We start from the raw sequence: 56,644 nt of genomic DNA, 5'->3' as shown, positions 1-56,644 counted from the left end.
GTCGGCATGGTTTCGGCGCAACTGGCCGAGAGCCGATCGGGTTGCCTCGATCCAGCTTGCCGGATCCTGCTCCGACCATCCCGGATGCGGCCGTTCCACCGTCAGTGCGCCGCTGGCCGTGCCGATCACCCGCTGCCGGTCGTCGATGAGCATCGCCTTGACCGAGGAGGTTCCGAGATCCAGTCCGAGATACATGTGGGGCTTCCTTGTGATGCAGTGAGGTCGGGTGTCGGGCCGGCGCGACATGCCCGTCAGGGAAGATTGTCGCGCAGGAATATGTCGATGCGGATGCGCTCCTGGGCAGCGACCGGGTCGAGCCCGTCGGCGCGCGCCTTCAGCACCCGGATCGCGCTGCGCACCTCGTGGCCGCAATCCTGGTTGATGACCGCGTCGATCAGGCCGTCGGCCAGTGCCCGGCGCGAGTGCTCGGTGACCTCATGCGCGACCACGGCGGGTCTCGCGCCGCGATGGCCGCTCAGCGCCTCCACCAGGCCGCGATTTCCGGCGCCCAGATTGTAGATGGCCGTGATCTCCGGATGGGCGTCGAGCGCCACGCTGACGACCTTGCGCACCATGTTGGAATCGTCGCGGCCCTCCACAGGTCCCATGATCGAAAGCTGCGGAAACTCGCGTGCCATCACCTCGGCAAAGCCGCTGGCCCGACCCGTGTGGTCCGACAGCCGCATCGAGCCCGCGACCACCAGCACCTTTCCGGAGGGCCGGGAGGCAAAGCGGCCGATCAGGCCGGCGGCGGTGCGCCCGGCCGCCACATTGTCGATGCCGCAGAAATGCGAGCGGCGCGAGCCGGGCAGATCGGAGACCAGCGTGACCACCGGCACGCCGTCGGAGACCAGCCGGTCGACGGATGCCACGACGCTGGTGGTGTCGGTCGCCACCAGCGCCACCCCGGCCACCTCGTCGGCGGAAAGCCTGTCCAATGCCGCCGCCATCGCCTTGGCGTCGAAGGCCGGCACGGTGACCAGGCGGATGGAGGTCCGCTCATCCGACGACCGCTCGCTGGCTGCGTGAACCTCGCGCTCCAGATTGCGCATGAAGCTGTTGGGACCTTCGGGAAGGATGAAGACCAGCGGATAGACGCGTCTCCGGGCCAGGTTGGCGGCCGTCACGTCGCGGACATAACCCAGTGACTGCACCGCCGTCTCGACCTTGGCGATGGTCTGCCGGCGCACCCCGGGGCGGCCGTTGAGCACACGGTCGACGGTGGCCAGGCTGACGCCCGCGATGGTGGCGATGTCGTGCACAGTGGGTCGCATGCAGTCCTCCCCGGACACGCCGCCTCCTTGAGGCCCCGCAGCCTCATCCGGTCGGCTGTTTAGCCGAGTTCCTGAGGTACGTAAATCATTTTGTTCGCGCGCCTCATCGGCGACCGGAATTCCGCCATCAGCGACCGGGCCGTCAACCCGCAACGGCGGCGATACTTGACGGCGCCGATGCAATATGGCCTAACGCGGCCCATGCCGGGGCGGCCTCCGGGTGTTGACGGGGCCGTGTGACCGGCGCGGCGAAACGCCCGCGCATGCATCTGCTGCGACCGGACTGACAATCGAGCGACGATCATCATGGCAAACACTGCGACGCGGGTGCGGATTGCACCGTCTCCGACCGGCGAACCGCATGTGGGCACGGCCTACATCGCCCTTTTCAATTATCTCTTCGCCAAGAAGATGGGCGGCGAGTTCATTCTCCGCATCGAGGACACGGACGCACAGCGTTCGACCCCCGAATTCGAACAGAAGGTGCTCGACGCGCTGAAGTGGTGCGGCCTGACCTGGTCGGAAGGCCCTGATGTCGGCGGCCCCTATGGCCCCTATCGCCAGAGCGAGCGCAAGGATATCTACCGTCCATATGTCGACAGGATCGTCGCCGGCGGCCACGGCTTCCACTGCTTCTGCACGCCCGAGCGGCTGACGGCCATGCGCGAGGCGCAGCGCGCCAGCGGAAAGCCACCGAAATACGATGGTCACTGCCTTGGTCTGTCGGCCGAGGAGGTCGGCACCCGGCTTGCCGCCGGCGAGCCGAATGTGGTGCGCATGAAGATCCCGACCGAGGGCGTGTGCAAGTTCACCGACGGCGTCTACGGCGAAGTCGAGATTCCGTGGGACGCCGTCGACATGCAGGTGCTGCTCAAGGCGGACGGCATGCCGACCTACCACATGGCCAATGTGGTCGACGATCACATGATGAAGATTACCCACGTGGCGCGCGGCGAGGAATGGCTGTCCTCTGTGCCCAAGCACATCCTGCTCTACCAGTATCTCGACCTCGAGCCGCCGGTTTTCATGCACCTGTCGCTGATGCGCAATGCCGACAAGTCGAAGCTCTCCAAGCGCAAGAACCCGACATCGATCTCGTATTATTCGGCGCTCGGCTACATGCCGGAAGCGCTGATGAACTTCCTCGGCCTGTTCTTCGTGCAGATCGGCGAGGGCGAGGAGCTGATGTCGATGGACGAGCTCACCGGCAAGTTCGACCCCGACAACCTGTCCAAGGCCGGCGCCATCTTCGATGTGCAGAAGCTTGACTGGCTCAACGGCCGCTGGCTGCGCGAGAAACTGACGCCGGAGGAGTTCATCGCCCGCGTGCTCGACTGGGCGTCGGAGAACGGCCGCCTGACCGAGGGCCTCAAGCTGGCGCAGAGCCGCATCTCGAAGCTGGGCGAATTGCCGCAACTGGCGGGCTTCATGCTGGCCAGCGACGTCGGACTGACTCCGGACTCCTTTGCCAGGCTGAAGACCTCGCCGGCGGAAACGCTGGAGATCCTCACCACCGTCCAGACCGATCTGGAAAAGATCCTGGAATGGAACGTCGCCACCATCGAGGAGGAACTGCGCGCGATGTCCGAACGGATGGGCAAGAAGCTGCGGGTCGTCACGCCGCCGCTGTTCGTCGCCGTTTCCGGCAGTTCCCGCTCGCTGCCGGTGTTTGATTCCATGGCACTGCTCGGCCGTTCGGTCGTCCGCCAGCGCCTCAAGGTGGCGGCCGCAGTGGTCGCTTCGATGGTCGAGCCCGCCTGACTGAAGAGAGACACGAGATGACCGACACGACCACCGCCGCCCTGTCTTCCGATGTCACCGAGGTGCGCGCCCAGAAGCTGGCGCTTCTGCGCGAGAAGCTCGACACCGTCTACCCGGCGCATTTTCACCGCTCGATGACCAATGTCGAGCTGGCGGACAAATATGCCGACCTCGAGCTGGACACGGAATCCGGAGACATCGTCACCGTGGCGGGCCGCGTGCATTCGTCGCGCAACTCCGGCATGTTCATGGACATCCACGACGCCTCGGGCAAGATCCAGATCTTCTCGCACAAGGACACGACGCCTGAAGAGGCGCGCTCGCTGCTGCCGCTCATCGATCTCGGCGACATCATCGGCGTGACCGGCATGGTCCGGCGCACCAAGCGCGGCGAACTGACCATCAATGCCCATGATATCACCATGCTGACCAAGGCGTTGCTGCCGATGCCCGAAAAGTGGCACGGGCTGACCGACATCGAGATGCGCTACCGCAAGCGCCATCTGGACATCATGACCAATGAGGATTCCAAGCTGCGCTTCCAGCAGCGCTCGAGGATCGTTTCCGGTATCCGCCGCTTCATGGAGGACGACGGCTTCATGGAAGTCGAGACCCCGATGCTGCATTCGGTGTATGGCGGCGCCACCGCCGAGCCGTTCAAGACCCACCACAACACCCTCAAGCTGGACATGTATCTGCGCATCGCGCCGGAACTGTTCCTGAAGCGCACGCTGGTTTCCGGCCTGAGCGACAAGGTCTTCGAGATCAACCGCAATTTCCGCAACGAAGGCGTTTCCACCCGGCACAATCCGGAATTCACCATGATGGAGTGCTACTGGGCCTATGCCGACTACGAGGACATCATGGACCTCGTCGAACGGCTGTTCGAGCGGCTGGCCATCGCCATTCACGGCAAGACGGAGTTCCCCTTCGGCGAGACCGAGATGTCCTTCAAGGGCCCGTTCCGGCGGGTGCCGATGCCCGACGCCGTCAAGGAGGTCACCGGAATCGACTTCCTCGCCATGAAGACCGACGAGGAGGCCCGCGCGGCGGCAAAGGCTGCCGGTTTCGAGGTCGAGAAGGACTGGACCTGGGGCGAGTGCCTGGCCTTCATCTTCGAGGAGAAGGTCGAGGCGACACTGATCCAGCCTGCCCATGTCACGCATTTTCCGAAGGACATCTCGCCGTTTGCCAAGGAGGTTCCCGGCGAACCGCGGCTGGTCGAGCGGTTCGAGACCTACTGCAACGCCTGGGAACTGGGCAACGCCTTCTCGGAGCTCAACGATCCGGAGGAGCAGCGCAAGCGCATGGTCGAGCAGCTCGAGCAGTCCCATGCCCGCGGCGAGAAGGACAAGCAGCTTGACGAGGAATTCCTCTCCGCCATCGATCAGGGCATGCCGCCCGCCGGCGGGCTCGGCATCGGCGTCGACCGGCTGATCATGCTGCTGACCAATTCGCCGTCGATCCGGGACGTCATCCTGTTTCCGGCCCAGAAGAACCGCGCCGAGTAACGACTTTCGCGCCCGGCATCGCCGGCCCGAGCGGCTGGCTCAGGCTCCGGCGGCATCGACCGGACGGCGGACCGTCGCCCAGATCAGTGTGCGGCAGGTTTGGCGTGCGCGTCCGGGGCGGCTGCGTGCTCGGCGGGCTTGTCGTGGCCGGCCGCCGGTTTTCCATGACCACCGGCCTTGGCCGCCGTTGCGGCTTCCGCCTCGGCCTTGGCGAGATCGCCATCGCAGCCCTCGATCTTGTCGATCGAGGCCATCGACTTCTCGATGTCGGTCACGCTCATGTCGATCCTGTCGCCGAAATACAGGCCGGCGGACGTCGGCTGGGTGTCGATGTAGCGCACCTCCCAGGACCGGGTGGTGGCGCGGGTGCGGTTGAGATCCGGGGCATGGACGACTTCGACGCCGACGGCCGGACCGCGCAGGTCCGTTCGCTGCTGCGGGCCGTGGACATCGGTGACCAGCACCGTGACCAGATCCGCATGGCGGGACTCCGTCAGCACCCGGGCAAGCCGCAGGCCGGTCCGGACGCGCATCGCCGGATCCTGGTCATCGGTGCGGATGACCGAAAACAGCCGCACCTCGCCGGCGCGCTTGAAGGCTGCGTGATAGATGGTGTCGCAGTGGCCGCCGGCGGGCTCGCCGAGACCCGGGATCAGGCCGCCCGGCGCGGCGAACATCACCGCAGCCGTCCCCGAAGCGCCCAGGATGACCAGGAAGCCTCCGGCCAGGACGGCCAGCTTGCGCGACAGATGAAACGCGCTGAACAGTCGGCGCTTGGCAGCGGCCATGACCCAAAAAACCCTTACGCACTACGAGCGTCAAAGTCTAAGGGCTCAGCCTTTCACAAGTGTTAAGCGGCCGCGCCGGCATCAGCGAGCTCTCATATGCGCGGCGCGCAGACCAGCCCGCACGCCTCCGGACACGTCGGCCGAACCGCTTCAAACGCCCCAGCGCAATGCCGCTGTCCGCACCGGCGCATCCCAGAGCGCGAGCAGATCGTCGTCGAGCAGCGCCAGGGTGATCGAGCAGCCGGCCATGTCGAGCGCCGTGACATAGGACCCGGTGAGCGAGCGGGCGATCTGCACCCCGTGCCCCTCGAACAGCCGGCGGGCGCTGTGATGCATCAGATAGAGCTCCATCAGCGGCGTGCCGCCGAAGCCGTTGACGAACAGCAGCGCATTGCGGCCCGCCACCTGGCCGAGGTCCTTGACGATGCCCTCGCACATCTCCGCGGCAATCGCGTCGGCTGTTGCCAGTGGCGCCCGCCGCCGTCCGGGCTCGCCATGAATGCCGACCCCGAACTCCATCTCCCCCTCGCCGATGTCGAAGGTCGGCTTGCCGGCCGCGGGAACGGTGCAACTGGACAGGGCCACGCCGAAGGACCGGCAGGCGCGGTTGACGCGTTCGCCCAGCGCCTTGAGCCCGGCCAGATCCATGCCCTGCTCGGCGGCGGCGCCGACGATCTTCTCGACCACCAGCGTCCCGGCCACTCCGCGCCGACCGGTGGTGAACAGGGAATCCTCCACCGCGATGTCGTCGTTGGTGATCAGTTGCTGCACCTGGGCGCCGGTCATGTCCGCCATCATCTCGGCGGCCATGTCGAAATTCATCACGTCGCCCTCGTAGTTCTTGACGATGAAGAGCACGCCCGCGCCGGTATCGACGGCCTGCGCCGCCTCCACCATCTGGTCGGGCGTCGGCGACGTGAAGACCTGCCCGGGACAGGCGGCGTCGAGCATGCCGATGCCGACGAAGCCCGCATGCAGCGGCTCGTGACCCGAACCGCCGCCGGAGACCAGCGCCACCTTGCCGGGCCTGAGCTCGCGCCGGCGGACGAACTTGCCCGAGCCGTCGAGTGTGACGATATCCGCATGGGCCTGCGTGAACCCCGCAAGGCTTTCAGACAGGATCGTGTCGGCGCCATTCATCAGTTTCTTCATCTCGTCCCCCCTCGCCCCTGCGGACGCTTCAATTCTCGGTTTCGCCGGTGATCAGGCTGATCTTGTGCGCGAACTCGACGATGGCCTGGTCGAACATCCGGTTCTTCTCCTCGTCGCCCATGTCCGGCACCATGATCGACAGATGCCGCAGGCGCTTGCCCGTGACCGGCTTCGCCAGCCGCCCGGGATGGGCGAGGCGATAGGCGGCGAGGAATTCCTGCTGCTCGGCCGGGCTGAAATGGCAGACCGAGAACACGATCGGCAGATGCGGCGCCGGCAGCGGCGTGGCATAGGCGGCCGACGTGATCTGGGTGACGAAGCTGCGGTGCTTGCCCAGTGCGTCGGCCAGCCGCTGCCGCGTGCCCGAGGGCCGCTTGTCCACCACCCGCGCCAGGATGAGCTTGTAGGCGCGGATCGTCTCTTCGCCGGTCGGGCTGGCCATGACTAGCTTTCCCCCTCGGTGACCACCGCGCTCGTCCTCGACCAGGCGCGGACCGCGGCCTTCACCGCCGCCAGCTGGGCCGGGGCGACCGACAGCCGCCGCAGCCCGGCGGCGAGCAGCAGCGGAACCAGCTTCGGATCGCTTGCCGCGTCGCCGCAAAGGCTGACCTCGATTCCGGCCGCCGCACCATGGGCCGCGACAGTGCCGATCAGTCTGAGAACCGCCGGATCGGCCGCGCTGGACAGCGCGCCCAGGGCCGCATTGTCGCGCGAGGCAGCCAGCACATACTGGGTCAGGTCATTCGAGCCAATGGAGAGGAACGCCGCCCGGAAAAAGCGCTCGGGTGTCACCGCGACCGACGGCACTTCGACCATGATGCCGATCTCCGGCATGGCATGGGCGATGCCGCGTCCCGCCAGTCCCTCGGCCTCCTCGGCAAACAGCGCCAGGGCGCTGTCGATCTCGCCGGGCACCGAAACCATCGGCAGCATGACCTTGAGCGCGCCCCGCGGCGCGGCGCGCAGCAGCGCCCTGATCTGCACCCGGAAGATCTCCGGCTTGGCCAGCGACAGCCGGATGCCCCGCATGCCCAGGAACGGATTGTCCTCGGCGATGGTCAGGCCCTCCACCGGCTTGTCGCCGCCGGCGTCGATGCTGCGGATGGTGACCGGCTTGCCGGCCGCCCATACCAGCACCTTGAGATAGGCATCGAGTTGCGTGGCCTCGTCGGGCAGTCCGTGGGTGCCGCCGAACAGGAATTCGGTCCGCATCAGCCCGACCCCGTCGCAGTGGCCGATCGGAATGCGGCCGACATCGCCGGGCTGGGCGATGTTGACCATCACCGCCACGGCCTCGCCGTCGGCGGTGGACGCCGGGCGGTCCACATCTCTGCCGGCGGCGGTCGCGGCCGCGCGGCTTGCACCCCGGGTCTCGTCAAACTGCGTCCGGCTGATCTCGTCGGGATGGATCAGCAGCACGCCGCTTTCCGCATCCAGCAGCGCCGCCGCCAGGTCGGGCACGGCTCCGAATCCGATGCCGACCAGTGCCGGTATGCCGCGCGACCGCGCCAGCATCGACACATGGCTGCTGACGCTGCCCGCCCTCAGCGCCAGCCCTCCGCCCTTGTCCCAGTCCTGCGCCAGGAAATGGCTGGGCGACATGTCGGTCGCCACCTGGATGGCGCCGGGCGGCACCGGCTGCTGCACCGCGCCGGTGAGGATATCGAGCACCCGGTCGCGGATGTCGGCGAGATCGGCCGACCTGGCCTGGAAATACGGGTCATCCGACGCGCGGTAGTCCTCGACCTCGAGATCAAGCACTTTGGCCCAGGCATTGAATGCCGTCACGCCGCTCTGGATCCGCGCCAGGCTGGCGTCGACGAATGTGTCGTCCTCGAGCATCGCCAGCTGGAACTCGATGATGGAGGCGGCCTCCTCGTCGAGCCCCCTCATGCTGTCCGCGGTCGCTTCGGCGGCAGCCGCGACCGCCTGGCGCAGGGCCGCCTCTTCTGCCTCGGCCGAACCCAGCGGCCGATAGGACGTGCGCGCTTCACCGACGATGTGGATCGGCCCCGCCGCAAATCCGGGACTGGCGGTCCTGCCGCTAAGCCTGATCAGGTCCGGCATCGCCCTGGCCTTCATCGAAATGCCGCTCGACCAGCGCGCGCAGCGCGGCAACCGCCTCGCCGGACTGGTCGCCCGAAGCCCGCAGCAGGATGCGCGTGCCCTTCGGCGCCTTGGCGCCCATGACCTTGACGATGCTCTTGGCATTGAGCCACGGCCCCTCCGAGCTCAGGGCGATCTCGACCGAGCAGGGATAGAGCTTGGCAAGCTTGGTGAACTTGACCGACGGCCGTGCATGCAACCCGACATCGTTGCTGATGATGACTTCCGCGGTCGCAAAGCCGGTCATGAATATGGTCCTTTCGTCCTGCTCATAGCGGAGACAGTTCCTCCGCCGTGGCTACCACGCTGCTGAGCGCAGCGCCACCGGAGGCCTCGGTCGCCGCCATGATGGCGCCTTCCACGATCGGTGCGTTGCAGATGACGATCCGCGATGCCCGCGGCTCGCCGATGAACTCGATCGCCATTTCCGAATTGGTTTCCGCACCGCCGAGATCAACCAGCACGGCGACGCCGGCCTCCGACCAGACGGACTCGATGGCATTGGTGATCGCCTCGACGCTGGTGCCGAGCCCGCCCGAGGGGTCGCCGCCGCACCAGGCGAGCGGCACCTCGTCTCCGACCATCTGGCGCACCATCTGCGCAGCACCCTCGGCCACCAGCGGCGAATGCGAAACAATGACAATGCCGACATTCATGCGCAACTCTCCTTCATGGCTGTTGTTCCAGCATGCTCGCTGCCACCGAGGCCAGCAGCGCCACCGAGGCCGCCCCGGGATCCATATGGCCGATAGACCGCTCGCCCAGGAAGGAGGCCCGGCCGCGCGTGGCCAGAATCGGTATCGTCGCCTCCGCAGCCTGCCCCGCAATGGTTGCGATCTCGCCGACGGACTTGCCGTCCTCGAGCGCCGCCTGCATCGGGAAGAGCACGTCGAGCAGCGTCTTCTGGCCCTGATGCGACTTTCCGCGCGCGGCTACCGCCGCCACCGCCTTCGAAAAGGCTTCAGTGAAGCCCGCCCGGTCGAACTCCTCGGGCAGTTCCTTGCCGAGCGTCATGAAGAAGGTGCCGACAAGCGGCCCGGACGCCCCGCCCACGGTCATCACCAGCTTCATGCCGGCCGCCTTGAGGGCTTCGGGCAATGGCTTGGCTGCCAGTGTGTCGAGATCTGCCGCCACCGCGTCGAAGCCGCGCTGCATGTTGGCACCGTGATCGCCGTCGCCGATGGCCCGGTCCAGCTCTGTCAGCCGTTCGGCATTGTCCGCAACCGCGCTCGCCATGGCGGTGACGAGAGCCCGGAAATCATCGCTCGACAGCCGTGTCATCGCGTCCTCCCGACCAGCTCAGCCATGGGAAATCCTCCTGTCGTCGGCGCCGAAGAACAGCGGCTCCCTGAGCCGGATCGCCACCGCGTCCCCAGCTTTGAAGCCCGAATAGGGGTCGGCGAGCAACGTGATTCTCCGACCGTCCACCGCAATGTGCAGGTGGTTCTGGTCGCCCAGATGCTCGATCCAGTCGATCCTCGCATTGGCGGCGGCCCCGGCAGCGGCCTTCTCGACTTCCACATGCTCCGTTCGGGCGCCGATCGTCCGTGTGCCCCGCGGCACCGATTGGCACGGGATCAGGCCCGGCTCGACCAGATTGATCTGCGGATTGCCGAGCCTCGCCGCCACATGCAGGTTGGCGGGACTGGTGTAGATGTCGCGCGGGGTGCCGAGCTGGACCAGTTCGCCGCCGGAGAGAATGCCGATGCGGTCGGCCATGGTCATCGCCTCGATCTGGTCGTGGGTGACATAGAGCAGTGTCGAGCCGACATCGCTCTGGATGCGCTTGAGCTCGAGCCGGAGATCGGCGCGTAACTTGGCGTCCAGCGAGGACAGCGGCTCGTCCATCAGAAAGATCGATGGCTTGCGCACCAACGCCCGGCCGATCGCCACCCGCTGCATTTCGCCGCCCGACAATCTGGTCGAGCGGCTGTCGAGCTTGTGGTCGATGCGCACCAGCCCTGCGATCTCCCGCACCCGGGCGTCGACCTCCGCGGCCGGCAGACGCCGGGCGGGGGAGCGCAGCGGGAAGGCCAGGTTGTCGTAGACCGAGAGATGCGGATAGAGCGAATACTGCTGGAACACGAAGGCGACGTCGCGCTCCGCCGGAGAGCGCGCGGTGACCTCCTCGCCCCCGATGGTCACCGACCCCGCATCCGGGCGCTCCAGGCCGGCGATCAGCCTCAGCGTGGTCGTCTTGCCGGCGCCGGTCGGACCCAGCAGCACCACGAACTCGCCGTCGGCAATGGTGAGGTCCAGCCCGCTCACCGCCGCCGCGGCGCCGAAGCTCTTGCTCAGTCGCGAAAGCCTGACTTCAGCCATGGTGGACCTCCGGAGCGGGCGCCGTGCGGATAGCCTTGCCGCCCTGCCGGCGAAACAGCGTCAGCTTGGGTGTATCGAGATCCAGTCCGACGGTTTCGCCGCGGGTCACACGCAGCCCGGCGGACACCCGCGCCTTGCAGAATCCGTCGGCCGTCTCGACCACGACGATCTGCGTGGTGCCGAGATATTCGACGCCGTAGACCGAACCGCGCAGCGTCGCGCTGTCATTGAAACGGATGTGCTCCGGCCGGACGCCGAGCGCCACCGCTCCGCCGTCGAGGTCCTCGACCACCTCGGGGACCGCCACCTCCGCCGCACCGATGGCGACGCTGCGGCTGCCCTTTGTGAGAGCGCTGGTAACGGCAAGGAAATTCATCGGTGGCGAACCGATGAAATCGGCGACATACATCGAGGCGGGTCGGTCGTAGATCTCCTGCGGCGTGCCGAACTGCTCGATGACGCCATGATTCATCACCGCGATCTTGTCTGCCATCGCCATGGCTTCCAGTTGGTCGTGGGTGACATAGACCGTCGTCGCATGGATCCGCGTATGCAGCTCCCGCAATTCGCGCACCATGACATTGCGGAACTCCGCATCGAGCGTGCCCAGCGGCTCGTCCATCAGGAAGCATTTCGGCCGTCGCACGATGGCGCGCCCGAGCGCCACCCGCTGCCGGTCGCCACCGGCCAGGCCAGAGACCGGTTTCTCGAGGATATGGTCGATCTGCAGAAGCCGGGCCGTGGCCTCGACCTGCCGCTTGATCTCGGATCGCGACACGCCCTGGGCCAGCAGCGGAAAGCCGATGTTCCGGCGCACGTTCATGTGCGGATAGAGCGCGAACAACTGGAAGACGAAGGCGATGTCGCGGTCGCGAGCCCGGTTGAAGGTGACGTCCTCGCCGTCGAGCAGGATGCGACCGGCGGTCGGCAGTTCCAGCCCGGCGATCATCCTCAGCGTCGTCGTCTTGCCGCAACCCGAGGGGCCCAGCAGCGCCAGAAACTCTCCGTCCTCGACAGTGAAGCTCGAGTCCTTGAGCGCGACGAAGTCGCCGAATTTCTTGTTGAGGTTCTCGATGCGGATCTCGGCCATCCATCTACTCCGGGAACTTGGAGACGACGATGAACATCACCGTTCCGACCAGCATGGTGATGAAGGAAAAGGTGTAGAGCACCAGCGCGAAGGGCTGGAACAGCATCAGGAAACCGAGGCCGATGAGACCGATGGCAATGTTCTCCAGGATGCCGCGCCGGAGATAGACCGGCCATCGGCCTTGCCTCTTGGCGATTGTCTTGCCGCTCATTTGCGCACCGCCCCGAAGGTGATCCCGCGCAGGAGCTGCTTGCGCAGAAGGATGGTGAAGACCAGGATCGGCACCAGGAAGATGGTGGTGCCGGCGGCTACCGCCGGCCAGTCCTGGCCGCCCTCGCCGATGATCGTCGGGATGAAGGGCGGCGCCGTCTGCGCCGTGCCCGAGGTCAGCAGCGCCGCAAACGCATATTCGTTCCAGGCGAAGATCAGGCAGAAGATGGCGGTGGCGGCGATCCCGGTGGTGGCCTGCGGCAGCACCACCTTGAAGAAGGCGCCCATGCGGGTGTAGCCGTCGATCATCGCCGCCTCCTCGTATTCGCGCGGGATCTCGTCGATGAACCCCTTGAGCAACCAGACGGCGAGCGAGACATTGACCGCGGTGTAGAGAAGGATCATGCCGAGCGCCGTGTCGGAGAGGCCGAGCTCGCGGTACATCAGGTAGATCGGGATCGCCACCGCGATCGGCGGCATCATCCGCGTCGACAGGATGAAGAACAGCAGGTCGTCGGCAAGCGGCACCTTGAATCGCGAGAACCCGTAGGCGGCCAGCGTGCCCAGGAACACCGCGCAGAACGTGGATCCGAAGGCGATGATCAGCGAATTGACGAAGCGCGGCAGGAAGTTCGACTGCCCGGCGATCACCATGTTGCGCTTGCGCGTGGTCTCGTCGCAGAAGCTCGTCGCCGGGGGCAGCGAGGCGATGTACTCGGCCGTCTGCCGGGTGCGCGTCGTGAACAGGTTGCAGTAGCCCTCGATGCTGGGCTCGAACAGGATCTTCGGCGGATAGGCGATCGAATCGGGCGGCGTCTTGAAACTGGTGGCAAAGATCCAGAACAACGGCACCATGGTGATGACCGCGTAGAGGATGACGATGGCGCCGGCGACCCGCTTCGAGGTCAGGCCCGGTTCGACGACGGAGTGGGCGGCGGCGCTCATCGGTTCTTCACCCGGTTCAAGACTTTGACATAGATGTTGGCGAGGCCGAAGACGGCGACGAACAGGATGATGGCGAAGGCGGAGGAATAGCCGGTGCGCCATTTCTCGAATGCCTCGCGCTTGAGCGTGATCGAGGCCACCTCCGTCGTCGAGCCGGGTCCGCCGCCGGTGAGCAGATTGACCATGTCGAACATTTTGAAGTTCTCGATGCCGCGGAACAGCACCGCCAGCATGATGAAGGGCAGCGCCATCGGCAGCGTGATCGACCAGAGCTGCCGCCAGTGCGAGGCGCGGTCGACCTCCGCCGCCTCGTAGATGTAGTCCGGGATCGAGCGCAGGCCGGCCAGGCAGATCAGCATCACATAGGGCGTCCACATCCAGGTATCGACGATGATGATCGCCCACGGCGCCAGATGCACGTTGGACAGCATCTCGATCTCTGTCGGCGAAATGCCGGTGAAGAATGACACCGCATAGGCGAACAGGCCGATCTGCGGCTGGTAGAGAAAGCGCCAGAAATTGCCCACCACCGCCGGCGACAGCATCATCGGCACCAGGATGACCGTGGTCCAGAAGGCATGCCCGCGGAACTTGCGGTCGATGAGGTAGGCGAGCGTGAAGCCGATCAGGGTTTGCAGCGCGATGGTCCAGAAGACGAAATGCGCGGTGGCCTGCATGGCGATCCAGATGTCCTGGTCACCGAGGATGCGCTGGTAATTGGACAGCCCGACATTCTTGACGATCTCGTTGGGCCGGTTGGCGCGGTAGTTGGTGAAGGAGAGATAGATCGCCCAGATCAGAGGAAAGATGTTGATGGCCAGCAGCAGCAGCATGGTCGGCGTGATGAAGAGCCAGGCAAGGCCCTTGTCGCTCAAGCCCCGCACCTTGCGCGCCAGGGGCACCGGAGTGGCGGCGGCAAGCCGTTCGGCAGTGCGGTCGAGTACGCTGGATTGGCTGTCGGTCACCGGCGCGCTCCGCCCGGATTGGCCGAGCCGCGGCGGGAGCCTATCCCGGTCCGCGCCGGGCCTGCGATCCGCGCCCCGCCGCAACGGGGCCTGCCTGAAGCGGCGGCAGCGGCCAGATGTAACCTTGAGATCAATGTCACGGGGTCAGTCCAAAGCAGCATGGAAGAAAATCCGTCCCGCGCCGGACCAGGCGGCGCGGGACGGGCCCGGGGAGGATGCTCAGAGCTTGCCGTCGTCCTCGAAGACCTCGGTCCAGTCCTTGACCAGATTGTCGAGGGCTTCCTTGGCGGTGCCATTGCCGGCGACCACATAGTCATGGAAGCGCTTCTGCGATGCCTGCAGCAGCGAGGCGTAGCTGGGCTCGGCCCAGAAGTCCTTCACGATCGCCATCGAATCGAGGAAGGTCTGCGCATAGGGCTGGCTGGCTGGGAATCCCGGGTCCTCGACCACCGCCTTCAGGCAGGAATATCCGCCGAGCGACCACCACTTGGCCTGCACGTCCTTGTCGGCGAACCACTTGATGTATTTGAGCGCCGCCTCCTGGTGCTGCGAGTAGGACACCACCGAGATGCCCTGGCCGCCGAGTTGGGCATACTGGTCGCCGCCGGGACCCTTCGGATTGACGAAGAAGCCGACCTTGTCGCCGCCCACTGCTTCGTCCTTGTAGAGGCCGGGCCAGGTGAAGGCGAAGTTCATGTGCATGGCCACCTGGCCGGATTTGAAGGCGTCGATGCCCTCGCCCATGTAGCTGTTGGATGATCCGGGCGGCGTGCAGCAATCATACAGCGCCTTGTAGAATTCGAGCCCCTTGACCGAATCCTCCGAGTTGACGAAGCCTTCCATGTCGTAGGGCTGATCGGGGTTCTCGTATTTGAAGCCGAAGGAATAGAGCACGTCCATCGCGCCCATGGTGATGCCCTCCGAGCCGCGCTCGGTGTAGATCGAGGCGCCATAGACCGTCTTGCCGTCGATCTCGCGCTTCTGGAAGAACTCGCCGATCTGCCGGAGCTCTTCAAAGGTTGTCGGCGGCGCCAGGTCCCGGCCGAACTTTTCCTTGAACTCCGCCTGCAGTTCGGGCTTCTCGAACCAGTCCCTGCGGTAGGTCCAGCCGACCACGTCACCCATGGCCGGCAGCGCCCAGTAGTTCGGGCTGTTCTTCGGCCACTCGGAGTAGCCGACCACTGTGGCCGGCACGAAGTCGTCCATGCTGATGCCTTCCTTGTCGAAGAAGTCGTTCAGCTTGACATAGTGGCCGTTCTCGGCCGAGCCGCCGATCCACTGGCTGTCGCCGATGATCAGGTCGCAGAGCTGGCCCTTGGAGTTGAGTTCGTTCAGGAACCGGTCGGCATAGTTGGTCCAGGGCACGAATTCGAACTTCATGCCGATGCCGGATTCGGCGGTGAAATCCTTGCTGAGCTCGACCAGCGCATTGGCCGGATCCCAGGCCGCCCAGCAGAGGGTGAGTTCTTCGGCTTGCGCGCCGGTGGCGGCCATCCCGGTCAACAGGGCGGCCGAGCTGACGCCAAGCGCCATCGTCTTGATACGGTGCATGCTATCCTCCCAAATCCGGGACGACCCGTCGCCGCCCCTTCCGCAGACATTCCTCAATCCTGCACAGCTGAAAGACAGTATCCCCACCGCCGATGTTCAGCTTGATGTTTAGTAAGACAGAAATCACTAAACATTGCAAGAGCGTCCGTTGATGCCGGCCTGATCGGGAGGATCAGCGATTTTGCATTGCAACAATTGATTTTTTTGTGAAATCTTACAAGGAACAAGCAGGGCGAACTAATCCGGCGCGTTGAGTATTCATCCCGCATTGCGCCAAAATTACTAAACAAGCGTCGCGCCTGGCCGCCACGTCCTGCCGGGCCGACCGGTTCGCATTCCGGCTCCGGTGCGGTTCCGCCTCAGGCGGGTTCGGCGTAAAGCGTCGAGGCCAGCCTGGGCAGAAGGCTCTCGCGCCAGCCTTTGCTCATCGCGTCGAAGGCCAGCTGGTGGCGCGGATTGTCGAGATTGAAACCGGAATGCTCGAGCGTCAGCCGGGTCGCGCCGTCCTCCTCCGCCAGGATCCAGCTGAGCTTCCAGTCGGCAAACGCGTAGACCAGGCGCTCGAGCGGGGTGGCCTCGATGACCACGCATTCCACAAGTCCCCAGTTGCCCATGTCGAGCGTGAAGCGATGTCCCACCACCGGGGCGATGTTGCCGGCCACCCACCATCCGGCGATGCCTCCGGGCGTGGTGATGGCATCCCACACCTCGTTCCGGGGACGATTGATCGGAAGATCGATGGTGATCGACTGAGTGCTCATGGCAGGTCTCCAGATGCGGCCCTGCGCCCGGGCGGGCGGTCTCGACGGACGCATCTGCCGAAACGACAACACCCGCCGGTTGGTTCCGGCGGGTGTCCCGTCAACTCTCATTGCCCGGCGAGGGGCCTTGCAACGCGTCAGCCGTTTGGCTTCAGATCGCGGCGATGACGATGATCTCGACCTTGTAGTCGGGTGTCGCCAGCCTGGCTTCGCCGGTTGCGCGCGCCGGCGCGTTGCCCTGCGAGACCCAACCGTCCCAGACGGCGTTCATCTCGGCGAAATCGTCCATCGAGGCCATCCAGATTGTGGTCTGCAGGATCTTGCTCTTGTCGGAGCCGACGGAGGCCAGCAGACGGTCGATATTGGCGAGAATGTCCTGGGTCTGCACCGTGACGCTGGCGCCGGCCGTGCCCACCTGGCCAGCCAGATAGGCGACATTGCCGTGGACGACAGCCTGGCTCATGCGCGGACCGGTTTCGATGCGTTTGATATCACTCATGGCTAGTTTCCTTGTTGAATTTTCAGTGAGTCCCGTCCGGGGCTAAGCGCCTCTACCACAGCCGGGGCCAGCGCCGATACCCGTCCGAGGCAGAGATCGGCCGCCAGCGCGGACAGCGCCGGCGCCGTCTGCATGCCGTAGCCGCCCTGGCCGGCGAGCCAGAAGAACCCCTCCGCCTCCGGCGCGAAGCCCACCACCGGCGTGCGGTCCGGCGCAAATGTCCGCATCCCGGCCCAGGAATGCTCGACCCGGGTCACCGGAATCGTCACCGCCTGCTCGAAGCGATAGAGGCCCTCGGCGATCACCATGTCGTCGGCCCAGACGTCGTGCGGCTCGACCGGATCCTCCTCGGCGGGGGAAATCATCAGCTTGCCGGCTTCCGGCTTGGCGTACCACTGGTCGCCGGCGTTGCCGAACAACGGCCATTTGCCGATGTCAAACCCGTCGGGCGCCGGGATCAGCGCCGCCGAGCGCCTGAGCGCCTTCAGTCCGACCGTCCGCACTCCGGCCATCTGCGCCACCAGGTCGGCCCAGCCGCCCGCAGCATTGATGACGATCGGCGCGCTGAACTCGCCGGCGGGCGTCGAGACCGTCCAGAGACCGTCGCGGCGCACGATGGACCCGACCGGCGCGCCGGTGACGATGCTGCCGCCATGCGCCCTGAGCCGGCGGGCGAAGCCCTGCAGCATGCGGTCGACATCGATGTCCTGCGCGTCCCATTCGATGGCCGCGGCGGCAATGGCCTCCACGCGCAGGATCGGCACCAGTTCCAGCGCCTGCGCCGGCGACAGCCGCTCCAGGCCGTCGCTGCCGTCGAGATAGGCTTCGAGCTTCGGCAGGTCCTCCTCCGTCGCCACCAGCATCTCGCCGCGCGGCGACAACAGGCTCGACTCCGCGATGCCCTGCGGATCGGCCAGGAACGGCGCCGAGGCGGCATTGAGGGCGCGCAGCGTCGCATTGCCGTAATTGCGGATGAAGATGGCCGCCGACCGCCCGGTGGAATGGTGGCCGATCATCGCTTCGGTCTCCAGCACCGTCACCCTGGCATCGGCTGCCAGCCGTGCCGCCGCGCTGATGCCGGCGATGCCGCCGCCGATGACCAGAATGTCCGATGTCATGCTCATTGGGTCTCATGTCCCTTCGGGGAACCGTGTCCGGTTGCAGTCAGATTGTCCGCAAATGCGCGAACCGCGATTTTGGCGTGATGCAAGCCGGGTACGGCTTTGCTGCGGGGATTTCGGGCTGGCCGGCGCAATTCCCGCTCCCATGGCAGCAGGCGGGCATGCACCGACGCGCCCTGGACTCCCCGCCGTGTGATCATGGATCTGTCCCATCCTGGACCGCTGCGTCCGCCTGCATGGCCGAGGCCACCAGACCAGCGCAATACACCGCAAATCCCCGGGTTGAGCCCAGGTCGTCGGCGACAGCCATGCCGCCTGCAGCCGTCAATGGCAGGCGCGCAGTCGGAGTGGCCGCAAGCAGGCTCGCCGCCGCAACGGTTGCGTCATGGTCCCGGAGGTTCTTCGTGCCGAGCCGAAGCTTGTCCATGCGATCGAGCGCCACACCGATCTCCGGAAAAACCTCCCGTCCGCCGATCCAGCGGTACGAGCGCTGCTCGCTGACCGACAGGTCCTCGAGCCTGTAGGTGACCGCCCCGGATCGATCGGCGTAGACCGGCCTGTTGATCCCGACTTCATACAGTCGGGCCCATGTCTCAGGCGCAATCTGGCTCGACCTCAACCAGTCTGCGGCCGCCTCGGCGGCAACAAGGAAACGCTTGTCACCGGTTACTAGATGCAGGTCGATCAGGGCGTTGATCGCATAGCCGGTTTCAAGCGACGAAAACGCAGGCGGTTCGAACTTGCGCGCGGGTTCGATCTCCAGCGACTCTGCATATTGCTGCGCGAAACCGGTTTGCCCGGCTTTGTGTTGCGCCCGCAACAGGAAGTCTCCACCCCGGCGCGCCGCGGCAAGATAGGCGGGATCATGGTAACGCTGGTAGCCGACCAGCAGGACGCGGATCATTCCGGTCATCGTGTCGTCATTGAGGGTGGCGAGCTTGTGATAGCGGTTTCCGCCGATGGTCTGGGGCCAGCTGCCATCCGCCAGCTGGGATTGGACCGAGAACGAAAGCGCCCGCTCGATCATGCCGGTCAGCCATGCCGGCTTGTCGAGCGACAGCTCGCCGAATCTGTCCGCCAGGTCGAAGCTGAAATAGAGAATGGATGGCATTGTCCCGTCATCCAGGGTCTCGACCTCGTCCGCGCTCGCGTGGCCGACATTGCCGGTGCAACCAGCCATCGTGGACGCATGCTCCGCCCACCCGCCATTCCTGGTCTGGACGCAGGCGAGCGCGTTTCCGACGCCGGCCGCCTCCAGAAACAGCCGCCTGCTCTGCGCAATCCGGGATGCGGCGACGAGGCAGGCACCCAGTTCCTGTGCCGAGCCCGGCGGTCTGGCGACAACCGACCTGTCCGGGAGAACATTCATGGATTGCGGCCGCGCCAACCGTTCCCCGGCATTTGGCCCGGCCACTCCACCCATGCTGCCGGCCACGACGGCAGGCAGTTGCGCTAGCAACCGGGTTTCGAGATCGGAAGCCGGCCCTGCAGGGGCAAAGAAGTGGATATCCGGACCCCCATAGCGTTGGGTGGATACGGCAACGGCTGGAACGTGATCGGCCACGCGATTGAGAAAGCCCTGCGTGAAGCTGTGCCGCCGCAGCAGGACCGGACTGCCGGGATGTGCCTTGATGTCTTCAAGGACTTCAGCCTCCGGCATTTGGCCGATCGCCACCCGCTTGGCGGACCATACCGCCAGATTGGCTGGTACGCCCCGGTGAAGGTAATAGGCGTCAATCGGGTGATCGACGATCAGGGACCCTGCGCCGCGGTCGTACAAGGCCAATCGGGTCTGCGCCGCCGCTTCGGCTATAGAAGGGCCGGAACTGAAGAGCTCGCGAACATGGCGGACTTCCCTGACCGCATGGGCTGCGATCACTCCAATGAGGACCATCACCCCCGCCAGAGCGGACATCCGCATCCGGGGACCGGACTTCTCCAACAGCATCTCGGCAAAACCAAGCCGCTCACCGGGAACAAAGAGGCTCTTGAAGCCGGCGGCGCCAAGCCAGCAAAGCGGCGGCACCAGGATCAACGCCTGATGGTTCCAGAGAGGCCGGTGGAAGCCAAGGACAGCCACGCCGGAAACCAGCCACAGCATCGGGATCAACAGCGGTGAACGGGGTCGTACCCAGAATGCCGCCAGGCCAAAGAGAACCACAAACCAGTGCGGGATCAATGCACCGTGCCGCAACAGGCTGAAAAGGTCCCTGAACCCGCCGATGCCCGCGAACTCGTCGGACTGCCTCGCCGCCAGATGAGTGCCGACCAGTTGCTCCGCCGACAATCCCAGCATGGCAAGCACGACAGCCATCACCGACGCTGCGAAAATCAGGAAGAGGACAAGCGAAAGAGCCGTGGCGCGCATGCTGTTGCTGACCTGACGCGGCACGCCAAACCAGAGGGCGACCAGAACGGCCGGCACCATGATGAACACGAACATCTTGGTGAGCAATGCGAGGGCGAACACACCGCCGGCGGCGGCGGCATGAAAGGCGCGGCTGCGCGGTGTGCCGCTGGTGGCGACATCGATTGCAACCAGCGCCAGGGTCACGGCGGGCAACCCGATCATCACGGAAACGCCGAGTTCGAGAAACAGGCTGCTCGAAGCCAACAGGATCACACTGACCGCTGCAGCGAAGAGGCCTTCGAACCTGGCCACCACCCTGAACAGGCTGACCGCAAGCACCGCTGCAAACAGCAGCACTGTCGCGCGTGCCGCCACGACTGAAAATGGAAAGAGGTCGTGGACCACAGCCAGCCAGTAGGTCAGCAGCGGTGGTTGATCGCTCCAGATCTCGGAGTAGAGCGCATGCCCCTGTGAAACCAGCACCGCCTTCTGCAGGTTGAAGCCCTCGTCGGGGTTGAACTCATACACGGCCCACCACGGCCCGAGCGCGCAGACGAGCCCTATGACGGCGACGGCCACAAACAGCTCAAAGGCGAACTTCCCGGCGGGGCGCTGGCTTGCTGCTTGCATTGTCATTTCCTGAAGAGGGGCACGCGGATGCGTGGCGCTGGCGAATTTTCCTTTCCTTATACATGGCCTGCGCGGCCCGTCATGCGTTCTCATACCCGTTGAGGAAGCTGGTCAGATTGTCGCCGAGATCGGCGGACAGGTAACCGCCTTCCTGGACGATGACGGATGGCAATCCAAGTCCGGCGATCGCCGCCGCGATGCGGCCGAAGCCCGGGGTCGTCACCTTGAAGCCGTGGAAGGGATCATTCTCGTGGGCATCGAGACCAAGGGCCACCACCAGCGCATCGGCGCCGAATGCGCGGATTCGCGCCAGTGCGATCTCCAGCGCGGCCAGGAATTCGCCGTCGTCGCTGCCGCGCGGCAGCGGCAGGTTGAGATTGTAGCCCAGCCCCTCGCCCTCGCCGCGCTCCTCGGCATGGCCCCAGAAGAAGGGATAGAAGCGCGCCGGATCGGCATGGATCGAGACGGTCAGCACATCGCGGCTGCCGTAGAAAATGCCCTGCGTGCCGTTGCCATGATGCACGTCGACATCGAGGATGGCGGGCCGGCGGCCGGCGCGCCTGAGCGCCTGCGCCGCGATCGCCGAATTGTTGAGAAAGCAGAACCCGCCGGCGAGATCGGAGAAGGCATGATGGCCAGGAGGTCTGCAGAGGGCATAGGCGGCGGGTTCGCCCGCCAGCACCGTGTCCACCGCGCTCAGCGCCGATTGCGCCGACCAATAGGCCGACTGCCAGGTGCCGGCGGCAATCGGACAGGATGTGTCAGCCTGGTGAAAGCCGGCCTGTCCGGAGGCGGAACGTGGATAGCTTGCCGTGCGCCGGTCGGGATGGATGTTGGGGATTACCTCTTCCGAGGCGCCCTCGGTGCGGATCCAGCGGCCGTGAATCGTCTCGAGAAAGACCAGATATTCCGGCGAGTGGATCTCGGCGATCGGCCCCGCGCCGTGATCGCTGGGCTTGATGAACCTGCAGCCCGCCGCGTCCGCCCCGCGCGTGAGCTCGGCGATGCGCTGCGGCTGTTCCGGGTTGGGCGAGAGCCGGCCGTTGGCCATGAAGTGCTTGGGGTCATGCGCCGATTGGCGCGCGTCGAAAATCGCCTTCATTGGGCATCTCCCAGTCTGTCATAGGCGGCGCCCCTGAGGGTCACGAACTGTGTTTCGGTGTTGTGGACGAAGCCGATGCGCTCGTAGAAGGCCAGCGCCCGCGGATTGGTGTGGTAGACATTGAGCCGGATGAACTCCGCCTCCCAGGCCCGCCGTCCGGCCGCGCGCACGGCCGACAGCAGCCTGACACCGAATTGCCGGCCGCGTCCCGACTCGGCCACCCAGAGATCCGAGACGTAAAGCCCGACGGCGCCAAGCGTGGTCGAGAAGAAGGGCGAGTAGGCGGCGACGCCGGCGACTTGTCCGTCGTCCGTCTCGGCCAGCAGCGCATGCATGACCGGTGACGGACCGAAGCAGAATCTGACGATGTCGGCGTCGCTGGCGCGGTGCACATCATCCATGTCCAGCGACAACTGGCGCAGCGCTGCGTTCAATCTCGCCGCATCCTCGATGACGGCCGGTCGGATGCTGATTTCGGTCATGCTCAAAACGCCACCCCTGCCTTGCCCTTCAGTCCGAGCATTGTCCGCGCCTCGTCGGGCGTTGCCACCGCACGTCCGAGATTTTCGACGATTTCACGCACCAGCGCCACCTGCTCGGCATTGGATTTCGCCAGCTGGCCGCGGGCGATGTAGAGATTGTCCTCGAGGCCGACCCGAACATGGCCGCCCATCGCGGCGCCGAGCCTGGCCAGCGCCATCTGCTGGCGGCCGGCGGCCAGCACCGAGAACATATAATCTTCGCCGAACAGGCTGTCCGCCGTCTGCCTGAGATGGGCCAGATGCTCCGGCTCGGCGGCGATGCCGCCCAGCACGCCCATGACGAACTGGATGAACATCGGCGTGCGGATGAGCCCGCGGTCGGCGAAATGCCTGAGCATGTAGAGATGGCTCACATCGTAGCATTCGAATTCGAAGCGGGCTCCGCGCTGCTCGCCCATCAGCCTGAGCACGCCCTCGATGTCGCGCGGCGTGTTCTTGAACACCAGATCGTCGGACTCGCGCAGGAACGGCTCCTCCCAGTCGTGAAGCCATTCAGTGCGCTTGCCGAGCATTGGATAGAGGGCGAAATTCATCGTCCCCATGTTGAGCGAGCACATCTCCGGCTTCATGGCCAGCGGCGCGGCAAGGCGCTGGTCGAGCGTCATCACCGCGCTGCCGCCGGTGGTCAGGTTGATCACGGCATCGGTGGCTGCGGCGATGACTGGGAGGAACGCCCTGTAGTGCTCGGGCGACGCCGACGGCCGTCCCGTGCCGGGATCGCGCGCATGCAGGTGCAGGATTGCGGCGCCCGCTTCGGCGGCGGCGATCGCCTGTCCGGCAATCGCCTCGGGGGTCACGGGCAGGTAGGGCGACATCGACGGCGTGTGGATAGAGCCGGTGACGGCGCAGGATATGATGATCTTGGACATGCTGCTTCCTGTCAGGCCGTCGCCATGGCAAGCCCGGCCCGGGCGGCGAACTTGTCGAGTGCGGTCGTCAGCATGTCGATGATCTCGTCGACCTGGCCCTCGGTGATGATCATCGGCGGACAGACCAGGAAATGATCGCCCTCGATGCCGCCGCGCGTCCGGCGCGAATAGATGATCAGGCCCTCCTCATAGGCAAGTTCCACCAGTTCCAGATAGGCGTTGAGCGCTTTCGGCAACGGCTGCATCGTCTGGCGATCGGACACGAGTTCGAACGCCAGCAGCAGCCCCTCGCCGCGCACATCGCCGATGAAGGAGAAGCGCTGCATCAGTGCCTCGAGCCGCGCCTTCAAGAGGCCGCCGACATGGGCGGCGTTCTGCATCAGCCCGCCGGTCTCGATCTCCTCGAGGACCGCCAGGCCCGCCGCACAGGCCAGCGGATTGCCGGCATAGGTGTGGCCGTGCTGGAAGCCGCCGGCGTCGAGCACCGGATCGATCAGCCGGTCATGGGCAATCATCGCGCCCAGCGGCGCGTAGCCGGCGCCGAACCCCTTGGATATGGCGATGATGTCGGGCTCGACGCCCCAGTGCTCGGCGCCCATGAACTTGCCGGTGCGTCCGCCGCCCGACATGACCTCGTCATGGATCAGGAGCACGCCGTGCCTGTCGCAGATCTCGCGCACCGCCTGCATGTAGCCCGCCGGCGGCACCAGGGCGCCGGTGGAGGCTCCCCCGATCGGTTCCTGGATGAAGGCCAGCACCGTGTCGGGGCCTTCCTCGATGATCTTTGCCTCCAGCATCGCCGCGTAATGGGCGCCAGTGGCGGGATCGTCCATCGCCAGGCCGTCGAGATAGGCGCGCGGGGCGGGAACCTTCGGCATGGCCTGCATCATCGGCAGGAATGGATCGGCGAGCGGCGCATAGCCGGTGAGCGCCAGCGCGCCCAGCGTGGAGCCGTGATAGCTCGGAGTGCGCGAAATCACCTTCCAGCGCGATCCCTGCCCCACGGTCACGGCATATTGCCGTGCCAGCTTGATGGCGCTCTCCACCGCCTCCGAGCCGCCGGAAACGAAGAACACCTTCTCCATGCCTTCGGGCGAGAGCGAGGCCACGCGAGCTGCGAGCAGTTCGGCGGGCTCCGTCTCGAAATGCAGCCGGTAGCCGAAGGTCGATTTCTCCATCTGCCGCCGCATGGCGTCGAGCACGCGCGGATTGGAGTGGCCGATATTGCTGACCATCGCCCCCGACGATCCGTCGAGGTAGCGCTTGCCGTCGACATCCCACATGTAGACGCCGCGCGCCTCCGCCAGCATCGGCCTGCGGGAGCGGGTCTGATAGAACAGGTGGCTCTTGGGTTTCACGAATGTTTCTCCAGCGGCAGCGCCGCGCAATCCTTCGCCCGGAACCGCAAGACCACCTGGGCACCGGTGGTGAAGGGATGGTCTTCAATCATGTTGATCGCCTGCAGATGCTGGTCGCCCACCCGCAGGAAGTAGCGGGCAGACTGGCCCTGGTAGTCGACGTTCTCGACCGTGGCGGCGACGGACAGGATCCCGTCCGCAGATGTCCCGGCCGGCATCAGATGCAACTTTTCCGCCCGGATGACCAGCCGCACGGGGCCGGACTGCGAAATATCCGGCCCGCGCTCCCGCGGGATCGCGAAGCGGGGGAAGTCCGGCAGTTCCAGCGCGAGTTCGTTCCCGGAGACAGTGGTGCACTGGGCGGGCAGAATGTTGGAGGCGCCCAGAAACTGGGCGACGAATTCGGTCGCCGGCGTGTTGTAGACCGCTTCCGGCGCGCCGACCTGCTCCACCCGGCCCTCGGACATGACGATGATCTGGTCGGACATTGCAAGCGCTTCGGTCTGATCATGGGTGACGAAGATGGTGGTCACGCCGATGCGCTGCTGGATGCGTTTGAGCTCGACGCGCATGTCCTCGCGCAGATTGGCGTCGAGCGCCGACAGCGGCTCGTCGAGCAGCAGCACGTCGGGTTCGATGACGATGGCGCGCGCCAGCGCGATGCGCTGCTGCTGGCCGCCGGACAATTGCTTCGGGTAGCGGCCGCCGACATCGGGCAGCTGCACCAGGTCAAGCGCGGCCGCGACCTTCCGCCTGGCCTCCTCCTTGCCGACATTGCGGTAGTTGAGACCGAAGGCGACATTCTCGGCAACCGTCTTGTGCGGAAACAGGGCGTAGTTCTGGAACACCAGCCCGAGATTGCGCTTGTGGATCGGCACGTCGTTGACACGCCTGCCATTGATGGCGATCTCGCCCTCGCTCGGATCGAGCAGGCCGGCGATCATCCGCAGCGTCGTGGTCTTGCCGCAACCGGACGGTCCCAGCAAGGTGATGAAACTGCCTTGGGCGATGTCGAGCGACATCGGATGCACGGCGGTGTACTCGCCAAATCGCTTGACGATTTTGGTCAGGGAAACGGCGCTCACGGCATCAGGCCTCCGGATTGGGGAAGGATCCGGCCCCACCGTGGCGGCGGGGCCGGGCATCGATCAGTAGCCGCGCTGGACGCGGGCGAACTCTTTCGACCAGTCTGCCTCGTTGCCGTTCCAGTAGTTCGGATTGGCAAATGTCAGGCCGGACAGCGTGCCGGTCGGATCGAAGGCCGGCAGCTTCGGGATCTTCTCGCCGAGATCGACCTTGGTCGGGTCGAGCGCGGGCGGATAGCTCTGGCCCTCCGCCACCGCGATCGAGGTCTCCTTGTCGAGCATGAAGTTGATCAGCTCTTCGCAGGCCGCCATCGGGCTGCCCTTGATCACGAACAGGCACTCCTGCCATCCGAAGCTCTGCGGCGGATCGAAATAGCCGATGTCGTGGCCTTGCTCCTGCAGGGCGTAGATGCGGCCCGACCAGCCTTCGGTGACGTAGATTTCCTCTTCCGCCAGCAGGCTCATCAGTTCGGCGCCCGAGGCCCAGTATTTCAGCGCCAGATCGCGATGCTTGCGCACGGCATCCCAGGCCGCATCCATGTCCTGGATGTCATTGGGGCTCTGACCCGTCTGCAACGCCGCGTACCAGAGGCGCGTGCGCCAGTCGCTCCAGCCGCCGATCTTGCCCTTGTACTTCTCGTCGATGAGGATCTTGGCGCCCTTCTCCTTCATTTCCTCGTCGCTGATATGCTTGCGGTTGTAGGCGAGGCCTGTCGTGCCGTAGTTGTAGGGCGCCGCGCTGAGGCTGTCGGGCGTGATCGACTTGAATGCATTCATCAGCGCCGGCATGACATTGGTCATGTTCGGGATGTTGTCGAGGTTGAGCTCGCTGTTCAGTTCGAAGCTGTGATAGCGGGCGTAATCGAACACGCCCGACAGATGGGCGATGTTGTACTCGCCGGGCTGACTGGCTCGCACCTGCGCGAGGTATTCATCGCCGCCGGGGAACGTTCCGTCCACGACCTTGATGCCGGTCTTGGCAGTGTAGGGATCGAAGGCATATTTGCGGAAGGCCTCCGAGACGACCCCGCCCCAGCCGTCAAAACGGACCTGGCTGACGTCTCCGGCGGCGAATGCCTGCCGGGCGAAGGGCATCTGCAGGCCATAGGCGGCGCCCGCGGCGCCGAGAAGGCCGAAGAAATTGCGGCGGCTGATGTCGCCGTTCTGGAACCGCTCGCGCAGTCGTTCGTAGCGTCTTGTATCGTCCATCTGGTTCTCCATCCGTGGTTCAAGGTCGATCGGGCGGTTCATCCGCCGCTTCTGGTTGAGAGTTTCCGGGCAATGGCCGCGCCCATCAGCGGCAGCCCGACGGTCAGCACGATGATGACCGTGCCAAGGGCGTTGATCTCCGGAGAGATCGAATTGCGCAGCATCGAGAAGATCTGCGTCGGCACGGTCTCGATACCGCCCGGCTTCCAGAACAGGGTTCCGGTGATGTCATCAAAGCTGATGGTGAAGGCGAACAGGCCGCCGGCCGCCACCGCCGGCATCAGCAGCGGAAGGGTGATGGCGAAGAATGTCTGCATCGGCGAAGCGCCGAGACTGAGCGCCGCCTCCTCGACATCGCGGCGGATGCTCACCAGCCTTGCCTGCACCACCAGAATGACGAAGGGCAGAGTGAAGATGACGTGGCCCATCAGAAGCAGCGTGAAGCTCTTGCCGATATTGAGGAAGTTCAGGAACAGCAGCAACGCCACCGCAAGCACCACTTCCGGCACCAGGATCGGCGCGATCAGCAGCGTTGTGATCAGGTTGCGCCCCGGGATGGCGTACCGCACCAGCGCCAGGCTGGCCAGCACGCCAAGAACGGTGGAGATCACCGCCGTCATCAACCCCAGCACGATCGAGGTTCGGAAGGCCCGCATGATCGCATCGTTGTTCCAGAGCACCTCGAACCAGCGGGTGGAAAGCCCCGTCATCGGGAAGCTGCCGAACTGGTTGGCATTGAACGACAGCAGCACCACCACCGCGATCGGCAGGAACATGAACAGATAGACCAGGACCGTGTAGGTGCGGATCAGACGCCAGCCCATCAGCCAAGCCCCTTCGCCAGTTGCGCCATGCCGAGATAGCGGTTGTAGATGAGCACCAGCGCGCCCAGCACGATGAGCAGCAGCAGCGACAGCGCCGAGCCAAGCGGCCAGTTGAGCTGCCGGATGATCGCCTCGTAGACCAGGTTTGCGAACATCGCGTCCCGCGGTCCGCCGAGGATGACCGGGGTGATGTAGGTGCCGGCGGCGAGCACGAAGCAAAGCAGCCCGCCCGCGGCCAGTCCGGGCAGCGACAGCGGCAGCGTCACCTGCAGGAATCCCTGCCAGCGCGTCGCGCCCAGCGAAGCCGCTGCGTCTTCCAGATTGGTGTCGATGCCGTCGAGGCTGACGAAAATGTTGAGCACCATGAACGGCAGCAGAAAATGCACGAGACCCAGGATCACCGTGGTTTCATTGTAGAGCATCTGGATCGGCTCGCCGATGATGCCGAGCCAGATGAGCGCCGAATTGAGCGCGCCGGACACTCCGAGAATGTTGATCCAGCTCATGGTCCGGATGATGTAGCTGATCCAGAACGGCAGCATCAGCAGCACCAGCAGGATCAGCTTGTTGCCTTTGGAGCGCGCTATGAAATAGGCGGCGGGATAGCCGAGCAAGGCGCAGGCGATCGTGGTGATGGCCGAGATCTTCAGCGTGTTGAAGAGGATGTCGCGATAGAAACCGTCTGTCAGCACCTCCTGCCAGTTGTCGAGGAAGAAGCCCGGCGTGTCGGCGCCCTGCGCGCTCTTGAGCCAGAAGGAGTAGACCACGATGAACATCAGCGGCACGATCAGCAGCAGGCAGATCGCCGTCAGTGCCGGCGCCAGCAGAATCCACGGCTGCCGCGCCTCTCGTGCCTCAATGCTCATGATCCAGAGCGCTCCCCGGCGCTTTTGTCGTTGACCCATGATGGGAGCCCTCGACATATTGATCAAATAGATAATTGATATTGTCATCATTGATGATATTGATAATGAGATGAGCAGTCTCACCCCGCCCGAACGTCTGGCCCGAGATCTGGACTGGAACCTGCTGCGCACTTTTCTGGTGCTCGCCGGATCGCGCTCGGTGACCGACGCCGCCGAACGGCTCAGCCTGAAGCAGCCCACGGTTTCCAGCGCCCTCAAGCGTCTTGAGGATCGCCTCGGCAAGCGTCTCATCAACCGCAAGCCCGGCAGGTTCGAGCTCACCGCCGCCGGCAGGCTGCTCTATGACGAGGCCATCGACATCCACAGCGCCATCCTCAGGCTCGGTACCGTCATTCGCGATGTCGAGGACGAGGTCAGCGGCCATGTCCGCATCGTCATGGCCAGCCATGTGGTCAGCCCGCTGGTCGACGCGATGCTGAACCGCTTCCACATTGACCACCCCCGCGCCACGCTTTCCATCGAGATCATGGCCAGCCGCAGCGCGCTCTCCGCCATCGCCGCCCGCCGCGCCTCGCTGGCGATCTGCCTGGTGATGGATCGCAGCCCGCAGCTCGAATACCGGCGCCTGTTCCGGGAGTATTTCGGGCTCTTCTGCGGTCCCACCCATCCGCTCTTCGGCCGCGAGGGAGTCGCGGTCGCGGATCTGGAGGGCCATTCCTCGGTCAGCTTCGTCACCGACCAGATGGGTGACGCCCTCCGTCCGGTTGCCGAAATGCGCGCAGAGGCGAAGCTGGATGCGCGCATCGTCGGCACCTCGCCGAACCTCGAGGAGGTCCGCCGCATGATCATTGCCGGCCTCGGTATCGGCCCGCTTCCGCTCCATGTGGTGCGCGAGGACGTCGAGCGCGGCCGGTTGTGGCGGCTGCCGCCATACGACAATCCTCCGGCAATCGATGTGCATGTGGTCTGGAACCCGCATTCCAAGCCCAACCGCGCGGAAACGGCCATGCTCAGGGCCATCACCGATCTGATCGACCGCACGCCGATGGACGATCGGATCTACCGCTAGAACGCCGTCAACGCCTGCGAAAGCCCGGGCGCGGCAGACCGAGCCATCCCGAGAACGCAGACTTTTCTTAACCAGTTCTTTCGATGAGTTCAGTTTTTGATACCGGAATCTCACGTGCACGCGTTTAGTAGTTGATTATGAGTTCTGAGTATAACTCGCGGCTGAGCACCCCAAACTGAAACCAATCGGGGATGGAAATTGGCGACAAGCAGATCCGCATTTGGCCCGGTAGCTGGCGCAACCAGCGATGATATTGTTGAGGCGCTCAGATCCGCTGCGGTCGAACTGAGACACCCCGGCCGCGTTGCCGGAACAGCGAAGCATCCGCTGTTCTCCGAGCTGACCTCGCTCAGGGCCATGATCGACCACGTGCCGGACTATCTCTTCGTCAAGGACATGCAGCACCGTTACCTGATCGCCAATCGGACGATCGCGGTTGATCTCGGCTTTGCCGACCCTTCGGACCTGTGCGGCAAGACGGATGCCGATCTTCAGCCCGTTGAACGGGCCAGGAAGCTTCACGACGATGAGCTTCGAATTCTCCAGACCGGCAAGCCGATGCTCGACAGCGAGGAGCATGTGCAGCTCTCTTCGGGAACGCGGCGATGGCTGTCGACCTCGAAATTGCCCTTGCACAACGCGGCAGGAGAGATCATCGGCATTGTCGGCGTCTCCCGCGACATCACCAAGCGCAAGCGCTCGGACATTCTGCTTGAGGGACAGACGCGAGTGCTGGAGATGATCGCCAGGAACGATTCGGTCTTCGACGTGCTCAATTCCCTGGTTCAGGTGATCGAGCACCAGATGGAGGGTGTATTCTGCTCCGTGCTGCTCTACGACGCGAGGACCAGGCAACTCCACCATGGCGCGGCACCAAGCCTGCCGCCCGCCTATGTCGATGCCATCGACGGCGTGACGATCGGCGCAAGCGTCGGCTCCTGCGGAACCGCGGCCTATCACGGCATGCCGGTGGTTGTATCCGACATCGCCAACGACCCGCGGTGGGAAGGATTTCAGGAGCTTGCCGAGCTCCATGGCCTGCGCTCCTGCTGGTCCAATCCGATCCTCTCGCATCAAGGCACGGTGCTCGGGACCTTCGCCATGTACACCGGCAGGGTGGCAAGCCCGGGGGCGGCCGAACTCGAACTCACCCATGATGCCGTGCGGCTGGCGGCCATCGCGATCGAGCGCAAGCATGCCGAGGACCAGATCAACCATCTGGCCCATCACGATGCCCTCACAGGTCTGCTCAACCGGACCCTTCTGGAGGAGCGCATCGACCGGGCCATTGGCGAGGCGAGACCGGAAAGAACGTGCCTCTCGCTTGTCTTTCTTGACCTCGACAACTTCAAGCTGGTCAATGACAGCCTCGGCCACACCGCAGGCGACACCGTGTTGAGCACCGTGGCGCGGCGGATGCAGAGCTGTGTCGGCCCCGGCAACACGATTGTCCGGATCGGCGGCGACGAATTCGTTATCCTGCTCGCCGGCCAGGCCGACGATCCCGCCGCGAACCTGGAAGTCCTGGAACGCATCCGCGCCGAGATCAGCAAGCCATTCATGGTCGATGGCCATGCGTTTCACATCACCTGCTCCATGGGCGTGGCGACCTATCCGGCCGATGGCAGATCGACGGAGACCTTGCTGATCAACGCGGACGCCGCGATGTACAAGGCGAAGGAGGCTGGCCGCGACAATTTCCAGTTCTACACCACCGAGATGAATTCCAGGGTCCATGGCCGGCTCAACCAGATCGAAGAACTGAGAACGGCAATTTCCGGTGGCGAATTCCATCTTCGCTATCAGCCCCAGATCGACCTTGCCTCCGGCAGGATGGTCAGCATCGAGGCGCTCGTGCGCTGGGACCACCCGGTCAAGGGGCTGATCTCGCCGGCGGACTTCATTCCCCTGGCCGAATCCTCCGGCCTGATCGTGCCACTGGGCGACTGGGTACTGCAGGAGGCCTGCCGCCAGAACAAGTCCTGGCAGGACGCCGGGCTCGCGCCGCTCACCGTCTGCGTGAACGTGTCCGCGCGCCAGTTCTCCGACAGGACCTGGGTCTGCCGGGTCAAGCATGCCCTTGATCTCAGTGGCCTTGATGCCGGCTGCCTGGAGCTTGAACTGACCGAGAGCCTGCTGATGCAGAACATGGACCAGGCCATTGCCACCATGAACGACCTGCGCGAGCTGGGTGTCCGCTTCGCCATCGATGATTTCGGAACCGGCTACTCCAACCTTAGCGCGCTCAAGTCCTTTCCCGTTGCCCGGCTGAAAATCGACAAGTGCTTCATCAGCAACCTCGCCAGCGACGACAGCGACCTCGGCATCGTTGCCGCCATTATCTCGCTTGGCCAGAATCTGCGCATGAAGGTCATCGCCGAAGGCGTCGAGACGGGCGAGCAGCTCGAGATCCTGCGGCGCAATGGCTGCGACGAGGTTCAGGGCTTCCATTTCAGCCGGCCTGTCGCCCCCGATGTCATAGGCTCGATGCTGGCGGGACATCACCCGGTCATCAGGCCCCTGCCGAGGGCTGGATGACATCGGCAATTCCCGGCCTGCACCGCCCTGCGGAATCACCTGCGCTCGCGGCACCCGTCGTGCAGCACGCCGAGAATGTCGTAGACAGGCTCTAGTCTCGCAGCCGCAGATCCTAAATTCTGCCTTCACGCACAATCAGGGTCGAACGCAATGGCAGAGTTTCCGCAGAAGGCGAAGGTCGTAATCATCGGACTGGGTGGAATCGTGGGCGCCTCCATCGCTCACCATCTCATCGAGCGGGGATGGGATGACATTGTCGGCATCGACAAGTCCGGCATTCCGACCGACATCGGTTCCACCGCTCATGCTTCTGACTTCTGCTACACAACGTCCCACGACTATCTCTCGGTCTGGACCACGCAGTACTCGATCGATTTCTACGAGAAGATGGGGCACTACGCCCGCATCGGCGGGCTGGAAGTGGCCCGGGCCGGCGACGACGCCTGGATGCTCGAGATCAAGCGCAAGCTGTCATCGGCCAAGGCGTTCGGCACGCGCGCGCATTTTGTCGGTCCCGCCGAAATCAAACAGAAGTTTCCGCTGATCGAGGAGGACATGGTTCAGGGCGGCCTGTTCGACCCCGATGCCGGACTTGTCATACCGCGGTCGCAGACGGTTGCCGGCAAGCTGGTGGACGCAGCGGAAAAGAGCGGCAAGCTCGCCATCTTCGGCAACACCGCCGCCCAGTCGCTGATCGTCGAGAATGGCCACATCAAGGGTGTCGTCACCCATCGCGGCACCATCATGGCCGATCGTGTCATCGTCTGCGCCGGCATCTGGGGCCGGCTGATTGCCGACATGGTGGGCGAGGACCTGCCGGTCATGCCGGTCGACCATCCACTCACTTTCTTCGGCCCGTACAACGAGTTCGAGGGAACCGGCAAGGACATCGGCTTTCCGCTGCTGCGCGACCAGGGCAACTCCGCCTATATGCGCGACACCGGTGATCCGAAGACCGCCGAGGGCGGCCAGATCGAGTGGGGCTACTACGAGACCGACAATCCGCGCCTGTGCCATCCGCGCGAGATCCTGGAAAAGCACGAGGCGCGGCTTTCGCCCTCGCAGCGCGACCTCGACATGGAGCAGATCATCGGCCCGCTGGAGCGCGCCATGGAACTGACCCCGATCCTGGGCGAACTCGGCTACAACGAAAGCCATTCCTTCAACGGCCTGCTGCAGGTCTCTGCAGCAGGCGGCGCCTCCTGCGGCGAGAGCCAGAAGGTCCGCGGCCTCTGGTATTGCGTCGCCATCTGGGTCAAGGACGCCCCCGGCTACGGCAAGCTGATCGCCGACTGGATGACCGATGGCCGCACAGAAATCGACCACAACTCCATCGATTACGCCCGTTTCTACCCGCACCAGATGACCGAGGAGTTCATCGAGGGCCGCAGCCGCGAGGCCGCCCAGAAGATCTATTTCCCCGCCATCCATCCGCGCGAGCCCTATGCCTCGGGCCGCAACGTCAAGCGCTCGCCCTTCTATGAGCGCGAGGTCGAACTCGGCGGCCACTTCATGGAACTCGGCGGCTGGGAGCGTGCCCACGGCTACAGCGCCAACGAGCACCTCTTGGAGAAATATGGCGAAAGGGTCCCGGTCCGCGCGGCGGAATGGGACAACCGCCATTTCTGGCGCGTCTCCAATGCCGAGCACCTGGCGATGAGCGAGGATTGCGGCATCGTCAATCTCAGCCATTTCCACATGGTCGACATCGAGGGGCCGGACCATGTCGATCTGCTCGAATGGCTGTGCGCCGCCAAGATCGGCGGAGACGCCAACATCGGCAAGGGCATCTACACCCACTTCCTCGACGACGAGGGCATGGTGCGCGCCGATTTCACGGTCATCCGCATGGCCGACCGCTGCCGCCTGATCAACGGCGCCGATGCCGGCCCGCGCGACCTGCACTACGTGCGCCGCGTCGCCGAGGACAAGGGGTTCGACGTCACCATCACCGACGTCACCGAGAAGTTCATCACCATCGGCATCTGGGGCCCGAACGCCCGCGATACGCTGAAGAAGGTGGTCGCCGATCCGGCCGGTCTGGATGTGGAGAACTTCGCCTTTGCCGCCATCAAGCCCATCGACATCGCTGGCAGGACGGTGTCGGCCTTCCGCCTCTCCTATGTCGGTGAGCAGGGTTGGGAACTGCACATGAAGTACGAGGATGGCCTCGCCGTCTGGGACGCACTGCGCGCCACCGGCGTGATGGCCTTCGGCGTCGAGACCTATGCCAATTCGCGGCGAATGGAAAAGAGCCTGCGGCTGCAGAACGGCGACCTGCTCACCCAGTACAATCTGATCGAAGCCGACCTGGCGCGGCCCAAGGTCAAGGAAGCCGACTTCCGCGGCAAGGCGAAACATCTCGAATACAAGGCGCGCGACCACCAGCCGGCCATGCTCTGCACCCTGGTGATGACCGGGAACACGGATTCGGCGGGCGTCAAGCGCTATCCGGTCGGCGCCATGCCGGTGATGGACCCCGAGACCGGCAGGACGCTCGTCGATGAGCTCGGGCGGATTTCCTACACCACGTCGGTCGCTTTTGGTCCGACCATCGGCAGCAACATCGCGCTCGCCTATCTGCCCTGGGATTACTGCCAGGTCGGACGCAAGCTGCAGGTCGAGTATTTCAGCGAGGCCTACCCGGTCGAGGTGGCGGCGGTCGGTTACAAGCCGCTCTACGATCCGGAGAACCTCAAGCCGCGCAGCTGATCGACCAATCCGCCGACGGCATAGCCAAGCCCGCGCCGATCATGACCGATCGGCGCGGGTTTTTCATGACGGCACAAGCGCGGCAGCCCACCCGGCCGCTTGTCAGGTGACCCCGCCATCGGCGATGATGGTGCGGCCGGTGACCCATCCCGCCTCCGTCGAGGCCAGGAAACCGACGATGCCGGCGATGTCGCCGGGCTGGCCGATGCGGGCGAGCGGCGTCATCGCGATGATCTGCTCGCCGCGCTCCTCGATGATCTTCGTCGTCATGTCGGTCTCGATCACGCCCGGCGCTACCGCGTTGACGGTGATGCCGCGGGGACCCAGTTCCTTGGCGAAGGCGTGCGTCAGGGTGACCACCGCCGCCTTGGAGGCGGAATAGACGGAGCTCGTGGGAATGGGGCGGTAGGCGAGCGCCGAGGCGAAATTGATGATGCGTCCGCCGGGCGATGGCAGATGCGGCAGCGCCGCCTCGGTCATCAGCACGGTTCCCATGACGTTGGTGTCGAGGATCGACCGGATGAAGGCCGCGTCCATCTTGCCGAGCGCGCGGTAATGCCCGAGGGCGGCGCAATTGACCAGGATGTCGAGCCCGCCAAACACCTCGACGGCGCGCGCCATCAGCGCGGTGACCGCCTCCGGGTCGGCCACGTCGGCCTGCACCGCGGTGCAGGCGCCGCTGTCACCCGCAAGCTCGACGGCGAGCCTGTCCGCCGCCTCGTGGTCGGAACGGTACGCGATGACGACCCGGCACCCGAGGGAGACGAGGTGGCGTGAGACAGCCGCACCGATCCCGCGCGATCCACCGGTGACCAGAGCCACCTTGCCTTGCAGGCCTGTGAGCGTCGTCATGCCGCCGCACCGGGCATCGGGTAGTCGTCGGCATTGAGCACCCATCCGGGCTTCTCGGAAAAGTCCACGCGCGGCGGCGAGAAGATGTCGATGAGCTGATTGCCGCTGTCCTCCATGGCCCGCGAGGTGTGGATCGCAGGAGGCGGGATGACCGCGATCGACGGCGAACCGCACAGTTCGTGGTCGTCGGCGCGCCAGGCGTTGAGATTAGGCGTCCACGGCCAGCGGATGTGATGGGTGAACGAGCCCGTGAGCGCCAGCGAGCACTGTTCGAAATCGTCATGATAGTGAGGCGACAGCTTGGTGATGTCGCGCGGTTTAGGCTCCGCGGGAAGGCAGTTGACCATGAAGGTGGTGCAACGGAAAATCCGGCCGAAGCGGCCCGGCTCGGCCGGCACGTCGAGCGAATAGCTGCGCACCCTGTGTCCGTCGCGCGGCTCCGGCCAGGCGACGAAAGGCGGGATGTTCGGATGCGGCTCGGAGTAGGCATCGGCATTGGCGCAGGCTGCCGAGAGATCGTCGGAGCGGGTGGTGAACATGCGCACCAGCCTGCCGCCGGCGGGCATCGTCACGGTGCTGTCGCCCGGCGGCACAAAGGCGATCGAGTACCCCGGAACGGTTTGAGTGCTGCCCTGCCAGCTGATCGTTGCCGACGCCTCCGGATCCTGCAGCAGCACGACATATTCATCGATCTGCGCGGTCCGCGAGAAGGTCGCGCCCGGCCTGGCCTCGCTGTAGGCGATGACGAAATTTTGTCCCCGCCCCAGCCAGGTCCTGCCGCTGGCGTCATCCAGTTGCGGCGCGCTCTCGTAGAATTTCAGGTATTCCGCAGCCGCGAATTCGCTGGCCGCAGGCCCCGCCTTGGCGGTCGCAAGTGACGCGCGCGGATCAGTGCTGTTGTACATTCCCACCTCCATGACAGGTTGGAACACATCCGACCTGTTCTTGTCTGCATAACATCGTTCCGTTTTTGACGATAGCCACGACAATGCCGTTGTCAAGATGGACGGCCCGCCGGACGGCATGTTTTGGGATCAGAGGGCGCCGTGGCCAAGTGCCCGGGAAACCCGCTGGGCGGCGGCCATGGTGCGCGCGCGCTGGTCTTCGGAGGGTGTTCCGGCGATGAACTGCACCATGTCGACGATGCCGACCGTGCCGCAGACGGCGCCGGTCGAATCGAAGATCGGCGCGGCCAGTGTGTTGAGCCCGATTCCGGTCTCGTTTGGCGCCGTGGCCCAGCCCTGGGCACGCACCTTGTCGAGTTCCGCGGCAAGCGCCTCCGGGCTGACGATGGTGTGTTGCGTGAAGACCTGGAGCTTGGACCGGAGCACGCGGGCGCGGAATTCCGCCGAGGAGAAGGCAAGCGCCGCCTTGCCCTGCGCGGAGCTGTGGAAGCTCAGCATGGAGCCGGAGCGGACGCCGATTTCGATGGCCGATCGGCCTGGAACCGTAGCCAGCACCCGCATGCCGTCCGGCGTGATCTGCGAAACGACCGCCGAGTGGCCCAGCGCATCGCGCAGTTCCAGCAGCGGGTCGGCTGCCACGTGGGCGAGATCGAGACTGTCGCTGACCGCACGCCCGAGCGCCACCAGCCGCGGGCCACAGGCGTATCGGTCGGAATCGACGGGCTGGACGATGTAGCCCTCCTGGACCAGCGTCTGCAGGTGGCGGTGGATGCGGCTCTTGGTGGTACCCAGCGCCTGTGCCAGGGTAGTCACGCCGACGGCGCGCTGCTCGCGGGCAAGATGTTCTATGATGCTCAGGGCCAGGTTGACGGCCTGCACGCCGTCTCCGCTCTTGCCTTCAATCCGCGGCATTGTCTTTCCCTTCGCCGATTGCCTCTTGGCGCGTCACGCCGCAGGAGGCGGGCAGCAGGACCGTAGCCTGCCCCGCCGCCTGTCGCCGGCAGCGTCGCAACGATCCTTCAACCAGGAAAAACATCGGAAACGCCAGAATTGCAAAATGCTGTTTCGTACAGCGATACATTAGAAAGATTTGAGTTGCATGTCAACGCAGCTCCGCTGCCACCAGGCCGCGCCTTCAGCCGGATCGGGTCCATGCCGCCTCCGGACCCAGGTCAAGCGGATGGATGTCGCTGCGCACCGGCGCCACGGGCAGCGCGGCCACCTCCATGAGCCGGGCCGCGAAGTCGGCCAGGTACTCGCTGCGGACCTCCGGCTCGACCCGCGGGGCCGCGTAGGCGACAAAGGCCTCGGAAACCTCATAGCCCATATATTCGAGGCCGAGCCGCCGCACCGGCATCAGCACGTCCTCGATCGGCCCATAGACGCCGTCGACGGAGAATCGCGCCGGCGTGCCGCCGGTGGTGACGGCAAAGACCGCCCGCCGGCCGCGGAACAGTCCGCTCTCGAAGCGGTATCCGTCGACATAGGCAAAGCCGTAGGCCAGCACCCGCTCGAACCATCCCTTGAGCATCGCCGGCGGCCCGCCCCACCAGAGCGGGAAGACAGGAACGAGAATGTCTGCGGCGGCGACCTTCTGCTGCTCGGCCGCGATGTCGGCGGAGAAGGCACCGAGGCGCGCAGCCCTCGCCTGCTCGGACTGGTAGTGAAAGCGGCCAGGATCGGCCGCGCCGACAAAATCATGGCGCCCGGCCACGGGGTTGAACCCGAGGGTATACAGGTCGCTCACCTGGACATCGTGCCCGGCGGTCTCGAGCGCCACGCGTCCGGCATCCACCAGCGCGTGGCAGAACGAGCCGGGCTCGGGATTGGCGAGGACGAAGAGGACTGTGCGGCGGCTCATCAGAAGCCGACCTGGTCGCCGCCCTTGAGGCCGAGGATGGCGCGCGCCTCGGCGGGCGTGGCGACCTCGAGGCCGGCTTCGTGCACCATGCGGACCGCCTTTTCCACCTGCTCGGCATTGCTGGTGGCAAGCTTGCCCGGGCCAGCCCAGATCGAGTCCTCGAGCCCGACGCGCATGTGTCCGCCCATCAGCATCGACTGCAGGCCGACGCTCATCTGGTTGCGTCCGGCCCCCAGCACCGACCACTGGTAAGTGTCCCCGAACAGCCGATCGGCGGTGCGCCGCATGTGCATGACATCCTCCGGATGCGCACCGATGCCGCCGAGAATGCCGAACACAGACTGGATAAAGATCGGCGCCTTGATCAGCCCGCGCTCGACGAAATGGGCGCAGGTGTAGAGATGGCCGATGTCATAGCATTCGATCTCGAAGCGGGTGCCGTTCTCAGCGCAGGTGGTGAGGATCTTCTCGATGTCGGCAAAGGTGTTGCGGAAGACGCGCGAGCGCGACCCCTCGAGATAGCTGTGCTCCCATTCGTGCTTCAGGTCGGGGAAACGGCCGAGCATCGGGAACAGACCGAAATTCATGCTGCCCATGTTGAGGGAGGCGACCTCGGGCTTGAACGCAGCCACCGGCGAGAGACGCTCCTCGATGGTCATCGTCGCCGCGCCGCCGGTGGTGATGTTGATCACGCAGTCGGAGCGCTGCTTGATGACGCGCAGGAACGGTTCGAAGGCTTCCGGCGACTGCACCGGCTCGCCATTGTCCGGATTGCGCGCGTGCAGGTGAACGATGGCGGCTCCGGCCTCAGCCGCGCCGACCGCGGCATCGGCAATCTCCTGCGCGGTGACGGGCAGATGCGGCGACATCGACGGCGTGTGGATCGAGCCCGTCACGGCACAGGTGATGATGACTTTGCGCGCTTGCCTGGTCATGGAAGTCTCCTCGAATGAAATTGGATCAGTGGCCCGCAAGCAATGCGGTGGGAATGAAGAGCGAGAATGCCGGCACCAGGGCGACGAGCGCCAGCACCACGAGGCAGATCCCGATCAGCGGAACCGCTTCCCGGATCACCGCCGACAGCGGCTGGCCCGACGTCGCCGACACGATGAACAGGAGGATCCCCACCGGTGGCGTGGCCAGCCCGATGACAACGTTGAGCACCGCCATGGTGCCGAACTGCACCGGGTCCATTCCGATAATGGCGGCGAGCTTGATCAGGATCGGCATCGTCAGGATGAGGATCGAGATCGGCTCGAGGAACATGCCAAGCAGCAGCAGGAAGACATTGAGCATCAGCAGGATGAGATACTTGTTCTCGGTGATCTCGAGCACCAGATTGGCGATCATCGTCGGCGCGCGCTCGAGCGTCAGCACGAAGGAGACGATGGAAGCCATCGAGGTAATGAACAGGATCGACGCGGTCACCAGGGCCGTGGCGATGAGCGATTCCCAGATCCGGGCGGGCGTCAGGTCCCGATAGATGAGGCCGATGACCAGGGCGTAGGCCACCGCCACCGCTGCGGCCTCCGTCGGGGTGAAAATGCCGCCCTTGATGCCGACCAGGATGATCAGCGGCAGGATCAGCGCCGGCAGGGTGCGTCGGGTGGCGGACATCCGCTCGCCCCAGGCGAGTTTCGGCGTGGTGGGAAAGCCGTCGCGGCGGGCACGCCAGGTGGCATAGATCAGCAGCCCGGCGCCGATGCCGATGCCGGGCGCCACGCCGGCCAGAAACAGCTGGCCGATGGAGGCGCCGGACAGCACGCCGTAGATGATCATGGTGATCGACGGCGGGATGATCGGCCCCATCACCGAACTCACCCCGACAAGCGCCGCGGCATAGGCCGGCGGCATGCCCTGCTTGCTCATGGTGGGAATGAGGATCGAGCCCAGCGCCGAGGCCTCGGCGGTGGCGCTGCCGGAGATGCCGGCGAAGAAGCCGGACGACAGCACCGTGACCGCCGACATTCCGCCCTGCCGGTGACCGACCATGGCGCGGGCGAAATGGACGATGCGGTCGGTGACTCCGCCGACATTCATCAGGTTGCCGGCCAGCAGAAACAGGGGAATGGTGAGCAGCACGAACTGGTCGACACCGGCCATCATGCGCTGCGGCAGGGCCAGCACCAGAGCCCCGTTGCCGGAGATGTAGAGATAGACGGTGCCGGCCACCCCGAGCACGAGCGCGATGGGAACGCCCGTGGCAACGAGCACGGCGAAGACTGCAAGAAAGCCGGCCATCAGGCGATTTCTCCGGAATCGGGGGGAGTTTTCGTGCTGTCGGGTTCACCCCGCCAGAGCCTTCCGGCCCGCAGCAGCAGGTCCACGAAGATATGAAGGAAGAGCAGCGCCGAGCCGACCGAGACCGACACATAGACCCAGCGGATCGAGATGTTCAGCGTTCCGCCGGCGATGCTCTCCCAGATGAAGTCCAGCGCCGGAATCGTCTGGTTGTCGAAGCGGGCGGCGTAGGTCCAGCCGGCCCAGGTCATCAGCGCAAGAAAGAAGAGGGTCGGCACCGACATGACGATGCGGGTGACACGGCGTGCCGTCAGGGACAAGGTCTCTGGCAGCATCTCGAGCGAAATGAACTCGCCCTTCTGATAGGACATGCCAAGCAGCAGGAAGGTCATCCAGATCAGAATGTAGCGGCACAGTTCCTCCGCCCAGATGAGCGACGAGTTGAACACGTAGCGCGCGGTCACCTGGGTGATCATGATGATGACGATCGTCGCCATCATGCTGCCTGCGGCAAACCGCATCGCCCGCTCATAGGCGCTGACGATTGCATATCCCAGGCCTGGCCTTGCCTCGCTCGCTTGCATGCTGTCTCTCCCTCGTCCACACGGGCCGTTCATGCGACACTGTCCCGCCGGGCCGGAGGGGCCCGACGGGACAGTGTCCGCCGTTCTCGATCTCAGGCGCGGGCGGCAGCCACGAACTCGGCGATCAGCGGCGATTTCTCGCTCCACTGGCCGACGATAGGGGATACCTTTTCCCTGACCTTGTCGAGGCCTTCGAGCGTGACGATCTCGACGCCCTTCTTCTTCAGTTCGTCGCGGCCGGTGAGATCCTGCTCCTTGGCATAGGCCAGCGTGGCGACGACCGACTCCCGGCCCGCCTCGCGCATGGCGCCCTGCATGTCGGCGTCGAGCGAATCGAAGACGCTCTTGGCAATGGCCGTCGTCGAATGCCATGGATAGTGGCCGGTCAGCGTGAAGTGCTTGCCAACTTCCCAGAGGTTCTCGCCGAGCATCGAGGAGACGTTGATCTCGACGGCGTCGATGACCTTGGTTTCAAGCGCGCCGTAGACTTCGCCGTAGGGAAGACCCACGGGCGAGACACCGACGGCTTCCCAGATCGCCTTGTGCAGCGGCACGGGAACGATGCGGGTCTTGAGCCCCACGAACTGGTCGATGCTGGTCACCGGGCTGGCGACCGACAGGAAGTGGCGCTGGCCGATGTCGGCGGTGGCAAGGCCGATGAGGCCGGCGGGCTCCAGATCGTCATGGATCTTCTGGGCGATCTCGGTCTTGGAGATCTCGGCAAAATGGTCGTAGTCGCGGATCAGGAACGGCAGCTGGTAGGCGTCGAGCGCCGGCCGGCCGGTGACCAGCGGAAACTGCACGCCGCTGGCGTTGCAGATGTCGAGCGTTCCGGCCATCACCGATTCGAGGTTCTGCTTGTCGTCGCCGAGCTGACGGTTCGGAAAGATCTGGATGTCGAAGGCGCCCGGAACGAGCTTCTCGAGCGCCTCGGCGAAGCTGGTGGCGATCTTGTGACCCGGATGGATCTCGTTGGCCGCGTGCGCGAAGCGAAGCGTCCGGGTGGCGGCACGCGCCACCCACGGCATTGAAAGCGCCACGCCTGCGGCGAGACCGGTCTTGAGCATATTACGACGTGTGAACATTGGTTTTCCTCCCTTTTCAGTGCAACATGGATTGGTCTTTCCGCACCGGCTAGCTGATGTCGAGCAGCCAGGCGGCATTGTCTCCGATCATCTTCCGGATATCGGCCTTGGAGATCTGCAGGTCGAGCAGCAGCGCGACGATCTGGCGGAAGCCCTCGATCGGACGCGGCGAGCCCTGCAGGCCGAGATCGGAGGAGAGCACAGTGCGGTCCGCGCCGGCGATCTCGATGTAGTGGGCGAGATCCTGCGGCGTGAATTCGAGGGCCTTGCCCTCGATGAACATGCAGATGGAATGTTCCAGATAGGCGCCCAGCCGGACCAGTTCGCGCATGTCGTCATCGGTGCATCCGACCACATAGGTGGGATGGTTGACCAGCATGCGCTTGACGCCGCGCCTGCCTGCCTCCTCGAACACCTGGATGAGCTCGGATGCGGGCAGATGGCCACCGGCAAGAATCATGTCGGCTTCAGCGACAAGATCGAGCACCATCTTGGTGTCGTCGGTGATATTCCCGTTGGCGTCCAGCGCACTGAGCGGAATCGGCGGCAGCATACGCCTGGCGGTTTTCGGGAAATTCTTGGCGGCACCCTCCGTCTGGGCGATGTGATTGGCCGCCGAAAGCGTCGGCAGCCAGACGATCTTGGCGCCGATGTTGGCGGCGTGATTGACCGCATGCGGATTGATGCCGCCCGAGGCGTTGTTAAGCGCGACGCCCGAATACAGCCGCACGCCGGTCTCCGGAAACAGCTTCTCCAGCATCACCGCATGGGCGACGCCAAGATAGAAGTGATCCTTGTAGAGCACCGCACGGAAACCGGCGCCGGCCGCATCCATCAGCGCCTCGTGGTGATCGAGAATCCGCGGCATCGCCGCCGGTCCGCTGTGGCAATGCAGGTCGATGGCGCCGACCAGCAGCTCGGCCACTTCCGTTTTGCGCGTCTCAGATAGCGTGTTCATTGAGCAATCCTTCCTGCCGCCGCTCCGCAGCGCATCGGCGTGTGATCAGCGCCGCGGTCCTGCCGCGGCATTCGGATGATGCGACATTGGCGCATGGAGTCGGCGCGGCCGTGCTGCCGCGTCGGGCCCCGCAGCGCCCGTCAGGCATCGGCCTTCTCCAGCGACTGCGCCACCCGCTCGGAAAAATCGGCCAGCGTCTTGATTGCCGCCTGACGCATCAGGCCCTGGTCGGAGGAGAGGATGAATGCGGACGCGCCCTTGGCCGTGAGCTCGGCGGCATCGTCAAGCGACCCGGCCAGGATGCAGACCGGCTTTCCGGCCTTGCGGGCGGCGGCCAGAATGGTGTCGGTGGCCTCGCGCACGGCAGGCGATCCGCCGTCCCACTGCCGGTAGGCAATCGTCAGATCGCCACGGCCGATGAAGACGCCATCAATTCCGTCGACGGCGAGGATCTGGTCGACCAGGTCGATGGCGTGCGGATCCTCGATCATGGCGATGACAGTGACGCCGTTGTCCTGCTCGGACACATGCCCGGCGAAGCCCGCCCTGCCGAAGCCGCCAGCGCGCGTGGTGTTGGAAAAACCGCGGGTACCGGTGGCATAGCGGCAGGCATCGACGACCGCCTTTGCCTTGGCCACGCTGTCGACATGCGGGACGAGCACGCCTGTCGCGCCGCCATCAAGCACCGGAAGGATGTGGCAGGCCTCCGAACCGCGGACCCTGACGATTCCCGCCACCCCGGATGCCCTGCACGCCAGCAGCATCTGGTCGGTGGTTTCCGGATTGAAGGGGGCATGTTCCTCGTCGATGACGACGAAATCGAAGCCCACCGAGCCCATGATCTCGCTGGCATGCGTGGTCGGGGTCTTCAGGAACGTGCCGAAAAGCGGCTCTCCGTTTCTGAAGCGCGACCTGAAAGTGCTGAAGTCCGATCCGTTCACGCGTCCTCCTATGTTCCGCTGTGCAGAACAATCTTCTTGTAAGCGATACATTGCGGGTTTTTTGAAAGCTGTCAATAGGCAGCATCCGGCATGACCGGCGGCGGGGCCGCAGCGCGGAGTCGGGGAGGAATGGCAGGACAAGACAGTCGGACAGCCCCGGTGCGCGGGCATCTGGACGGCGGCTTGACATGGGGCGCCGACGCTGTGCAACGCCGCCCCGTCTCGCCTTCAGGCACGATCGTCCGGGCTGAACCGGCGGTTGGGTCAGTCGCGGTCGAAGATCGTCATGAACCGGGCGCGCGAACGCTCGATGTGCTCGCGCATCGCCTCTTCGGCGCCATCGGGGTCGCGGCGCCTCATCGCGGCGAGGATGCGGGCGTGCTCCTCGTTGGCGTCCGTGGTCGCTCGGGCGTGGAAATACAGCCGGAACAGATGCACATGCACATGCAGCCGGGCAAGTGTTTCGTGCACCAGGGCATTGCCGGAGACGAGCGCGATCATGTCATGAAACGCACCGTCGCTGCGGGCGAATTCGCCATAGGCCAGACGCGCGTCCTCGTGGTTCTTCTCGTGCATGTCGCGGTCCACGGCCTCGAGCGAAGCGATGGTCTCGTCAGTGACGGCAATGGCTGCACGGCGCGCGGCGAAAGGCTCCAGCAGCAGTCGCAGCTCATAGAGCTGGTGCAGCCGGTCGCGGCCGATCTGGTCGGCGGCGCTGTAGCCGATCAGGTGGGTCTTGACCACCAGCCCCTGGGCCTCGAGCCGCGAGAGCGCCTCGCGGATCGGCGTCTGCGAGACCCCGAACTCGCGCACCAGGCTGTCGACCGAGATCCGCCCCCCCGGCGGGATCTTCAGCGACATCAACTGGGCATAGATGGCGCCGTAGACCTCCTCGCCGAGCCGCGTCGGCCGTCGCAGCAGCCCGCCCGCGGCTTCGGCCGCCCCTGTGATCTCTCTTGCCATCCGGCCTTCTCCCTTGACGCGGCATGCACTTGCCAGCATAGTCATCGCCAAATCGTATATCCGATCGGATTTTATTCTTGGCTGTCATCGACGTTTCTACTCTAGAAAAGCTGGCAAAGCGAGCGCTCGAACGCGCCGGCGTACCGCCGGACCACGCCGACACGCAGCTTGAACTCCTTGTCGAGGCCGATCTGCGGGGCGTGCCGTCGCACGGCCTGCTGAGGCTCGAGCGCATCGTCCGGCGAATCGGCAACGGCGTCACCGACCCGCGCGCCAGCGGCCGGCAGGACTGGCGCGGCGCGGCCTTCCTGGCCGTCGACGGCGAGACCGGCCTCGGTCCCGTGGTCGCCAATGCAGCGCTGGAGACGCTGATGGCAAGGGCCGAGGACAGCGGCACGGCGGTCGCGGCCATCACCAATTCCAACCACATCGGCATGCTCGGCTGGTACGCCGAGCGCGTCGCCGCGCGTGGTTTCACCGTGATCGCGCTGTCGACCAGCGAGGCGCTCGTGCACCCCTGGGGCGCGCGACGGGCGATGATCGGCACCAATCCGGTCGCCATCGGCATTCCGACTGGCGGCGAGCCCTTCATGATGGACACCGCCACCAGCGTCGTCTCGATGGGTGAGATCCACGATCACGCGCACCGCAAGGCAGCCATTCCGACGCACTGGGCGCTCGATGCCGATGGCAATCCAACCACCGACGCGGAAGCGGCCAAGTCCGGCGCCATCGCGCCTTTTGGCGGCGCCAAGGGCTACGCGCTCGGGCTTGCCTTCGAGCTCATGGTCAGCAGCCTCACGGGCGCGGCCATCGGCCGGCAGGTGCACGGCACGCTCGACGACACCGAGATCTGCAACAAGGGCGACGTCTTCATCGTCATCAAGGGACCGCGCCGCGACCTGCAGGCCTATCTCAGCGAGATCCGCGCCATGGAACCGGCCGCCGGCTTCGGCGGCGTGATGATCCCGGGCGAGCGCGGGCGGACCTGCCGCGCCGAGCGGCTCCGCGACGGCGTGCCGCTCGCCGACGAAGTCTGGGAAACCGTCCAGCGCCTTGCCGGCGTCAAGGCAGCCGCATAACTTCACATCGGGAGGACATCATTTGTCGTTGTTTGGAACACTGCGCACCCCGCGCAATCTCGTCTTCGGAACCGGCCAGCGCGATGCGCTCGCAGGCTACGCCGCATCACTCGGACGTCGCGCCCTGATCGTCACCGACGAGCGGCTGGGCGCCGACCCGGAATTTCTCCGGCTGGTGGAAGCGGTGCGGCAGGCAGGCGTCGAGGCCCGCGTCTTTGACGGCACCATCGCCGAACTGCCGATCGAGTGCATCGCCGCCGCCGTGCAGGCGGGCAAGGCGATGGACGCCGATCTGGTCATCGGCATCGGCGGCGGCAGCTGTCTCGATGCCGCCAAGGTCGCAGCCCTGCTGCTTGCCCATGGCGGCCGGATCCAGGACTATTACGGCGAGTTCAAGGTTCCCGGCCCCGTGCTGCCGCTCATCCTGATGCCCACCACCTCGGGCACCGGCTCGGAGGTCACCCCGGTGGCGGTCGTCACCGATCCGGACCGGGCGGTGAAGGTCGGCATCGCCAGCCCGCACCTCATCTGCCACACCGCCATCTGCGATCCGGAACTGACCTGGTCCTGCCCGCGCGGCCTGACCGCGGTCTCGGGCGCCGATGCGCTGACCCATGCCATCGAGGCGTACACCACCATTCGGCGCCAGCCCACCGGCACGATCGTCCACGACCATGTCTTCCTCGGCAAGAACGCGCTCAGCGATCATTATGCCCTGCTTGCCATCGGCCACATCGCCGCCAGCCTCAAGCGGGCCTGCGACAACGGTGGCGACAGCGAGGCGCGCGAACGCATGATGCTCGGCGCCACCGCGGCCGGCCTCGCCTTCGGCACCGCCGGCACCGCCGCCGCGCATGCCATTCAATATCCGATCGGCGCGCTCACCCACACGCCGCATGGCGCAGGCGTGGCTGTCATGATGCCCTATGTGATGGAGTTCAACCGCTCGCATTGCGAGACGGAGCTTGCCGAGATCGGCCAGGCCATGGGCCTCGACGGAGCCGGGCGGACGATCACCGAGCAGGCGGGCGACACGATCGACGCGGTCGAGCAGCTTTTCGCCGCCATCGGCATCCCGAAGACCATCGCCGATCTGGGCGTCGTGTCCTCGCAACTGCCGCAGATTGCCGAGCAGGCCATGGGCGCGGCACGGCTGATCAAGAACAATCCCCGCCCCATCGAACTCGACACCATGGCGACCCTGGTGGCAGCCGCCTTCAGCGGCGACCGCGCCAGCCTTCGCCCCTCCCGGACAGACCGAAAGGCCAACTGACATGACCATCAAACCGACATTCGCCTCGCAGATAAGCTTCGACATCGGCTCGCTGCCGACCGATCTCCATATCGGCGGCCAGTGGGTCGAGGGCTCGACCGGAAAGCGCATCGACGTCATCGACCCCTCAACCGGCGCCGTCATCACCTCGGTGGCCGACGCCGGTATCGATGACGCCATGGCGGCCGTCGCGGCCGCGCACCGCGCAGGCCCGGCCTGGGCCGCGACCGCGCCGCGGAAGCGCTCGGAAATCCTGCGCCGCTGCTTCGAACTGATGATCGAGCGCAAGGACATGCTGGCCGAACTCATCAGTCTGGAAAACGGCAAGGCGCTGAGCGATGCGCAAGGCGAGGTCGCCTACGCGGCCGAGTTCTTCCGCTGGTTCTCCGAGGAGGCGGTGCGGCTCAACGGCGAGATCGCCACGGCGCCGTCGGGCGCCAACCGGATCGTCGTCCAGCAGCAGCCCATCGGTGTCGCCGTGCTGGTGACGCCATGGAACTTCCCGGCTGCCATGGCCACGCGCAAGATCGGCCCGGCGCTCGCCGCCGGGTGCACCTGCGTGCTCAAGCCCGCCACCGAGACGCCGCTGACGGCCTATGCGCTGGCGGCCCTCTATGCCGAGGCCGGGGTTCCGGACGGAGTCGTCAACGTCATCACCACCAGCCGATCCGGTGCTGCCGTGAGCGCCATGCTGCATGATCCGCGGGTGCGCAAACTCTCGTTCACCGGCTCGACAGAGGTCGGCCGCAAGCTGCTGCACGAAGCCGCCGACACCGTGATCTCCTGCTCGATGGAGCTTGGCGGCAATGCGCCCTTCATCGTCTTCGACGACGCCGATCTCGACGCGGCCATCGAAGGCGCGATGATTGCCAAGATGCGCAATGGCGGCGAGGCCTGCACGGCGGCCAACCGCTTCTATGTGCAGGAGGGGATCGCCGAGGCCTTTTCAGTGAAACTCTCCGAGCGCATGGGCGCCATGAAGGTGGGCCCCGGCTATGACAGGGCGACGCAGTGCGGACCGCTGATCAACCGGGACGCCGTCGAGCGCGTCTCCGGGCTGGTCGATGAAGCCGTGAGCCGCGGCGCCACGTTGCGCACCGGCGGCAGGCAGCAGTCGGGCGACGGCTTCTACTTCCCGCCCACCGTCATCAGCAATGTCGCGGCCGATGCCGCCATCACCCGCGAGGAGATTTTCGGGCCGATCGCTGCCATTACCACGTTCGGCACCGAGGACGAGGTCATCGCGGCCGCCAACGACACGGAATACGGCCTGATCGCCTATGTCTACACCCGAGATCTCGGGCGTGGCTTCCGCGTCTCGGAGCGGCTGGAAAGCGGCATGATCGGACTCAACCGGGGCTTGGCGTCAGACCCAGCAGCCCCCTTCGGCGGCGTCAAGCAGTCCGGCCTCGGCCGCGAGGGCGCCCATCACGGCATTCTCGAATTCTGCGAGACCAAGTACATCGCGGTCAACTGGTAGCACCCTACCCGCGCGATCGCGACCCGGTCGCGGTCGCGCGGGATTGCTTCCAGCCCGATGACGTCGGGATGAATGGAAAGGGCATGGGCGGCATGATCGGCTTGATGAAGCCGGGATATGGGCCGGAACGCAAGAAGCCGCTTCCGAACGGGAGACTCTGTGCGTTTGTCCGGCGCGATCTGGTGACGGTCAGGATGGAACCCGCGAACCGGCGCCGCGCCCGGGTAGGGCCTACCCGCAGGGTGATCGCCGTGGAGATCGGGCCGTAGCTTCAGGTTTCGCGTTGACCGCAGCGGTGCCGTCGAGGAGGTGGCCAAGGTCCTCCCGGCAATGATCGAAGCCGCGTTCCCACCTCATTCGGCATGTCTCAACGCCTCTTCCGCGTAGATCCTCCTGAGCTTGCGGACGGTCTCTCCCGGTGTGCCAGTCCCGATTCGCCGGCCGTCAATTTGCACGATCGGCAGGAAATAGGACATCGCTGCGGTGGCAAAAGCCTCGGAAGCGGCATAGGCCTCCTCCAGCGCAAAGCCTCGCTCACTGACCTGATACCCCTCTTCCCGAGCGAGCCGGATCAAGGCCGCCCTGGTGACGCCGGGCAAGATGCCGGCGTCGGCGGGATGCGTGATGATCTCGCGTCCGACCACGATGCCCGCATTGTGCGATGTCCCCTCCGTCACGATGCCATTGTCCACATACCAGACATCGTTGACCCCCGACCTCTTGGCGATCAGCTTGGCCATGGAGGTGTAGATGAGTTGCACGCTCTTGATGTCGCAGCGGCCCCAGCGAAGATCGGGAACGGACATGATCTTCAGGCCGGTGTGCATGGACAGCGGAGTCATGAACCCCGGGATTGATCTTGAGAACAGCACGACCGTCGGCGAAGGATCCACTTCAGGTCGTGCGATGTCGCGCTCACCTGTGGAACCCCTGCTGACCTGGACATAAACCAGGCCTTCGGCGAGGCTGTTTCTCGCCACGACTGCTCTGTGAAGCTCTCTCCAGGCATCCAGCGAATGCGGATCGGGAATCTCAAGTGCCTCCAGCGACTGATGCAGGCGGTTCATATGGCAGGTCAGGTCGACAAGCTTGCCGCCCACCACTGCAGTCACCTCGTACACCGCGTCGGCCATCAGGAAACCTCGGTCGAAGACGGAAATCGTCGCCTCGCCCGCCGGCACAAAGGCGCCGTTCACGTAAACCTGCCGATTGTCTTGACCTGGGTCTGCCAGCATGAACGTCTGTCCTTCAGAACGCATGGAGGAAGAGAGCAAGGCCCGCGGCTGCGTAAACCAGGCCGAACGCGCCTTCGAACCAGCGGTACATGCGCTTGTAGAAGCCCACCACACCCTTGATCGAGAACAGAATGGCATAGGCGAAGAAGACGGTCGCACTCTGCAGACCGAGAAAGAGCACCGCGAGCAACAGCGTGCCGACGTCTGTACCGGGAGGCGTGAAGACCGAATAGACCGATCCGAATGACAAGATGACCTTCGGATTGGTGAGGTGAATGGCAATGCCTTGCAGATAGGCGGCCTTCAGCGATCGTCTGCCTCGCACATCACGCCCGGCAGCCACCTCTGCGAAAACCGACCGGGCGGCCTTGAAGGCCAGATAGAGGAGATAGCTGGCGCCGACATAGCGCATCAGCTCGAACGTCCATGGACTGGCCGCCATGATCGCAGCCAGTCCAAAAGCCGCCCCGCAGGACCACAGGACTGATCCCGTCAGGATGCCGCTCGCCGTCGCCAGCCCGAACGGCCTGCCGTTCTGCATGGAGGCGTTGGCGATTGTCATGGTCCCGGGTCCGGGGCTGATTGTCGCAACCAGCGTCACACCCATGAGCGCAAGGAAATTGATCGAAATGTCCGCCTCCTGTTGCTGTCTGTCCGCCGGCTGCTGGTAAGTGTCTTGTCGAACCGGCGGCCGTCGTCACGGCGCATCGGCTCCACTTTGAAACATCATGGGAGAAACATGCCGGAAAAGACCTTGCATACCGGCCCCGTCAACCACAGGCTGTCATGACACCAATCGACTTCCAGTTCGCCTCCATCCACCAGCAGCTTGGTCCTGTGATCCGTCAGTCCACGATGATAGGCACAGACAGCTGCCGCACAGGCACCAGATCCGCAGGCAAGGGTAACCCCTGTCCCGCGCTCCCATACCCGCATCCTCAGCACATTCTCCGAGACAAGGCTGACGAATTCGACATTGGTTCTGGCGGGAAACAAGCCGTCGTTTTCCATCAACGGGCCGAGTTCCTCCACTCTGGCGCAGTCGGCATCCTCAACGAAGAAGACGCAATGGGGATTGCCGATGCTGACCGCATCCGGCTGACCGGCAATCGGCAAGGCGCGCGCATCGAGGGGCCGGGCCAACGGAATCTCCTCCCAGCCGAACAGCGGCGCGCCCATATCCACCCAGATCTGGTCCTCGCGCCTTTCTGCCGATAGAATGCCGCGCGGTGTCTGGATCTTCAGCCCGGCACGCGAAGCGTCCTCTTCGAATAGCAGCGAGGCCACACATCTGGTGGCATTGCCACAAGCCTCCGCCAGGCTGCCGTCCGCATTCCAGAAGCGCAGTCGAAGATCGACGCCGGTAGCGTCAGAGTCCAGAAGCTCGGCCAACTGGTCGAATCCCACGCCGCGTCGCCGATCGCCCATCAACACGACGAGTTCGCGTTGAACGTCATGCACGCAACCGCGGCTGTCGATCACCACGAAGTCGTTGCCGGCCCCGTGCATCTTGATGAACGGTACGCCGCTCGACCGGGAAAGGGCCGCAGGCCGGGTGTTTTGGTTCAAGCGTCCGCCTCCCGGCCAGCTTCCTCGCCGAGCGCCACTTCGCCGGATCCATGTTTGTTCAGGACATGCGCAAGCCGGTCATAACCAAGCCCGAAGCAAGCGCTATGGGGCGGTTGTCCCTGCGGATCCCGAATCGAACATGCGTTGGTAAACGAGCGTAAGTGGAGGTTGACGGATCCGATGGCCAGCCCGTCGATGACGAACTCCGTCTTCAGCCTCTCCGCTTTCTGGATCTTGTGCTTGTAATCATCAGGATTGAAGAAGGGATCGCTTGCCACATCCAGCGACGGTGCCAATCCGAACCGTTCCAGAAGACCGCTGACGCGAAGCTTCACGTCGTCTATCCAGGCTCTTATGAGCTCGAGATCCGGATTGAAGGCAATATATTCGCGCATGAGGAATGCGGACTGCCGCTCGCCGATCCTGATGTAGTCCTCACGGCGGTAGCACTGGTTCTTGTGGGTAAAGATGCGTCCTTGCGTCACCGTCTGGCCGCTCAGGTGCGAGAACACCGGATAGCAGCATGTGGGCGAAAGCAGGTAGCCGGAGTCTTCGTGCAGACCGTTCGTGACCCGAAAAGCATGCTGCGGGAACGACTTCATGTAATTGGCGGCAAGAACGAACTCCTCCGAGAGCAGAGGCGACAGCCGAACGGCCGTGGCATTGCGAAAGCACGCCAGCTTGGACAGTTCGCTATCGAAAAGCGCTTCCTGCGCCGGCGTCACGCAGAATGAGTGCTGCCCGATCATCTAGGAAGCGCCCAGATTGAATGATTCGTTCATGGCCCTGACGGAACGGATCGTATCAAGCACGAGATCCTCGAGTTCGACCCTGACGCCTGTCTTTTCCGCAATGAAGGCCAGAAGAGACATAATCGAGAAGCTGTCGATGATGCCAGTCTCGATCAGGTCCGTGGCTTCATCGAAATGCATGTTCGGAACGGCGGAATTTCCTGCAATGTAAGCCAGCATGTCCTGTGAAAAAGTCGTTGATTTCATCCGACTGCCCCCTTGTCAGTTGATCGTTCCGGTCGTGGCATGGCGGTAGAGCATGGAGCGCTCCTTGGCGAAGGAGATCAGGGACTGCTCCTCGTTCCGATCGAAGCGCTCGGCAAAGAAGTCGGGCAGAGACGTCGGGCGATACATGTTCCTGAAGAAGAAACGTGCCGTGCCTTGTGCCTTGCAATGCAGGATGCCTCGGCACACGTCGGCCGCGTCCTTGTCCTTGCCCCAGTCAAAGACATTGGAAAAATAGAAGCCGTCGATTTCATCGAGCCCCATCATAAGATGCTGCAACGGCTTGTTCTCGACCGTCAGCTTGTCGATGTTGCGCCGCGTGACATCATAGTGTTCCGCCGACATATAGGGCGGCACGCCGCGGGGTTCGTCGAAGACGAATGTGCCGAACATCAGTTGCGAGAAGAAGTAGTTGCCCCGCAACGGACGCGTTTCGATCTCGTGCTCGAAGCGTTCGATGAAGAAGTCAGAAAACATGGTCTCTTCCCGTCCGGTAAACCAGAAGCCGGGATAGAACGGAACATGGGAGGTCCTGCTGAACATGAGGCGGAGAGCCAGCAGCCAGCTCTCCGTCCTGACGCTTCGGGCATAAAGTGCCCTTTGCTCATTCACGTCATCACAGCCAAGCAGTTCCTGCAAAGCGCCCGGAGAACATACGTTCAATCGGAGATTATCGCCGATGAAGCGATAGAAGCGTTCGGTCATTCCGGAATAGTTGATGCCCTTGATAATTCTGCCGGGATGCCTGTTCCAGAACGCTGCCGCATAACTCGGGAGGTCGGCGACAAGACGTCGATAGACTTCCATGCGATCGATCCGGTCCCCTTCCCCCACAAAGGACAGGTAGTCTTCCCGGCAGAGCGCCCGGATGGCAGCCTTCTTCAGGTCAATCAGTGCGCATTGCGCCGGATTTGCATCCACCGCGTACAGGCGCTCCACATCGTCCACAAGCAGGGAGAACGCCGTGCATCCGCCAGAACCGATGGCAACGATCCGCCTGCTCGGGTGGGTGGAGAGCAGGTCTTTCTCGACCCACGAATCCTCCTTGATCTGCGAAAAATATATCTCGGTCAAAAGAACCCCCTGCAGGCAGCTCAGCAAACCAATTTTGTAATGGCGATATATACAATAAATGGTATTCTGACAAACATCAATCGTATCCAATCCAATATTCATCTTGACGTATGGAATAGATAAATCGGCTCAGATAGATGCGATCTACGATAGGAGGAGCACGCGGTGAGGAACAAGGTAATCTATATTAACGACTTTCACGAAGGGTGCCTCGTGCTCGACAATCCGGTATTCCGGGCTGATTATCCGGTGCGTCTGTCGCGCCAAATCCTCGGCGCCACGGCGCTGGACACCGAACGCCCCTATCACCTGGAGTCCAAGCGAATCTGGCGGAGCGCCTTCAGCAGGACCAATGTCGAGCGAAAATACCGGGAGATCATCGAAACGTCGATGGTGGAGGGCTTCCGACTGGCTGAGGAGCGCAATGACCTCCTGCTGACCACCTCCTTCATTCCGAACAGGATCCTGCTGAGGCTTATGAACCTGCCGGACACCGATCCCCTGGTCCATCACCAGAACATCAAGGCGATCGTCACCTATTTCGAAGACGGCATCCACACGGAAGCCAGCAAGGCCGCCTTTGCCTATGCGCATGATCCCAAATTCGAACGGGCATGTGACATCTTCCGGGAATTGCCCTCTGCAAAGGATAGGATCAACGAGCTTTCGCTCCTTCTCATCGGCGCCGTGGAAACAACCGGCATAGCCATGAAGATCCTGTGCGGCGTTTGGCATAGCCGGCATCAGGAGCTTGAACGGCTCATTGCCGACCACGGGATGGATGGAGCAATCCTGCGGATCTTGATCGACGATGTTCCCCTCGGGCTGGCAACCCGCCATTGTTCGAAAGACATGAAGCTCGCGGACATCGAGATCAGCCGGGGCGACATCGTGCATGTCGACATCATGAAATCGCACCGAAACGAGAATGCCCGGGGTGAGTCATCCCGGCTGACGGCTGACAATCATCTAGTCTGGGGGCGTGGCAGGCACCGTTGTCCTGGAAGCAATCTCGCCAAGGCTGAGTTGAAGCTCTACCTGGAAAAACTGATGACCTTCGTGCCCGGAGATTTCACAATGGAATCGGCAGAGGGAGTGCAGCGGCCGGTAACCTTCCGCCACACGACCTGCACGTCGATCTCAAGATGCCCTGTTCATCGGGAGAAGATCTCGTCCTAGCCGTTTTCGCCTCTGAGGCTCTTCCTGCCTGCAAAGGCGGCAAACGTGTCCCTGTTCTTCATTCTCAAATAGATGTTGTTCTCGAGCAGCGATGAAAATCGGGCGCCGGGCCCGCTTTCGTACTGGTGTCCCGGATAGACGAGAACGTCTCCGTCTATGCAAGCCTTGAGACGCTGGATGGATTCCCACATATCGTGGACAGACCCCTCCTCCGAAGAACAGTCGCCGCATCCCTCAATGAAGAGGGTATCGCCGGTGAACAAGGCCTGATCGGTCAGATAACATATCGAACCGGACGTATGGCCGGGAGTCATTATCGCTTTGACCCGCAAGCTGCCGAGGCGGTATTCGGCCGCGTTCTGAACATCCAGAAAGGACGAGGCGGCCAAACCAATTCTTTCGGCCTCACTCCGCGACATCAGCACAGGGACAGACCGTTCGCCGATGCATCCGGTCAACGCGCTGACATGGTCGCTATGCGAATGGGTCACAAGGATGCCGCGGAGCGTTAGCCCGAGCGAATGACAGGCGGCAGTGATCGCCGGCTCGTCCCACGCAGGATCGACGATGACTGCATGCCTCGTCCGCACATCGTAAACGATGTAGACCAGATTCTGAAAATGGGCCGGCCCCAGCCGGAGGATCGAGATGGCGTACACGGTTCGGCTCTTTGAGATGTCCAAAGGGCGATCGTCTGCGAAATAGAACGAAGGCGGCAATGCGTGATACTCGCGCAACGGGAAAACCTGTCAAGACAGATCGAACTGACTGAGAAGCCGTCGCCTGCGTGCCGGTGGATACCGATCGACCAACTCCTGCTCCGCGACCAATTCACGGCACGGCTTACGGCCACGCGCGCGCCCCAAGACGGAGGAACGGTATCGCGCCATTCAGGAGGCTGGGGAGGGCGGCAGGCTGACGGGAAGGCCTTGGGATCGCAGGCTGATTGGCGACATCGCAGCAGTTGTCTGCATGCGGCGTTCCGGGCGTGCTTTGGCGCCTGAACGCAAAAACCGCCCCCGGTTTGCGGGAGCGGTTTTGGATTGATTTGGTTGCGGGGGCAGGATTTGAACCTGCGACCTTCAGGTTATGAGCCTGACGAGCTACCGGGCTGCTCCACCCCGCGACAAGCCAGG

General features: G+C 64.4%; 54 protein-coding genes and 1 tRNA gene (1 of these 55 cut by a window edge). 9 read left to right on the top strand and 46 right to left on the bottom strand.

Features of this window, described 5'->3' with window-relative positions; all coding sequences use genetic code 11:
- Nucleotides 1-195, bottom strand: the 5' portion of a protein-coding gene (gene xylB, locus DFR52_RS21930) for a xylulokinase (RefSeq protein ID WP_110034219.1). The gene continues 1,260 nt to the left of window position 1, outside the view; the window shows 195 of its 1,455 coding nt (coding positions 1-195); its start codon is at nt 193-195; its stop codon lies off the left edge, out of view.
- A gap of 56 nt (nt 196-251) precedes the next feature.
- Nucleotides 252-1,274 carry a LacI family DNA-binding transcriptional regulator gene (locus DFR52_RS21925; RefSeq protein ID WP_110034218.1) on the bottom strand — a complete coding sequence of 341 codons (1,023 nt, stop codon included), beginning with the start codon at nt 1,272-1,274 and terminating at the stop codon, nt 252-254.
- 306 nt (nt 1,275-1,580) lie between these two features.
- Between DFR52_RS21925 and gltX the strand changes: the two genes are divergently transcribed.
- Nucleotides 1,581-3,035 (top strand): glutamate--tRNA ligase, encoded by a 1,455-nt coding sequence (gene gltX, locus DFR52_RS21920; protein ID WP_110034216.1) that lies wholly within the window; start codon nt 1,581-1,583, stop codon nt 3,033-3,035.
- A gap of 17 nt (nt 3,036-3,052) precedes the next feature.
- Nucleotides 3,053-4,546 (top strand): lysine--tRNA ligase, encoded by a 1,494-nt coding sequence (lysS, locus tag DFR52_RS21915; RefSeq protein ID WP_110034214.1) that lies wholly within the window; start codon nt 3,053-3,055, stop codon nt 4,544-4,546.
- A gap of 83 nt (nt 4,547-4,629) precedes the next feature.
- On the opposite strand, the gene DFR52_RS21910 is transcribed toward lysS, so the two are convergent.
- The 25 genes from DFR52_RS21910 to DFR52_RS21790 form a co-directional block, all read right to left on the bottom strand.
- Complete coding sequence (locus tag DFR52_RS21910) at nt 4,630-5,334, bottom strand: hypothetical protein (protein ID WP_110034213.1); 705 nt, start codon at nt 5,332-5,334, stop codon at nt 4,630-4,632.
- 150 nt (nt 5,335-5,484) lie between these two features.
- Nucleotides 5,485-6,486, bottom strand: a complete 1,002-nt coding sequence (gene dhaK / locus DFR52_RS21905; RefSeq protein WP_110034211.1) for a dihydroxyacetone kinase subunit DhaK — start codon at nt 6,484-6,486, stop codon at nt 5,485-5,487.
- A gap of 28 nt (nt 6,487-6,514) precedes the next feature.
- Nucleotides 6,515-6,928, bottom strand: a complete 414-nt coding sequence (locus tag DFR52_RS21900; RefSeq protein ID WP_110034210.1) for a hypothetical protein — start codon at nt 6,926-6,928, stop codon at nt 6,515-6,517.
- A gap of 2 nt (nt 6,929-6,930) precedes the next feature.
- Nucleotides 6,931-8,553 carry a putative PEP-binding protein gene (locus tag DFR52_RS21895; RefSeq protein ID WP_110034208.1) on the bottom strand — a complete coding sequence of 541 codons (1,623 nt, stop codon included), beginning with the start codon at nt 8,551-8,553 and terminating at the stop codon, nt 6,931-6,933.
- Entirely contained in the window at nt 8,531-8,839 is a 309-nt protein-coding gene (locus tag DFR52_RS21890; RefSeq protein WP_110034206.1) for an HPr family phosphocarrier protein, read from the bottom strand. Before DFR52_RS21890 ends, DFR52_RS21895 begins: the two co-directional genes overlap by 23 nt.
- Nucleotides 8,840-8,861: 22 nt before the next feature.
- The gene (gene dhaM, locus DFR52_RS21885; protein ID WP_110034204.1) at nt 8,862-9,248 is read right to left on the bottom strand and encodes a dihydroxyacetone kinase phosphoryl donor subunit DhaM; all 387 of its coding nucleotides are present in this window, start codon (nt 9,246-9,248) and stop codon (nt 8,862-8,864) included.
- A gap of 13 nt (nt 9,249-9,261) precedes the next feature.
- Nucleotides 9,262-9,873: a dihydroxyacetone kinase subunit DhaL gene (gene dhaL, locus DFR52_RS21880; RefSeq protein WP_110034203.1), complete on the bottom strand. Its 612-nt coding sequence runs from the start codon at nt 9,871-9,873 to the stop codon at nt 9,262-9,264.
- 18 nt (nt 9,874-9,891) lie between these two features.
- On the bottom strand, nt 9,892-10,914 hold the full coding sequence (locus DFR52_RS21875) for an ABC transporter ATP-binding protein (RefSeq protein ID WP_110034201.1): 1,023 nt from the start codon (nt 10,912-10,914) through the stop codon (nt 9,892-9,894).
- A complete protein-coding gene (locus tag DFR52_RS21870; protein WP_110034199.1) occupies nt 10,907-12,004 on the bottom strand; it encodes an ABC transporter ATP-binding protein in 1,098 nt (365 codons plus the stop codon). The genes DFR52_RS21875 and DFR52_RS21870 overlap by 8 nt, the downstream gene beginning before the upstream one ends.
- Before the next feature lie 4 nt (nt 12,005-12,008).
- Nucleotides 12,009-12,215 carry a hypothetical protein gene (locus tag DFR52_RS21865; RefSeq protein ID WP_110034198.1) on the bottom strand — a complete coding sequence of 69 codons (207 nt, stop codon included), beginning with the start codon at nt 12,213-12,215 and terminating at the stop codon, nt 12,009-12,011.
- Nucleotides 12,212-13,159: a carbohydrate ABC transporter permease gene (locus tag DFR52_RS21860; protein ID WP_110034196.1), complete on the bottom strand. Its 948-nt coding sequence runs from the start codon at nt 13,157-13,159 to the stop codon at nt 12,212-12,214. The genes DFR52_RS21865 and DFR52_RS21860 overlap by 4 nt, the downstream gene beginning before the upstream one ends.
- Nucleotides 13,156-14,124, bottom strand: coding sequence for a carbohydrate ABC transporter permease (locus DFR52_RS21855; protein WP_110034195.1), 969 nt, complete (start codon nt 14,122-14,124; stop codon nt 13,156-13,158). The genes DFR52_RS21860 and DFR52_RS21855 overlap by 4 nt, the downstream gene beginning before the upstream one ends.
- 219 nt (nt 14,125-14,343) lie before the next feature.
- Nucleotides 14,344-15,657 carry an ABC transporter substrate-binding protein gene (locus tag DFR52_RS21850; protein WP_245415450.1) on the bottom strand — a complete coding sequence of 438 codons (1,314 nt, stop codon included), beginning with the start codon at nt 15,655-15,657 and terminating at the stop codon, nt 14,344-14,346.
- Between the two features lie 377 nt (nt 15,658-16,034).
- Nucleotides 16,035-16,436, bottom strand: a complete 402-nt coding sequence (locus tag DFR52_RS21845; RefSeq protein WP_210205895.1) for an SRPBCC family protein — start codon at nt 16,434-16,436, stop codon at nt 16,035-16,037.
- Nucleotides 16,437-16,587: 151 nt separating this feature from the next.
- Complete coding sequence (locus DFR52_RS21840; protein WP_110034191.1) at nt 16,588-16,935, bottom strand: RidA family protein; 348 nt, start codon at nt 16,933-16,935, stop codon at nt 16,588-16,590.
- A gap of 2 nt (nt 16,936-16,937) precedes the next feature.
- The gene (locus tag DFR52_RS21835) at nt 16,938-18,059 is read right to left on the bottom strand and encodes an NAD(P)/FAD-dependent oxidoreductase (RefSeq protein ID WP_110034189.1); all 1,122 of its coding nucleotides are present in this window, start codon (nt 18,057-18,059) and stop codon (nt 16,938-16,940) included.
- A gap of 193 nt (nt 18,060-18,252) precedes the next feature.
- Nucleotides 18,253-21,036 carry a pectate lyase gene (locus DFR52_RS21830; protein ID WP_158285021.1) on the bottom strand — a complete coding sequence of 928 codons (2,784 nt, stop codon included), beginning with the start codon at nt 21,034-21,036 and terminating at the stop codon, nt 18,253-18,255.
- A 79-nt stretch (nt 21,037-21,115) separates the two neighbouring features.
- On the bottom strand, nt 21,116-22,138 hold the full coding sequence (locus DFR52_RS21825; protein ID WP_110034186.1) for a histone deacetylase family protein: 1,023 nt from the start codon (nt 22,136-22,138) through the stop codon (nt 21,116-21,118).
- On the bottom strand, nt 22,135-22,620 hold the full coding sequence (locus DFR52_RS21820) for a GNAT family N-acetyltransferase (protein WP_110034185.1): 486 nt from the start codon (nt 22,618-22,620) through the stop codon (nt 22,135-22,137). Before DFR52_RS21820 ends, DFR52_RS21825 begins: the two co-directional genes overlap by 4 nt.
- A gap of 2 nt (nt 22,621-22,622) precedes the next feature.
- Nucleotides 22,623-23,549: a 3,5-dioxohexanoate:acetyl-CoA acetone transferase gene (gene kce, locus DFR52_RS21815; RefSeq protein ID WP_110034183.1), complete on the bottom strand. Its 927-nt coding sequence runs from the start codon at nt 23,547-23,549 to the stop codon at nt 22,623-22,625.
- Between the two features lie 11 nt (nt 23,550-23,560).
- Nucleotides 23,561-24,859: an aminotransferase family protein gene (locus DFR52_RS21810; RefSeq protein ID WP_110034327.1), complete on the bottom strand. Its 1,299-nt coding sequence runs from the start codon at nt 24,857-24,859 to the stop codon at nt 23,561-23,563.
- A gap of 44 nt (nt 24,860-24,903) precedes the next feature.
- Complete coding sequence (locus DFR52_RS21805) at nt 24,904-25,992, bottom strand: ABC transporter ATP-binding protein (protein WP_110034182.1); 1,089 nt, start codon at nt 25,990-25,992, stop codon at nt 24,904-24,906.
- A gap of 63 nt (nt 25,993-26,055) precedes the next feature.
- A complete protein-coding gene (locus DFR52_RS21800; RefSeq protein WP_110034326.1) occupies nt 26,056-27,201 on the bottom strand; it encodes an extracellular solute-binding protein in 1,146 nt (381 codons plus the stop codon).
- A 38-nt stretch (nt 27,202-27,239) separates the two neighbouring features.
- Complete coding sequence (locus tag DFR52_RS21795) at nt 27,240-28,025, bottom strand: ABC transporter permease (RefSeq protein ID WP_110034180.1); 786 nt, start codon at nt 28,023-28,025, stop codon at nt 27,240-27,242.
- Complete coding sequence (locus DFR52_RS21790) at nt 28,025-28,891, bottom strand: ABC transporter permease (protein ID WP_110034178.1); 867 nt, start codon at nt 28,889-28,891, stop codon at nt 28,025-28,027. The genes DFR52_RS21795 and DFR52_RS21790 overlap by 1 nt, the downstream gene beginning before the upstream one ends.
- A 109-nt stretch (nt 28,892-29,000) precedes the next feature.
- Here DFR52_RS21790 and DFR52_RS21785 point away from each other — a divergent pair, with 109 nt between their 5' ends.
- The 3 genes from DFR52_RS21785 (at nt 29,001) to DFR52_RS21775 (ending at nt 35,210) form a co-directional block, all read left to right on the top strand.
- Entirely contained in the window at nt 29,001-29,960 is a 960-nt protein-coding gene (locus DFR52_RS21785) for a LysR family transcriptional regulator (protein ID WP_110034177.1), read from the top strand.
- 198 nt (nt 29,961-30,158) lie between these two features.
- Nucleotides 30,159-32,498, top strand: coding sequence for a putative bifunctional diguanylate cyclase/phosphodiesterase (locus DFR52_RS21780; protein WP_110034176.1), 2,340 nt, complete (start codon nt 30,159-30,161; stop codon nt 32,496-32,498).
- Between the two features lie 150 nt (nt 32,499-32,648).
- Nucleotides 32,649-35,210 carry a GcvT family protein gene (locus DFR52_RS21775; protein WP_110034174.1) on the top strand — a complete coding sequence of 854 codons (2,562 nt, stop codon included), beginning with the start codon at nt 32,649-32,651 and terminating at the stop codon, nt 35,208-35,210.
- A gap of 102 nt (nt 35,211-35,312) precedes the next feature.
- Here the strand turns inward: DFR52_RS21775 and DFR52_RS21770 are convergent, their stop codons facing one another.
- From DFR52_RS21770 to DFR52_RS21720, 11 genes are all read right to left on the bottom strand, one after another.
- Nucleotides 35,313-36,062, bottom strand: coding sequence for an SDR family NAD(P)-dependent oxidoreductase (locus tag DFR52_RS21770; protein ID WP_110034173.1), 750 nt, complete (start codon nt 36,060-36,062; stop codon nt 35,313-35,315).
- Nucleotides 36,059-36,967, bottom strand: coding sequence for a cupin domain-containing protein (locus DFR52_RS21765; RefSeq protein ID WP_110034171.1), 909 nt, complete (start codon nt 36,965-36,967; stop codon nt 36,059-36,061). The genes DFR52_RS21770 and DFR52_RS21765 overlap by 4 nt, the downstream gene beginning before the upstream one ends.
- A 129-nt stretch (nt 36,968-37,096) precedes the next feature.
- The gene (locus tag DFR52_RS21760) at nt 37,097-37,879 is read right to left on the bottom strand and encodes an IclR family transcriptional regulator (protein ID WP_110034170.1); all 783 of its coding nucleotides are present in this window, start codon (nt 37,877-37,879) and stop codon (nt 37,097-37,099) included.
- Between the two features lie 223 nt (nt 37,880-38,102).
- On the bottom strand, nt 38,103-38,828 hold the full coding sequence (locus tag DFR52_RS21755) for an NAD(P)H-dependent oxidoreductase (RefSeq protein ID WP_110034169.1): 726 nt from the start codon (nt 38,826-38,828) through the stop codon (nt 38,103-38,105).
- Nucleotides 38,828-39,763 (bottom strand): 3,5-dioxohexanoate:acetyl-CoA acetone transferase, encoded by a 936-nt coding sequence (gene kce / locus DFR52_RS21750; RefSeq protein ID WP_110034167.1) that lies wholly within the window; start codon nt 39,761-39,763, stop codon nt 38,828-38,830. Before kce (DFR52_RS21750) ends, DFR52_RS21755 begins: the two co-directional genes overlap by 1 nt.
- A gap of 25 nt (nt 39,764-39,788) precedes the next feature.
- Nucleotides 39,789-41,069: a TRAP transporter large permease gene (locus DFR52_RS21745; RefSeq protein ID WP_110034166.1), complete on the bottom strand. Its 1,281-nt coding sequence runs from the start codon at nt 41,067-41,069 to the stop codon at nt 39,789-39,791.
- The gene (locus tag DFR52_RS21740) at nt 41,069-41,653 is read right to left on the bottom strand and encodes a TRAP transporter small permease (protein WP_158285020.1); all 585 of its coding nucleotides are present in this window, start codon (nt 41,651-41,653) and stop codon (nt 41,069-41,071) included. The genes DFR52_RS21745 and DFR52_RS21740 overlap by 1 nt, the downstream gene beginning before the upstream one ends.
- A gap of 92 nt (nt 41,654-41,745) precedes the next feature.
- Nucleotides 41,746-42,738, bottom strand: coding sequence for a TRAP transporter substrate-binding protein (locus tag DFR52_RS21735; protein ID WP_158285019.1), 993 nt, complete (start codon nt 42,736-42,738; stop codon nt 41,746-41,748).
- Between the two features lie 49 nt (nt 42,739-42,787).
- Nucleotides 42,788-43,696, bottom strand: coding sequence for a DUF6282 family protein (locus DFR52_RS21730; protein WP_110034162.1), 909 nt, complete (start codon nt 43,694-43,696; stop codon nt 42,788-42,790).
- A 140-nt stretch (nt 43,697-43,836) separates the two neighbouring features.
- Nucleotides 43,837-44,637 (bottom strand): HpcH/HpaI aldolase family protein, encoded by an 801-nt coding sequence (locus DFR52_RS21725; protein WP_245415447.1) that lies wholly within the window; start codon nt 44,635-44,637, stop codon nt 43,837-43,839.
- Nucleotides 44,638-44,901: 264 nt separating this feature from the next.
- Nucleotides 44,902-45,600, bottom strand: coding sequence for a GntR family transcriptional regulator (locus DFR52_RS21720; protein ID WP_110034160.1), 699 nt, complete (start codon nt 45,598-45,600; stop codon nt 44,902-44,904).
- Between the two features lie 77 nt (nt 45,601-45,677).
- On the opposite strand from DFR52_RS21720, the gene DFR52_RS21715 reads away from it, so the two are divergent.
- Genes DFR52_RS21715 through DFR52_RS21705 form a run of 3 tightly spaced genes read left to right on the top strand, consistent with a single transcriptional unit; the run spans nt 45,678 to nt 49,435 of the window.
- Nucleotides 45,678-46,682, top strand: coding sequence for an Ldh family oxidoreductase (locus DFR52_RS21715; protein WP_245415446.1), 1,005 nt, complete (start codon nt 45,678-45,680; stop codon nt 46,680-46,682).
- A gap of 22 nt (nt 46,683-46,704) precedes the next feature.
- On the top strand, nt 46,705-47,955 hold the full coding sequence (locus tag DFR52_RS21710) for an iron-containing alcohol dehydrogenase (RefSeq protein ID WP_110034159.1): 1,251 nt from the start codon (nt 46,705-46,707) through the stop codon (nt 47,953-47,955).
- Nucleotide 47,956: 1 nt separating this feature from the next.
- The gene (locus DFR52_RS21705; protein ID WP_110034157.1) at nt 47,957-49,435 is read left to right on the top strand and encodes an NAD-dependent succinate-semialdehyde dehydrogenase; all 1,479 of its coding nucleotides are present in this window, start codon (nt 47,957-47,959) and stop codon (nt 49,433-49,435) included.
- Nucleotides 49,436-49,788: 353 nt separating this feature from the next.
- Here DFR52_RS21705 and DFR52_RS21695 read toward each other — a convergent pair whose 3' ends face one another.
- From DFR52_RS21695 to DFR52_RS21670, 6 genes are all read right to left on the bottom strand, one after another.
- Nucleotides 49,789-50,670: an aminotransferase class IV gene (locus tag DFR52_RS21695; RefSeq protein ID WP_110034154.1), complete on the bottom strand. Its 882-nt coding sequence runs from the start codon at nt 50,668-50,670 to the stop codon at nt 49,789-49,791.
- A 13-nt stretch (nt 50,671-50,683) separates the two neighbouring features.
- A complete protein-coding gene (locus tag DFR52_RS21690) occupies nt 50,684-51,277 on the bottom strand; it encodes a LysE family translocator (protein WP_110034153.1) in 594 nt (197 codons plus the stop codon).
- A gap of 119 nt (nt 51,278-51,396) precedes the next feature.
- Nucleotides 51,397-52,239, bottom strand: a complete 843-nt coding sequence (gene dapF, locus DFR52_RS21685; RefSeq protein WP_210205894.1) for a diaminopimelate epimerase — start codon at nt 52,237-52,239, stop codon at nt 51,397-51,399.
- Nucleotides 52,236-52,988, bottom strand: a complete 753-nt coding sequence (locus DFR52_RS21680) for a class-II aminoacyl-tRNA synthetase family protein (protein ID WP_110034152.1) — start codon at nt 52,986-52,988, stop codon at nt 52,236-52,238. Before DFR52_RS21680 ends, dapF begins: the two co-directional genes overlap by 4 nt.
- A complete protein-coding gene (locus DFR52_RS21675; protein ID WP_110034150.1) occupies nt 52,989-53,237 on the bottom strand; it encodes an acyl carrier protein in 249 nt (82 codons plus the stop codon).
- Between the two features lie 15 nt (nt 53,238-53,252).
- Nucleotides 53,253-54,329: a DUF3419 family protein gene (locus DFR52_RS21670; RefSeq protein ID WP_158285018.1), complete on the bottom strand. Its 1,077-nt coding sequence runs from the start codon at nt 54,327-54,329 to the stop codon at nt 53,253-53,255.
- A gap of 165 nt (nt 54,330-54,494) precedes the next feature.
- On the opposite strand from DFR52_RS21670, the gene DFR52_RS21665 reads away from it, so the two are divergent.
- On the top strand, nt 54,495-55,508 hold the full coding sequence (locus tag DFR52_RS21665; RefSeq protein ID WP_146215652.1) for a cytochrome P450 family protein: 1,014 nt from the start codon (nt 54,495-54,497) through the stop codon (nt 55,506-55,508).
- Here DFR52_RS21665 and DFR52_RS21660 read toward each other — a convergent pair.
- The gene (locus DFR52_RS21660; protein WP_158285017.1) at nt 55,505-56,167 is read right to left on the bottom strand and encodes an MBL fold metallo-hydrolase; all 663 of its coding nucleotides are present in this window, start codon (nt 56,165-56,167) and stop codon (nt 55,505-55,507) included. The genes DFR52_RS21665 and DFR52_RS21660 overlap by 4 nt on opposite strands.
- 390 nt (nt 56,168-56,557) lie before the next feature.
- Nucleotides 56,558-56,634: transfer RNA gene (locus DFR52_RS21655), tRNA-Met, on the bottom strand.
- Nucleotides 56,635-56,644: the final 10 nt, after the last annotated feature.

Source organism: Hoeflea marina, assembly GCF_003182275.1.
GTDB lineage: Bacteria > Pseudomonadota > Alphaproteobacteria > Rhizobiales > Rhizobiaceae > Hoeflea > Hoeflea marina.
The sequence above is the reverse complement of the archived record's forward strand: the minus strand, read 5'-3'. Positions and strand labels throughout refer to the sequence as shown.

What these genes read in the sequence shown, in the direction of transcription:
- DFR52_RS21730 (WP_110034162.1), bottom strand. Translation starts at nt 43,696, where the DNA reads ATGAACACGCTATCTGAGACGCGCAAAACGGAAGTGGCCGAGCTGCTG.
- DFR52_RS21900 (WP_110034210.1), bottom strand. Translation starts at nt 6,928, where the DNA reads ATGGCCAGCCCGACCGGCGAAGAGACGATCCGCGCCTACAAGCTCATC.
- DFR52_RS21860 (WP_110034196.1), bottom strand. Translation starts at nt 13,159, where the DNA reads ATGAGCGCCGCCGCCCACTCCGTCGTCGAACCGGGCCTGACCTCGAAG.
- DFR52_RS21845 (WP_210205895.1), bottom strand. Translation starts at nt 16,436, where the DNA reads ATGAGCACTCAGTCGATCACCATCGATCTTCCGATCAATCGTCCCCGG.
- dhaM (WP_110034204.1), bottom strand. Translation starts at nt 9,248, where the DNA reads ATGAATGTCGGCATTGTCATTGTTTCGCATTCGCCGCTGGTGGCCGAG.
- kce (WP_110034167.1), bottom strand. Translation starts at nt 39,763, where the DNA reads ATGACCAGGCAAGCGCGCAAAGTCATCATCACCTGTGCCGTGACGGGC.
- DFR52_RS21810 (WP_110034327.1), bottom strand. Translation starts at nt 24,859, where the DNA reads ATGCTGGCGGAGGCGCGCGGCGTCTACATGTGGGATGTCGACGGCAAG.
- DFR52_RS21745 (WP_110034166.1), bottom strand. Translation starts at nt 41,069, where the DNA reads ATGGCCGGCTTTCTTGCAGTCTTCGCCGTGCTCGTTGCCACGGGCGTT.
- DFR52_RS21790 (WP_110034178.1), bottom strand. Translation starts at nt 28,891, where the DNA reads ATGAGCATTGAGGCACGAGAGGCGCGGCAGCCGTGGATTCTGCTGGCG.
- DFR52_RS21835 (WP_110034189.1), bottom strand. Translation starts at nt 18,059, where the DNA reads ATGAGCATGACATCGGACATTCTGGTCATCGGCGGCGGCATCGCCGGC.
- DFR52_RS21695 (WP_110034154.1), bottom strand. Translation starts at nt 50,670, where the DNA reads ATGCTGGCAGACCCAGGTCAAGACAATCGGCAGGTTTACGTGAACGGC.
- DFR52_RS21925 (WP_110034218.1), bottom strand. Translation starts at nt 1,274, where the DNA reads ATGCGACCCACTGTGCACGACATCGCCACCATCGCGGGCGTCAGCCTG.
- DFR52_RS21690 (WP_110034153.1), bottom strand. Translation starts at nt 51,277, where the DNA reads ATGGGTGTGACGCTGGTTGCGACAATCAGCCCCGGACCCGGGACCATG.
- lysS (WP_110034214.1), top strand. Translation starts at nt 3,053, where the DNA reads ATGACCGACACGACCACCGCCGCCCTGTCTTCCGATGTCACCGAGGTG.
- DFR52_RS21740 (WP_158285020.1), bottom strand. Translation starts at nt 41,653, where the DNA reads ATGCAAGCGAGCGAGGCAAGGCCAGGCCTGGGATATGCAATCGTCAGC.
- DFR52_RS21705 (WP_110034157.1), top strand. Translation starts at nt 47,957, where the DNA reads ATGACCATCAAACCGACATTCGCCTCGCAGATAAGCTTCGACATCGGC.
- DFR52_RS21840 (WP_110034191.1), bottom strand. Translation starts at nt 16,935, where the DNA reads ATGAGTGATATCAAACGCATCGAAACCGGTCCGCGCATGAGCCAGGCT.
- DFR52_RS21800 (WP_110034326.1), bottom strand. Translation starts at nt 27,201, where the DNA reads ATGGACGATACAAGACGCTACGAACGACTGCGCGAGCGGTTCCAGAAC.
- DFR52_RS21770 (WP_110034173.1), bottom strand. Translation starts at nt 36,062, where the DNA reads ATGACGACGCTCACAGGCCTGCAAGGCAAGGTGGCTCTGGTCACCGGT.
- DFR52_RS21820 (WP_110034185.1), bottom strand. Translation starts at nt 22,620, where the DNA reads ATGACCGAAATCAGCATCCGACCGGCCGTCATCGAGGATGCGGCGAGA.
- DFR52_RS21765 (WP_110034171.1), bottom strand. Translation starts at nt 36,967, where the DNA reads ATGTACAACAGCACTGATCCGCGCGCGTCACTTGCGACCGCCAAGGCG.
- dhaL (WP_110034203.1), bottom strand. Translation starts at nt 9,873, where the DNA reads ATGACACGGCTGTCGAGCGATGATTTCCGGGCTCTCGTCACCGCCATG.
- DFR52_RS21875 (WP_110034201.1), bottom strand. Translation starts at nt 10,914, where the DNA reads ATGGCTGAAGTCAGGCTTTCGCGACTGAGCAAGAGCTTCGGCGCCGCG.
- DFR52_RS21735 (WP_158285019.1), bottom strand. Translation starts at nt 42,738, where the DNA reads ATGTTCACACGTCGTAATATGCTCAAGACCGGTCTCGCCGCAGGCGTG.
- DFR52_RS21850 (WP_245415450.1), bottom strand. Translation starts at nt 15,657, where the DNA reads ATGGCGCTTGGCGTCAGCTCGGCCGCCCTGTTGACCGGGATGGCCGCC.
- gltX (WP_110034216.1), top strand. Translation starts at nt 1,581, where the DNA reads ATGGCAAACACTGCGACGCGGGTGCGGATTGCACCGTCTCCGACCGGC.
- DFR52_RS21910 (WP_110034213.1), bottom strand. Translation starts at nt 5,334, where the DNA reads ATGGCCGCTGCCAAGCGCCGACTGTTCAGCGCGTTTCATCTGTCGCGC.
- dhaK (WP_110034211.1), bottom strand. Translation starts at nt 6,486, where the DNA reads ATGAAGAAACTGATGAATGGCGCCGACACGATCCTGTCTGAAAGCCTT.
- DFR52_RS21680 (WP_110034152.1), bottom strand. Translation starts at nt 52,988, where the DNA reads ATGATCGGGCAGCACTCATTCTGCGTGACGCCGGCGCAGGAAGCGCTT.
- DFR52_RS21720 (WP_110034160.1), bottom strand. Translation starts at nt 45,600, where the DNA reads ATGGCAAGAGAGATCACAGGGGCGGCCGAAGCCGCGGGCGGGCTGCTG.
- DFR52_RS21895 (WP_110034208.1), bottom strand. Translation starts at nt 8,553, where the DNA reads ATGCCGGACCTGATCAGGCTTAGCGGCAGGACCGCCAGTCCCGGATTT.
- DFR52_RS21675 (WP_110034150.1), bottom strand. Translation starts at nt 53,237, where the DNA reads ATGAAATCAACGACTTTTTCACAGGACATGCTGGCTTACATTGCAGGA.
- DFR52_RS21890 (WP_110034206.1), bottom strand. Translation starts at nt 8,839, where the DNA reads ATGACCGGCTTTGCGACCGCGGAAGTCATCATCAGCAACGATGTCGGG.
- kce (WP_110034183.1), bottom strand. Translation starts at nt 23,549, where the DNA reads ATGTCCAAGATCATCATATCCTGCGCCGTCACCGGCTCTATCCACACG.
- DFR52_RS21825 (WP_110034186.1), bottom strand. Translation starts at nt 22,138, where the DNA reads ATGAAGGCGATTTTCGACGCGCGCCAATCGGCGCATGACCCCAAGCAC.
- DFR52_RS21775 (WP_110034174.1), top strand. Translation starts at nt 32,649, where the DNA reads ATGGCAGAGTTTCCGCAGAAGGCGAAGGTCGTAATCATCGGACTGGGT.
- DFR52_RS21760 (WP_110034170.1), bottom strand. Translation starts at nt 37,879, where the DNA reads ATGCCGCGGATTGAAGGCAAGAGCGGAGACGGCGTGCAGGCCGTCAAC.
- DFR52_RS21870 (WP_110034199.1), bottom strand. Translation starts at nt 12,004, where the DNA reads ATGGCCGAGATCCGCATCGAGAACCTCAACAAGAAATTCGGCGACTTC.
- DFR52_RS21830 (WP_158285021.1), bottom strand. Translation starts at nt 21,036, where the DNA reads ATGCAAGCAGCAAGCCAGCGCCCCGCCGGGAAGTTCGCCTTTGAGCTG.
- DFR52_RS21755 (WP_110034169.1), bottom strand. Translation starts at nt 38,828, where the DNA reads ATGAGCCGCCGCACAGTCCTCTTCGTCCTCGCCAATCCCGAGCCCGGC.
- DFR52_RS21795 (WP_110034180.1), bottom strand. Translation starts at nt 28,025, where the DNA reads ATGGGCTGGCGTCTGATCCGCACCTACACGGTCCTGGTCTATCTGTTC.
- DFR52_RS21865 (WP_110034198.1), bottom strand. Translation starts at nt 12,215, where the DNA reads ATGAGCGGCAAGACAATCGCCAAGAGGCAAGGCCGATGGCCGGTCTAT.
- DFR52_RS21785 (WP_110034177.1), top strand. Translation starts at nt 29,001, where the DNA reads ATGAGCAGTCTCACCCCGCCCGAACGTCTGGCCCGAGATCTGGACTGG.